54 protein-coding genes (2 of these 54 running past the window's edge) are annotated in these 57,671 nt (G+C 52.5%); 39 read left to right on the top strand and 15 right to left on the bottom strand.

Going from position 1 to position 57,671, the window contains the following annotated elements; genetic code table 11:
- From DUE52_RS06010 to DUE52_RS05945, 14 genes are all read left to right on the top strand, one after another.
- A protein-coding gene (locus tag DUE52_RS06010) for a vanadium-dependent haloperoxidase (protein WP_114405076.1) crosses the window boundary here: on the top strand, positions 1–1,453 show its 3' portion. It extends 95 nt beyond the left edge of the window; the window shows 1,453 of its 1,548 coding nt (coding positions 96–1,548); its start codon lies beyond the left edge, outside the window; it ends in the stop codon at positions 1,451–1,453.
- An 11-nt stretch (positions 1,454–1,464) separates the two neighbouring features.
- Complete coding sequence (locus DUE52_RS06005; RefSeq protein WP_114405075.1) at positions 1,465–3,681, top strand: TonB-dependent receptor family protein; 2,217 nt, start codon at positions 1,465–1,467, stop codon at positions 3,679–3,681.
- Positions 3,682–3,733: 52 nt separating this feature from the next.
- Positions 3,734–4,294 (top strand): carboxymuconolactone decarboxylase family protein, encoded by a 561-nt coding sequence (locus tag DUE52_RS06000; protein ID WP_114405074.1) that lies wholly within the window; start codon positions 3,734–3,736, stop codon positions 4,292–4,294.
- Between the two features lie 103 nt (positions 4,295–4,397).
- Positions 4,398–7,196 carry a TonB-dependent receptor gene (locus tag DUE52_RS05995; RefSeq protein WP_114405073.1) on the top strand — a complete coding sequence of 933 codons (2,799 nt, stop codon included), beginning with the start codon at positions 4,398–4,400 and terminating at the stop codon, positions 7,194–7,196.
- Between the two features lies 1 nt (position 7,197).
- On the top strand, positions 7,198–8,451 hold the full coding sequence (locus DUE52_RS05990) for an MFS transporter (RefSeq protein ID WP_114405072.1): 1,254 nt from the start codon (positions 7,198–7,200) through the stop codon (positions 8,449–8,451).
- Positions 8,452–8,528: 77 nt separating this feature from the next.
- Positions 8,529–9,077 (top strand): carboxymuconolactone decarboxylase family protein, encoded by a 549-nt coding sequence (locus DUE52_RS05985; protein WP_114405071.1) that lies wholly within the window; start codon positions 8,529–8,531, stop codon positions 9,075–9,077.
- A gap of 26 nt (positions 9,078–9,103) precedes the next feature.
- A complete protein-coding gene (locus DUE52_RS05980) occupies positions 9,104–10,291 on the top strand; it encodes a DUF3179 domain-containing (seleno)protein (protein WP_114405070.1) in 1,188 nt (395 codons plus the stop codon).
- Between the two features lie 169 nt (positions 10,292–10,460).
- On the top strand, positions 10,461–12,173 hold the full coding sequence (gene kaiC / locus DUE52_RS05975) for a circadian clock protein KaiC (protein ID WP_114405069.1): 1,713 nt from the start codon (positions 10,461–10,463) through the stop codon (positions 12,171–12,173).
- 13 nt (positions 12,174–12,186) lie between these two features.
- A complete protein-coding gene (locus DUE52_RS05970; protein WP_114405237.1) occupies positions 12,187–12,480 on the top strand; it encodes a circadian clock KaiB family protein in 294 nt (97 codons plus the stop codon).
- 1 nt (position 12,481) lies between these two features.
- Entirely contained in the window at positions 12,482–12,805 is a 324-nt protein-coding gene (locus DUE52_RS05965; RefSeq protein WP_114405068.1) for a circadian clock KaiB family protein, read from the top strand.
- Entirely contained in the window at positions 12,805–14,085 is a 1,281-nt protein-coding gene (locus DUE52_RS05960) for a sensor histidine kinase (RefSeq protein WP_114405067.1), read from the top strand. Before DUE52_RS05965 ends, DUE52_RS05960 begins: the two co-directional genes overlap by 1 nt.
- Position 14,086: 1 nt before the next feature.
- Positions 14,087–14,512 carry a response regulator gene (locus tag DUE52_RS05955; protein ID WP_114405066.1) on the top strand — a complete coding sequence of 142 codons (426 nt, stop codon included), beginning with the start codon at positions 14,087–14,089 and terminating at the stop codon, positions 14,510–14,512.
- Positions 14,513–14,534: 22 nt separating this feature from the next.
- A complete protein-coding gene (locus DUE52_RS05950; RefSeq protein ID WP_114405065.1) occupies positions 14,535–16,568 on the top strand; it encodes an alpha-1,4-glucan--maltose-1-phosphate maltosyltransferase in 2,034 nt (677 codons plus the stop codon).
- Positions 16,569–16,700: 132 nt separating this feature from the next.
- Positions 16,701–17,525 (top strand): response regulator transcription factor, encoded by an 825-nt coding sequence (locus DUE52_RS05945; RefSeq protein WP_114405064.1) that lies wholly within the window; start codon positions 16,701–16,703, stop codon positions 17,523–17,525.
- A gap of 25 nt (positions 17,526–17,550) precedes the next feature.
- Here the strand turns inward: DUE52_RS05945 and DUE52_RS05940 are convergent, their stop codons facing one another.
- Complete coding sequence (locus DUE52_RS05940) at positions 17,551–18,030, bottom strand: response regulator (RefSeq protein WP_114405063.1); 480 nt, start codon at positions 18,028–18,030, stop codon at positions 17,551–17,553.
- Between the two features lie 161 nt (positions 18,031–18,191).
- On the bottom strand, positions 18,192–22,304 hold the full coding sequence (locus DUE52_RS05935; protein ID WP_114405062.1) for a CheR family methyltransferase: 4,113 nt from the start codon (positions 22,302–22,304) through the stop codon (positions 18,192–18,194).
- Between the two features lie 163 nt (positions 22,305–22,467).
- On the opposite strand from DUE52_RS05935, the gene DUE52_RS05930 reads away from it, so the two are divergent.
- The 7 genes from DUE52_RS05930 (at position 22,468) to DUE52_RS05900 (ending at position 30,359) form a co-directional block, all read left to right on the top strand.
- On the top strand, positions 22,468–23,481 hold the full coding sequence (locus DUE52_RS05930; protein WP_114405061.1) for a chemotaxis protein CheB: 1,014 nt from the start codon (positions 22,468–22,470) through the stop codon (positions 23,479–23,481).
- 238 nt (positions 23,482–23,719) lie between these two features.
- Complete coding sequence (locus DUE52_RS05925) at positions 23,720–24,121, top strand: hypothetical protein (RefSeq protein ID WP_114405060.1); 402 nt, start codon at positions 23,720–23,722, stop codon at positions 24,119–24,121.
- A 99-nt stretch (positions 24,122–24,220) separates the two neighbouring features.
- Entirely contained in the window at positions 24,221–24,823 is a 603-nt protein-coding gene (locus DUE52_RS05920; protein ID WP_114405059.1) for a hypothetical protein, read from the top strand.
- A 101-nt stretch (positions 24,824–24,924) separates the two neighbouring features.
- Complete coding sequence (locus DUE52_RS05915) at positions 24,925–26,610, top strand: putative maltokinase (protein WP_114405058.1); 1,686 nt, start codon at positions 24,925–24,927, stop codon at positions 26,608–26,610.
- Positions 26,611–26,633: 23 nt separating this feature from the next.
- Complete coding sequence (locus DUE52_RS05910; protein WP_114405057.1) at positions 26,634–27,227, top strand: Uma2 family endonuclease; 594 nt, start codon at positions 26,634–26,636, stop codon at positions 27,225–27,227.
- A 73-nt stretch (positions 27,228–27,300) separates the two neighbouring features.
- The gene (gene glgB / locus DUE52_RS05905; RefSeq protein WP_114405056.1) at positions 27,301–29,304 is read left to right on the top strand and encodes a 1,4-alpha-glucan branching protein GlgB; all 2,004 of its coding nucleotides are present in this window, start codon (positions 27,301–27,303) and stop codon (positions 29,302–29,304) included.
- A gap of 287 nt (positions 29,305–29,591) precedes the next feature.
- Entirely contained in the window at positions 29,592–30,359 is a 768-nt protein-coding gene (locus tag DUE52_RS05900) for a hypothetical protein (protein ID WP_114405055.1), read from the top strand.
- Positions 30,360–30,425: 66 nt separating this feature from the next.
- Here DUE52_RS05900 and DUE52_RS05895 read toward each other — a convergent pair whose 3' ends face one another.
- Positions 30,426–31,388 carry an alpha-E domain-containing protein gene (locus DUE52_RS05895; protein WP_114405054.1) on the bottom strand — a complete coding sequence of 321 codons (963 nt, stop codon included), beginning with the start codon at positions 31,386–31,388 and terminating at the stop codon, positions 30,426–30,428.
- A 142-nt stretch (positions 31,389–31,530) separates the two neighbouring features.
- Here DUE52_RS05895 and DUE52_RS05890 point away from each other — a divergent pair, with 142 nt between their 5' ends.
- The gene (locus DUE52_RS05890; protein WP_114405053.1) at positions 31,531–32,304 is read left to right on the top strand and encodes an NIPSNAP family protein; all 774 of its coding nucleotides are present in this window, start codon (positions 31,531–31,533) and stop codon (positions 32,302–32,304) included.
- An 80-nt stretch (positions 32,305–32,384) separates the two neighbouring features.
- Here DUE52_RS05890 and DUE52_RS05885 read toward each other — a convergent pair whose 3' ends face one another.
- The 7 genes from DUE52_RS05885 to DUE52_RS05855 form a co-directional block, all read right to left on the bottom strand.
- Positions 32,385–33,797, bottom strand: coding sequence for a hypothetical protein (locus tag DUE52_RS05885; protein WP_114405052.1), 1,413 nt, complete (start codon positions 33,795–33,797; stop codon positions 32,385–32,387).
- Positions 33,798–33,845: 48 nt separating this feature from the next.
- Positions 33,846–34,823, bottom strand: a complete 978-nt coding sequence (locus tag DUE52_RS05880; RefSeq protein ID WP_114405051.1) for a hypothetical protein — start codon at positions 34,821–34,823, stop codon at positions 33,846–33,848.
- 203 nt (positions 34,824–35,026) lie between these two features.
- Positions 35,027–36,373 carry an ethanolamine permease gene (gene eat, locus DUE52_RS05875; RefSeq protein WP_114405236.1) on the bottom strand — a complete coding sequence of 449 codons (1,347 nt, stop codon included), beginning with the start codon at positions 36,371–36,373 and terminating at the stop codon, positions 35,027–35,029.
- 93 nt (positions 36,374–36,466) lie between these two features.
- A complete protein-coding gene (locus tag DUE52_RS05870) occupies positions 36,467–37,135 on the bottom strand; it encodes a hypothetical protein (RefSeq protein WP_114405050.1) in 669 nt (222 codons plus the stop codon).
- A gap of 9 nt (positions 37,136–37,144) precedes the next feature.
- Positions 37,145–37,543: a hypothetical protein gene (locus DUE52_RS05865; RefSeq protein WP_114405049.1), complete on the bottom strand. Its 399-nt coding sequence runs from the start codon at positions 37,541–37,543 to the stop codon at positions 37,145–37,147.
- 283 nt (positions 37,544–37,826) lie between these two features.
- Complete coding sequence (locus DUE52_RS05860) at positions 37,827–38,213, bottom strand: DUF423 domain-containing protein (RefSeq protein ID WP_114405048.1); 387 nt, start codon at positions 38,211–38,213, stop codon at positions 37,827–37,829.
- A 14-nt stretch (positions 38,214–38,227) separates the two neighbouring features.
- The gene (locus DUE52_RS05855) at positions 38,228–38,890 is read right to left on the bottom strand and encodes a YggS family pyridoxal phosphate-dependent enzyme (RefSeq protein ID WP_114405047.1); all 663 of its coding nucleotides are present in this window, start codon (positions 38,888–38,890) and stop codon (positions 38,228–38,230) included.
- Positions 38,891–39,057: 167 nt separating this feature from the next.
- Here DUE52_RS05855 and DUE52_RS05850 point away from each other — a divergent pair, with 167 nt between their 5' ends.
- The 9 genes from DUE52_RS05850 to DUE52_RS05810 all read left to right on the top strand — a co-directional run bounded on the left by DUE52_RS05850 (position 39,058) and on the right by DUE52_RS05810 (position 46,545).
- Positions 39,058–40,002 carry a DUF8428 domain-containing protein gene (locus DUE52_RS05850; RefSeq protein ID WP_114405046.1) on the top strand — a complete coding sequence of 315 codons (945 nt, stop codon included), beginning with the start codon at positions 39,058–39,060 and terminating at the stop codon, positions 40,000–40,002.
- 162 nt (positions 40,003–40,164) lie between these two features.
- The gene (rpsF, locus tag DUE52_RS05845; RefSeq protein WP_114405045.1) at positions 40,165–40,548 is read left to right on the top strand and encodes a 30S ribosomal protein S6; all 384 of its coding nucleotides are present in this window, start codon (positions 40,165–40,167) and stop codon (positions 40,546–40,548) included.
- Between the two features lie 2 nt (positions 40,549–40,550).
- Entirely contained in the window at positions 40,551–40,802 is a 252-nt protein-coding gene (gene rpsR / locus DUE52_RS05840; protein WP_038117645.1) for a 30S ribosomal protein S18, read from the top strand.
- Positions 40,803–40,911: 109 nt separating this feature from the next.
- Positions 40,912–41,355, top strand: a complete 444-nt coding sequence (rplI, locus tag DUE52_RS05835) for a 50S ribosomal protein L9 (RefSeq protein WP_114405044.1) — start codon at positions 40,912–40,914, stop codon at positions 41,353–41,355.
- Positions 41,356–41,435: 80 nt separating this feature from the next.
- Complete coding sequence (locus DUE52_RS05830) at positions 41,436–42,449, top strand: GSCFA domain-containing protein (RefSeq protein ID WP_114405043.1); 1,014 nt, start codon at positions 41,436–41,438, stop codon at positions 42,447–42,449.
- A gap of 29 nt (positions 42,450–42,478) precedes the next feature.
- The gene (locus tag DUE52_RS05825; RefSeq protein ID WP_114405042.1) at positions 42,479–43,588 is read left to right on the top strand and encodes an Mrp/NBP35 family ATP-binding protein; all 1,110 of its coding nucleotides are present in this window, start codon (positions 42,479–42,481) and stop codon (positions 43,586–43,588) included.
- A gap of 78 nt (positions 43,589–43,666) precedes the next feature.
- Positions 43,667–43,933: a NifU family protein gene (locus tag DUE52_RS05820; protein ID WP_114405235.1), complete on the top strand. Its 267-nt coding sequence runs from the start codon at positions 43,667–43,669 to the stop codon at positions 43,931–43,933.
- Positions 43,934–44,050: 117 nt separating this feature from the next.
- Positions 44,051–45,736: a D-alanine--D-alanine ligase family protein gene (locus DUE52_RS05815; RefSeq protein WP_114405041.1), complete on the top strand. Its 1,686-nt coding sequence runs from the start codon at positions 44,051–44,053 to the stop codon at positions 45,734–45,736.
- Between the two features lie 14 nt (positions 45,737–45,750).
- Entirely contained in the window at positions 45,751–46,545 is a 795-nt protein-coding gene (locus tag DUE52_RS05810) for an SDR family NAD(P)-dependent oxidoreductase (protein ID WP_114405040.1), read from the top strand.
- Positions 46,546–46,584: 39 nt separating this feature from the next.
- Here DUE52_RS05810 and DUE52_RS32045 read toward each other — a convergent pair whose 3' ends face one another.
- The 3 genes from DUE52_RS32045 to DUE52_RS05795 all read right to left on the bottom strand — a co-directional run bounded on the left by DUE52_RS32045 (position 46,585) and on the right by DUE52_RS05795 (position 50,163).
- Positions 46,585–47,076 (bottom strand): DUF6169 family protein, encoded by a 492-nt coding sequence (locus DUE52_RS32045; RefSeq protein ID WP_133299772.1) that lies wholly within the window; start codon positions 47,074–47,076, stop codon positions 46,585–46,587.
- A 207-nt stretch (positions 47,077–47,283) separates the two neighbouring features.
- Complete coding sequence (pepT, locus tag DUE52_RS05800; protein ID WP_114405038.1) at positions 47,284–48,528, bottom strand: peptidase T; 1,245 nt, start codon at positions 48,526–48,528, stop codon at positions 47,284–47,286.
- 39 nt (positions 48,529–48,567) lie between these two features.
- Positions 48,568–50,163, bottom strand: a complete 1,596-nt coding sequence (locus tag DUE52_RS05795) for a peptide chain release factor 3 (protein WP_114405037.1) — start codon at positions 50,161–50,163, stop codon at positions 48,568–48,570.
- Positions 50,164–50,481: 318 nt separating this feature from the next.
- On the opposite strand from DUE52_RS05795, the gene DUE52_RS05790 reads away from it, so the two are divergent.
- From DUE52_RS05790 to DUE52_RS05775, 4 genes are all read left to right on the top strand, one after another.
- Positions 50,482–50,985, top strand: a complete 504-nt coding sequence (locus DUE52_RS05790; protein WP_114405036.1) for a SixA phosphatase family protein — start codon at positions 50,482–50,484, stop codon at positions 50,983–50,985.
- Positions 50,982–51,200 (top strand): hypothetical protein, encoded by a 219-nt coding sequence (locus DUE52_RS05785; protein WP_114405035.1) that lies wholly within the window; start codon positions 50,982–50,984, stop codon positions 51,198–51,200. Before DUE52_RS05790 ends, DUE52_RS05785 begins: the two co-directional genes overlap by 4 nt.
- A gap of 54 nt (positions 51,201–51,254) precedes the next feature.
- Positions 51,255–51,848, top strand: coding sequence for a class I SAM-dependent methyltransferase (locus DUE52_RS05780; protein WP_114405034.1), 594 nt, complete (start codon positions 51,255–51,257; stop codon positions 51,846–51,848).
- Between the two features lie 128 nt (positions 51,849–51,976).
- Positions 51,977–52,513, top strand: coding sequence for a DUF8685 domain-containing protein (locus tag DUE52_RS05775; protein WP_114405033.1), 537 nt, complete (start codon positions 51,977–51,979; stop codon positions 52,511–52,513).
- A gap of 100 nt (positions 52,514–52,613) precedes the next feature.
- Here the strand turns inward: DUE52_RS05775 and xerD are convergent, their stop codons facing one another.
- On the bottom strand, positions 52,614–53,510 hold the full coding sequence (xerD, locus tag DUE52_RS05770) for a site-specific tyrosine recombinase XerD (protein ID WP_114405032.1): 897 nt from the start codon (positions 53,508–53,510) through the stop codon (positions 52,614–52,616).
- Positions 53,511–53,611: 101 nt separating this feature from the next.
- Between xerD and aroQ the strand changes: the two genes are divergently transcribed.
- Genes aroQ through DUE52_RS05750 form a run of 4 tightly spaced genes read left to right on the top strand, consistent with a single transcriptional unit; the run spans position 53,612 to position 56,113 of the window.
- On the top strand, positions 53,612–54,040 hold the full coding sequence (gene aroQ, locus DUE52_RS05765) for a type II 3-dehydroquinate dehydratase (RefSeq protein WP_114405031.1): 429 nt from the start codon (positions 53,612–53,614) through the stop codon (positions 54,038–54,040).
- A gap of 25 nt (positions 54,041–54,065) precedes the next feature.
- A complete protein-coding gene (locus DUE52_RS05760) occupies positions 54,066–55,073 on the top strand; it encodes an aminotransferase class V-fold PLP-dependent enzyme (RefSeq protein WP_114405030.1) in 1,008 nt (335 codons plus the stop codon).
- On the top strand, positions 55,067–55,630 hold the full coding sequence (locus DUE52_RS05755) for a MarC family protein (RefSeq protein WP_114405029.1): 564 nt from the start codon (positions 55,067–55,069) through the stop codon (positions 55,628–55,630). Before DUE52_RS05760 ends, DUE52_RS05755 begins: the two co-directional genes overlap by 7 nt.
- A gap of 18 nt (positions 55,631–55,648) precedes the next feature.
- Entirely contained in the window at positions 55,649–56,113 is a 465-nt protein-coding gene (locus tag DUE52_RS05750; RefSeq protein ID WP_114405028.1) for a pyrophosphohydrolase domain-containing protein, read from the top strand.
- 74 nt (positions 56,114–56,187) lie between these two features.
- Here DUE52_RS05750 and DUE52_RS05745 read toward each other — a convergent pair whose 3' ends face one another.
- Positions 56,188–57,671: the 3' portion of a proton-conducting transporter transmembrane domain-containing protein gene (locus DUE52_RS05745; protein ID WP_114405027.1), read on the bottom strand. Its footprint extends 202 nt past the window's final position; 1,484 of the gene's 1,686 nt are visible here — the last part of the coding sequence; its start codon lies beyond the right edge, outside the window — the gene reads right to left on this strand; it ends in the stop codon at positions 56,188–56,190.

The raw sequence follows: 57,671 nt of genomic DNA, 5'->3' as shown, positions 1-57,671 counted from the left end.
GCGGGTGGGGTATGTCCCCGCATCGGTTGACGAAAAAGCGGGTGCCTGGAAAACGTATCAGCTAACCTCCGCCACCGAAATACCGGTGGCAGCCCCTAAAGCGGTTTCTTCCCCCGAATACGTGGCCGAACTGGCCAGTTTGAAGCAGAAATCGGCCAGCCTGACCAAGGAGCAACAGGAAGCCGTCGTTTACTGGGGAGCCGGGGCCGTTTACCGCTGGAATGAGATTGCGCGCGAACTGGCGGCCCGGTATAATATTCCACCGGCCTACAACGCCGAGGGGAAATATCCGGTGCCCGATGCGGCTAACCCGCTGGCTGATCCGAAGTTCCCATTTGCCAATCCGCCGTATGCTTCCCGGGCGCTGGCGTACCTGAGTGTGGCGCAGTATGACGCGCTGGTGGCGGCCTGGAACTACAAATACCAGTTTAAACGGGCCGCACCGTCAAAAACCGATGCCACGATTCAGGTGGCCTTACCGGTTTCCAGCATTCCGACCTACCCCTCGGAGGATGCCGTCGTAGCTGCCGCTTCGGTGACGATTCTGAAGGCGATGTTTCCGGGTGAGGTGCCGTATCTGGAAGCCCGCATGAAAGAACACCGCGAAAGCCGTTTATGGGCCGGTATGAATGTAGAAAGCGATCTCGTGGCTGGTGTTGACCTCGGGAACGCCGTGGCAGCCAAGGTGATGGGCCGCGCCCGAACCGATGGGATGGCCGCTGCCAACAACCAGGCATTAACGGCGGGTATGATCGAAAAAGCCAAAGAACGGGGTCTTCGTGAAGTCTGGGTGAGCCAGGAATTGCCGCTTCGTCCGCCCATGCTGCCGAACTACGGTGCCGTCCTGCCGTGGAATTTCGCCAAAGCAGATCTGGAAAAACTGCGTGCCGTGCCGCCCCCGGCGCTGGATAGTCCGGCATTCCAAAAAGATCTGGAGGAATTGCAGAACATTCAGAAAAACCAGACCCGGGAACAGGCGCGGATTGCTAATTACTGGGCGGATGGAGCGGGCAGCTACACGCCCCCAGGTCACTGGCACCGTACGGCGGCCAATGTGAGCCACGAGGCCCGGCACAGCGAAGTTCGGATGGCGCGGACGCTGGCCCTGCTGGGAACGGCGGAAATGGATGCTGCCATCACCTGCTGGGACTCAAAGTATTATTACTACTATCCCCGTCCGCAGCAGTTTAAATTGAAGACGTCCGTGGGACTACCCAATTTTCCGTCGTACACCTCCGGACACTCGACGTTCTCGGGGGCGGCCGCAACGGTGTTGGGTTACTTATTTCCTGATCAGGCTGACACGTTTACGAAACAGGCCCAGGAAGCGTCCGTGTCGCGCATCTACGGGTTGATTCACTATCGCTTTGATTGTGACGCCGGTTTGAAGGCCGGAAATGAAGTTGGAAACTATGCCATCGTCCGGGCAAAAGCCGACGGATCCGGACTTTAAACCGCTTCATCATGGACTATTTTAGGAAGAATATTGGTATTCTGGGGAGCACTGTGGGCTTGATGATCAGCCTGACCGTTACCGGTTTTGCCCAATCTTCAGCCCCGAAACCCGTAGCCGACACCCTGCGTAGTCAAACCTTGAAGGAGGTAAACGTAACCGGTATCCGCGAGGGATTTACGCAATCGCTACCCGACGTGCAGGGTACGTATCTGCTGGGTGGCAAGCGGACGGAGGTGGTGCAGTTGGGAGAAATCGACGCGAACATTGCCGAGAAAAACGCCCGGCAGGTGTTCGCCCGGCTTCCGGGTTTGTTCGTCTATGACATGGACGGAACCGGCAACCAGATGAACGTCGCCACGCGCGGGCTGGACCCGCACAGGTCCTGGGAATACAACAGTCGCCAGAACGGGGTTCTGACCAATTCGGACATGTACGGTTATCCGGCCAGCCATTTTTCGCCCCCGATGGAAAGCATCGAGCGGGTCGAACTGGTGCGTGGAACGGCTTCCCTGCAATACGGCGCGCAGTTTGGTGGCATGCTCAACTACGTGACAAAATCGGGCGACACCACCCGCCGGTTTGGTTTTGAAACCGTCAATTCGGTGGGTTCATACGGCTTGCGGAGTACGTACAACGCCATCGGCGGGCGAATCGGGAAGCTGACGTATTACGGGTACTATTACCGGCGGCATTCGGACGGATATCGGGAAAGTGCGACCTCAAACGCCCAGGCCCAGTTTATGAGTTTGCAGTATCAGGCTACGAAGCGGCTCCGGATCAGTGCGGAATTGGGTCGCTCGGAATACGTTTATCGCATTCCGGGTCCGTTGACAGAGGAAATGTTTGCGCAGAATCCGCAACAGGCCACCCGTAATCGGAACTACTTCAACCCCGACATCTGGGTACCATCGCTGCGGCTCGACTGGCAGATGACGGCTCGAACCCGGCTGATGTGGCTGACGTCGGCCGTATTGGGCCAACGGAATAGTGTCCTGTTCGACGCGCTGGCCAATGTGCCGGATACGTTGATCAAGGCAACCGGACAGCCGCGAAACCGGCAGGTCGACATCGATAACTTTCACAGTTATACGTCCGAACTGCGCTTGCTGCACGCATATCAGCTTGGAAATGTGGCCGCTACTGGCGTGGTGGGTATTCAGGTCATGAACAACGACCTGAACCGGCGGCAGCAGGGGAAAGGCACGACAGGCTCCGATTTCGACTTGTCGATCACCGGCCCATTCGGGCGCGATCTGCACTTTTACACCAGCAATGTGGCGGTTTTTGCCGAAAGCCAGTTTCATCTGACGCCGAAGCTGACCGTTTCGCCCGGAATTCGGGTGGAAAGTGGCTTGACCCGGCTGCGGGGAACCATCAGCTATTATGACCCGCTGAAGCTGCCGAACGACATCGACCACCGGTTTGCCCTGCTCGGAATCAATGCCCAATACCGGTTTCGCCCGGAACTGAAAGTGTACGGTGGCTGGTCGCAGGCCTATCGCCCGGTGATTTTCAAGGACATCATTCCGACCTCCGTCTATGAACAAGTCGATAAAAATCTGAAGGATGCGACGGGGTATAACGCGGAAATCGGCCTGGAGGGCTACTGGCCGGGACTGCACGTCAACGTCAGTGCGTTTTATCTGCCGTATCGAAACCGCCTGGGGAGCCTGGTGCTGACCAATCCGGCTGGCGAAAGTTACGTGTTCCGGACCAACGTTGGCGACAGTCGCACCAAAGGCGTCGAGGCATTGGTTGAAGCGCAGTTTTACCGAACCAACCAGTTTGCGCTGACCGGTTTTACTTCGACGGCCTTTGTGGATGCCCGGTATCACAACGCCCGCGTTTCGACGGGAGCGGATAACCAAACCATCGATGGCAACCGGGTGGAATCGGCTCCGCGCTGGACTAGCCGCAACGGACTGACGGCCCGCTACCGCACGTTTAGTCTGACCGCCCAGTTTAGCTACGTCAGCGAGACGTTTTCTGACGCACTGAACACCCCGGAACCGACAGCCAATGGTGCCCGAGGCCCCGTTCCGGCCTACGGCATCTGGGATTTGAACACCACCTGGCGGATCGGACGGCGTTTTACGGTGCGCGGAAGTATCAATAATTTGCTGAATACGGCGTATTTCACCAAGCGTCCCACCTTCTATCCGGGGCCGGGAATCTGGCCCTCCGACGGTCGGACGGGCGTGTTGACGCTAGGAATCAAGTTGTAAGCCGGAAACCGGCGTTTTCGGTGCGATTCGTTCACCTTTTGACTTTACTGCAATGCCCCATATATCCCTTCCTGAGCATTTGCCGGGCATCACCGGTTTGCTCGAATACCGTCTCGATACGGCTTTACCCATCCGGGAATTGACCCAGATCCTGTTGCGGGGCGAGTCGACCCTGACGCCGGGCGAGCGCGAACTGATTGCCACCCTGGTGTCGGCCCGGAACGAAACCCGTTTCTGCACAGCCGCGCACACCAAAGCCGCTGATTTGCTGTTGGGTGACGATGAAACTGCCCGGGCCGTGAAGCAGGATTATGAAACCGCTCCAGTCAGTGAGAAAATGAAAGCCTTGCTGGCCATTGCGGCCCACGCCCAGCGTAGCGGGAAGGATGTGACGCCCGAAGCCGTCGAACGGGCAAAACGGGCGGGAGCCACCGATCGGGAAATCCACGATACGGTATTGATTACGGCCTTGTTCTGTCTGTACAACAAATACGTCGACGGGCTGGCCAGCGTAACACCGACCGATCCGGTGTATTACCAGCGACTCGGCGAACGCATCGTTCAGGGGTATAAACGGCCACCCGGCGGTTTTCCGGTTCCACCCAAAATGTAGTCTCTTTTCAGGATTTCAACGCCCTGTCTTTGACAGAAGTATGCCTTGACCGACTGAAATCATTCCGAATTACGCAACCATCTCCTCCAAAAGACCAAAACTGATGAAGCAAAAACCGTTTACTTTTTTATATAGCCTTCTCGTACTGATTGTCCTGAACGGCACCGCAATCGCCCAGCAAACCCGCCTGTCGGGAACCCTCACCGACGCCGATACCAAAACCCCGCTGTCGGGGGCCAGCATCCTGATCAAAGACCAACTGACCGGCACCACCGCCGACGCTGCGGGCCAGTTTACGCTGACCACCAACCGGCGCGGACCGTGGACGCTGGTCGTCACGATGGTGGGTTATGAACGACAACTGGTTTCGGTAGCGAATGCTGGTCAACCCATCGCCGTATCGCTAAAAGTCAGCACGCAGGTGTTGCAGGATGTGGTGGTAGCTGCTTCGCGCGTGGAAGAAAATATCCTGAAAGCCCCCGTCAGCATTGAGAAAATGGACAACCGGGCCATTCGCGAAACACCCTCGGCGACGTTTTATGAGGGCATCAACAACCTCAAGGGCGTCGATATGGTCACCAGCGGGTTGACCTACAAACAGATCAATACGCGCGGTTTTGCCAGCACCGGCAACACCCGGTTTTTGCAATTGATCGACGGGATCGACAACCAGCCCGCCGGTTTCGGTTTTTCGGTTGGTAACATGTTTGGACTCTCGGATCTCGATGTCGAAAGCGTCGAACTGGTGCCGGGATCGGCCTCGGCCTTGTACGGCCCGACGGCTTTCAACGGGGCCTTGCTGATGCATTCGAAAGATCCCTTTCAGTTTCAGGGGCTAAGTGCGCAGGCCAAAGTGGGCGTCAACCATGTCAATGACCCGAATACCGGTGCCGCGCTGTACCACGATTATGCCCTGCGGTATGCAAAGGCGTTTAACAACAAGCTGGCTTTCAAACTGAATGTCGCCTACATGAAGGGGCTGGACTGGTTTGCCACAGATTATACTGACGTCGATGCCACCACACCTGCCGAACAAAAGGGACGCAACAACCCGGCTTACAACGGCCTGAATGTGTATGGCGATGAGGTAAACCGCACCATCACCGGCATCGGCAAAGTGGCCCGCACCGGCTACGAAGAGCGGTATTTGACGGATTACAACGTCTATAGCCTGAAACTGAACGGAGCTTTGCATTACCGGATCACACCCAATCTGGAAGCGATTTATTCCTACAGTTATTCAAAAGGAACGGCCAATTATACCGGCAGCAACCGGTTTTCGGTCAACGGTTTTTCGTTGCTTCAGCATCGCATCGAACTGCGGGGAGCTAATTTCTTTGTCCGGGGCTACACCAATCAGGAAGACTCACACGATTCGTTCAACTCCCGTTCGCTGGGTCAGCAGGTGGGCCGGACGTGGGTGCGCGACCTGAATGGTGCCGTGGTTCCGGCCAATCAGGCCGATGAAATGTGGTTTACACGTTACACGGCGGCTTTTCAGGGCAAGGTGCAGGGCGTCACGACGGCCGATCACACAGCCGCCCGGCGCTTTGCCGATCAGGGGCGGTATCTGCCCGGTTCAGCGGAGTTTGATCGTGAGAAGGCGCGGCTGAAAAAGATTCAGGGATTGAACGGCGCCGGTATTCTGAGCCAGACGAAAATGTACCATGTCGATGCGCAGTACAATTTTTCGTCGGCCCTGGAAGCCGCCGGTTTGTCGAAAACTGAAGTGCTGGCCGGCGGCAATTTCCGCCAGTTCAGTCTGTTCACAAACGGAACGCTGTTCGACGACAAAGGGGGGCGCATTCTGTACAATGAGTTCGGAGCCTTTGTCCAGGCCAGCCAGCGGCTTTTGGCCGACAAGCTGAAGCTGACGGTGTCGGGGCGGTACGATAAAAACCAGAATTTTGCGGGATATTTCACGCCCAGAGCGTCCCTGGTTTTTTCCCCGACCGAAGCGCATAATTTCCGGGCCTCGTTTCAAACCGGTTTTCGCAACCCGACGCCGAGCGACCAGTTTATCAAGCTAAATGTCGGCCCAATCACCATTCTGGGAGGAGCACCCGCCAACAGCGCGGGCATGAACGTCTACGAAAATTCGATCAATTCCCCGTCTGTCGGCGGTTTTGTCAATGGTTTTCTGGCCGATGTACAGGCCGGAAAAACACCCCAGCAGGCGGTGATGAACAACAAGGACAAACTGCAAAAATTGAATGTGGCCTACATCAAACCCGAAAAGGTACAGAGCTTTGAGGTCGGTTACCGCGGGTTGATCAACAACCGGCTGGCCGTCGATGCCAATTATTACTTCGGTGAATACCAGAACTTTATCCTGAATCAGGTCGTGATCCGGCCCGACAACCCGGTTTTGGGCAGCGACGGAAAAATCAATCCCGCAGCCGCGCAGGACATTCTGAATACCAAATACCAGGTTTTTCAATTGTATACCAATGCCACCGACCGCGTAACGGCGCAGGGAGCCACGCTGGGCCTGACGTATTATGTGCCGGGCGGTTTTACGATTGGCGGCAACGGAACCTGGTCGGCCTTCAACCTGAAAGGCGCTAATCCCAACAACATTCCGGCTTTCAATACGCCGAAATACAAAACGAACGTGACGGTTGGAAACCGCAACCTGGCCAAAAACCTCGGCTTCAACGTGGCCTGGCACTGGCAGGATTCATTCGACTGGGTGGGGTCATTCAACGACCTGCGTCCGGGGAAGATTCAGGCCTATCACCTGCTCGACGCGCAGGTCACCTACCGGGTTCCGTCGCTGAAAACCGCCCTGAAAATGGGAGCCAGCAACCTGACCAACCAATACGTTGTGCAGGCTTACGGGTCTCCGGCGGTGGGCGGTCTGTATTACATTTCTTTAACGTTTGACCAGGGAATGCGCTAAGATGGAAACCATTCAACTCACGGCTGCTCCAACGACATCGGCCTACCGAAGCCGGGTGTTTGCGCTCTGTATGCTGGTGTATATTTTCAGCGGCACGGTTTCTACCTTAATGTCAACCTACCTGCCGGTGGTCGTCCGCGACTTGCTGGGGCAGGCCGACCAGGCCGAACTCGACCGGGTCAGTGCCTACGTCGGGGCCACGTTTCTGTATGGCTGGATGCTGGGCGGCATGAGTTTCGGCTATTTTGGCGACCGGCTGGGCCGCGTCCGGTCGCTGGTCGGGGCGGTGGTGTTATACGGCGGTTGTACGCTGCTGACGGCTTTTGCTCCCAACTGGCTCACCGTCGTGCTGCGGTTTGCCACCGGTTTTGGCATCGGGGGCGTGTTGGTGCTGACGACGGTAATCGTGTCCGAAATCTGGCCGGAGCGCAACCGACCTGTTGCGATGGGCATTCTGGCGGTGGCTTTTCCGGTCGGGATTATGTTGTCCGGGTGGGTCAATAACCTGATCTCCGACTGGCGGCAGGCGTTCTGGATCGGCGGTATTCCGCTGGTTGTTGGCGCTTTGATTGCGGGTTTGGTACAGGAACCAGCAGGCTGGAAACGGGTTCATCAGCAAACCGCCGATGCCAATGTCAGCCTGTTCGATCCGCAATACCGCCGGTCGTTGTGGCTGGGTTCGCTGGCATTCGGGGCGATGCTGGTAGGTTTGTGGGCGGTTTTTTCGTGGGTGCCGACCTGGGTGCAGAGCCTGGTGGTGGGTGATGCGCGGAAAGCGCGCGGTTTATCGATGATGCTGATGGGCAGCGGGGGGGTGCTGGGCGGAATCCTGTCGGGTTTCATTTTCAAACGGGTCGGCCACCGGCGAACCATGCTGTTCGTTTTTGCCGCCTGTTTCGTCATGGCCGCGGTGGTTTTCAAAACGAACACGACCCTTTCCCCCATTGTTTATCTCGAAATGGCCACGCTGGCCGTGCTTTTCGGCATCAGCCAGGGCACCATGTCGGCCTATTTGCCCGAACTTTTTCCCACCCCGTTGCGGGGCCGGGCCACCGGTTTTTGTTTCAACATCGGTCGGCTGGTGACGGCAACGGCGGTCCTTTTTATTGGTACGCTGGTGGCGGTGTTGGGCGGGTATGGATCGGCAATTTTTGCCTTTTCCGGTACGTTCGTCATTGGCTTTATTGCCACCTGGCGCACAAAACCCAGACAGCAATCAGCCCTGACAGCGGTCGAAGACCCTGTCAGCGGCTGATTGGTATTATTACGGCTTATTCTAAAGCCGCTGACAGGGTTTCCAACCGCTGTCAGGGCAAACAAATCATCAAAAAAATGGCACACATTCAAGTTCCTGAAGGCATTCCCGGTATTCGCAGCCTGGTCATGTACCGACCCGATACCGGCCAGCATCTGTACGCCTTGGCGCAGGCGTTGTTGCGAAATGAATCGCCCCTGAGCGAAGCCGAACGCGAGCTGATCGCGACCTTTGTGTCGTCGCTCAACGACTGTCATTTCTGCGCCGGGAGCCATGCGGCTGCGGCCCGGTTTCTCCTGGGAAAAGACAAAGAGCTGGTCGATCAGGTGATCGCGGATTACCAAACCGCCCCGGTTTCCGACAAGATGAAAGCCTTGCTGACGATTGCCAAACACGTTCAGCAGGATGCCCGCACGGTTTCGGAGGAACTGGTGGCCGACGCTCGCCAGCACGGGGCCACCGACCGCGACATTCACGATACGGTGTTGATTGCCGCCACGTTCTGCCTGTTTAACCGGTATGTCGACGGACTGGCCAGCCTGACCCCGACGGACCCGGCGGCTTACGAAGCCATGGGCGAGCGCATGGGAACCCTGGGGTATGTGATGCCAAAACCGGTAGTATAAAAGTGTAGGGTTAAAACCATGTTCCTATGAAAACGATGCTCCTTTTTATCCTCGGCATTCTGCTGCTGACGGCCACTGAAATTGCAAAAGTCTACTTCATCATGCCGATGCCGGGCAGTCAGGAAGCCGAAACGATTGATTTTGCCTACTGGATTCATCAGAATAGCTGGTTTATTCGGATTGCGGGCTGGTTGCTCATCGCGTATCCGACCTACCGCCTGCTGGCGGCACCGAAACGCGTGGGTCGGAAAACCGTCGTGCTGGCGCTGCTGGCCGTTTATGGCGTGGTTTTTTACCTGTTCAACTTCCGGTTTCTGGCCGAAAAAATGTTTTACCAGCCAAAAGAAACGGTGATGCTGGATTTAAAGGCCAGTAAAATCCCGGCCGACAAGGTGGTGTTGGGGCTGGTTGTAAACGGGCAGGCGCGGGCTTACCCGATCCAGTTCATTGGCTATCACCACCAGGTTCGCGACACGGTGGGCGGTGAGCCGGTTATGATTACATACTGCACGGTTTGCCGCACGGGCCGGGTATTTCGACCGCTGGTGGGCGACAAAATTGAAGAGTTCCGGCTGGTGGGCATGGATCATTTCAATGCGATGTTTGAAGACAAAACGACCGGTAGCTGGTGGCGGCAGGTCAACGGCGAAGCCATCGCCGGCCCGTTGAAGGGCCAGTATCTACCCGGTTTTCAGGCCGAACAAATGACGTTGCAGGCCTGGACCGAACTGCATCCCGAAACGCTGGTACTCCAGCCGGATTCGACCTTCAAGGAGCAGTATGCCAGCATGGAACCGTACGAAAAAGGAAAAGTGAAACGGAAACTGACGGGGCGCGACAGTCTGTCGTGGAAGCCGAAATCGTGGGTGGTGGGCGTGGAGCGTAACCAGGCGGCCCGCGCTTACGACTGGAGTCAGTTACTGAAACAGAAAATTACAAACGATAGTCTGGCGGGAACACCGCTGTTGCTCATGGTGGCGTCCGACAGCGCGACCTTCCACGTCTGGAACCGGAACGTAAACGGCCAGGTCCTGCATTTTACGGTGGATTCGACGGATTCATTTCGGGACCGGGAAACCGGGTCGGTTTGGAACCGGCACGGCGTCTGCACAGAAGGTTTGCTGAAAGGCAAGAAACTGGCCCGGATTCCGGCCACGCAGGAATACCTGCATTCGTGGGAAACGTTTCATCCGGCCACGACCCGGTATTTGTGAAAGAAGACAAGAGAGGTGAAAGACTCATTTGTGGATTTTTTATTAAATTTTCGACCTCTAAGCAAATCATTCTGGCTCGGTCGTTAAACACTCGGTGGGGAAATCCGGTTATGTTTTTTGAAAATTGAATGCCCTTTTCCACCACACGTTTTGAAAAATTGCACGATCGATGAGCCTGACTTCCTCCCAAAAATCTGCCCTGCCACTTCCTTCTTTCCCCAAAGCCCTGACCGGTATTGTTGGTCTGGATGAAATCACGGGCGGAGGATTACCAAAAGACCGGCCCACGCTGATTTGCGGGGGAACGGGTTGCGGAAAAACTTTATTCTCCATCGAATTCATTGTTCACGGCGCGATGCTGTATGGCGAGCCCGGAGTTTTTATGTCCTTCGAGGAGAAAGCCGAAGAACTGGTTTTAAACGTGGCTTCGCTCGGCTACGACCTGAACCAGCTCCAGCAGGATAAGCTGATCAAACTCGATCATGTGCGGATTGAACGGAGCGAAATTGAGGAAACCGGCGAATACGATCTGGACGGTCTTTTCATCCGGCTGGGACACGCCATCGACAGCATTGGGGCGAAACGCGTGGTGCTGGACACCATCGAAAACCTGTTTTCGGGCCTGATCGATCAGGGAATCTTGCGGGCGGAACTCCGGCGGTTGTTCGAATGGCTGAAAGCCAAAAAAGTGACGACCATCATCACCGGCGAAAAAGGTGATGGCACGCTGACCCGCCACGGGCTGGAAGAATACATTTCCGACTGTGTGATTCTGCTCGACCACCGGGTTGCCAACCAGATCTCTACCCGGCTTTTGCGCATCGTCAAATACCGGGGGTCGATGCATGGCACCAATGAATATCCTTTTTTGATCGACCAGAGTGGCATCTCGGTGTTGCCGGTTACGTCGCTCACCCTGACGCACGATGTAACGTCGGAACGGATTTCGTCCGGAATTCCGTCGCTGGACAAAATGCTGGAGGGAAAAGGGTTTTTCAGAGGCAGCAGCATTCTGGTTTCGGGAACCGCCGGCACGGGAAAAACGAGCATTGCCGCCAGTTTTGCCCACGAAGCCTGCAATCGGAAAGAACGTTGTATTTACTTTGCGTTTGAGGAGTCACCGCAGCAGATCATCCGGAACATGCGCTCGATCGGGTTCGATCTCCAGCAGCACATTGATGCCGGTCTGTTGAAATTTCACGCTTCACGGCCCACGCTCAACGGACTGGAAATGCACCTGGTGTCGATCCATAAGATGATCGAAGAATTTGATCCTCAATTGGTTGTGCTGGATCCTATTACCAACCTGATTACGGTGGGTACGGTCAGTGAAGTGAAGTCAATGCTGATTCGGCTGATCGATTTTCTGCAATCGAAGCAAATTACGGTGATGTTTACGGCGCTTTCGCTGAACACCATCGTGAGCGAACAAACGGACGAGGGGGTTTCGTCGCTGGTGGATGCCTGGTTGCTGGTGCGGGATATTGAGTCGAATGGCGAACGCAACCGGGGCATGTACGTCATGAAGTCGCGCGGCATGAAACATTCCAATCAGGTGCGTGAGTTTGTGATTACGGACGAGGGTTTGCATCTGGTGGATGTCTTTTTAAGCCCCGAGGGGGTGCTGACGGGCTCGGCGCGGGAAGCCCAGCAATTGCAGGAAGTGACCGGCAAGGCATTACGCGATTACGCCGTCAATCGCAAAGACCGGGAAATCGAACGCAAACGCCTGGTGCTGGAGTCGAAGATTGCGAGCTTGAAAGAAGAGTTCGAATCCGTACAGGATGAATTGAATAAAGCCTACGTGGAAGAGGAGTTGCGAAAGGATGTGCTGGAGAAAAACCGGGAACAACTAATCAAAAACCGTCATAATGAGCAATAGCCACCGAAACGGAATGGAAACAAAAGAGGAAATTTGGGAGTTAAGACTCTACGTTGCCGGCAAAACGGCGAAATCCGTGACAGCGCTGGCTAATCTGAAGCGGTATTGTGAGGAGCATCTGAAAGACAAGTACGTCATCGAGGTCATTGACTTGCTGGTTCAGCCGCAACTGGCTGAAGGAGACCAGATTCTGGCCATTCCGACGCTGGTTAAAAAGGTGCCCGAACCCATCCGGAAGATTATTGGCGATTTGTCGAACGAAGAAAAAGTGTTGGTTGGATTGAACATTCGTCCGGCAAAAAAATAGCATGATTGAGCAAGTAATAACTCCGGATATACATTCTGATGGCGACGGGCAGAAGTATGAATTGCGCCTGTTTGTAACCGGGGCTTCGATTAATTCAATCCGTGCCATTGCCAATCTGAAACACATTTGTGAAACGTATCTTGCGGGAAACTATACCCTGGAAATTATTGATGTCTACCAGCAACGAATGCTTGCCGAAAGCGAGCAGATTATTGCTTTACCTTTATTGATAAAAAAAATGCCCTTGCCCCAGCGTAGGCTGATCGGCGATATGTCGGACACCGAAAAGGTGCTTAAAGGCCTGGGCATTGCTCATACCAGTTAATGAAACCGGTTAAAACCTACGAACAGCTCGTCCAGGAAAACGAAGCCTTGCTGATCCAGTTGGAGGAGGCCACCGAGACCATTCATGCCATACGAACGGGTCAGGTCGATGCGTTGGTGGTGCAGGGAAAGGACGGACACGAACTTTACAGCCTCAAAACCGCCGATCAGACGTACCGGGTGTTTATCGAAACGATGAACGAAGGGGCGGTAACGCTGAATGAAGCAGGATTGATTCTTTACTGCAATTCAAAATTTGCGTCGATGGTGGGCATGCCGCTGTCGAAGGTGATTGCCCTGTCGTTCGATACATTTATTCCTGCCGAATACAAAGACCGCTACAACAGCCTGTTTAATGATGGGTGGACCGAAGACCGCAAAGTTGAAATCTGCATCCTTAGTACGGATAGGGAGGTACCCTGCCAGCTTTCCGTAACGACGCTGGAACTGGATGGCGGCACTTCGATGAGCGTCATCGTAACTGATCTCACGGTTCAGAAGGCCACCCAGCGGCTGCTCAAGTCCAACAACGACCGGCTGGAGGAAATGAACACGGCGCTCGAAGTCAGCAACCACGACCTGCAGCAGTTTGCGTCGGTGGCGTCGCACGATTTGCAGGAGCCGTTGCGCAAAATCCAGATGTTTTCGGAATTGTTGAAAGACAAACACATCGACGAACTGCCCATCGACAGCGTGCGGTATCTGGAAAAAATTATCGACTCTTCCAACCGGATGCGCACCATGATCATCGACATCCTGAGTTATTCCCGGCTATCGACGCATTCGGATACCTACGTTCTGACCGATCTCAACAAACTGCTCAATGAGGTATTGAAAGATTTTGAACTCCGGATTCAGGAGAAAAAAGCCCGTGTGCAGATTGATCCATTGCCCGAAGTGGAAGTGAATCAGGGGCAGATCCGGCAGGTTTTCCAAAATCTGATCAGCAACGCGCTGAAGTTTTCCAAAGCCAATCAGCCGCCGGTAATCGAAATCAAGGCGACTTACCCCGCCGAGTCCGAAACGAAGGATGAGGAACCGATGTGTTCCATTTTGATTACCGACAACGGGATTGGGTTCGATGAACAATACGTCGACAAAATATTTTCGCTGTTTCAGCGATTGAACACCAAGGATATTTACGAAGGGTCGGGCATCGGACTGGCGGTTACCAAACGCATTATCGATAAACATAATGGCCGGATCAGGGCACAAAGTAAGGAAGGAATGGGTTCTACATTCATTATTAGCTTACCTTTGAGGCAACATAAACCGGCTTGAAATGGCTTTTGACCTATCCAGAAAGAAAATCTTACTGGCTGAAGATGATGGGGATGACCGTGAATTTTTCATTGATTTTTTAGGGAGTCGCACCGATATTGAACTGCTGCCCGGCGTAACATCGGGGGTCGAATTGCTCGACTACCTGCATCGAATCACGTCGCCCGATGAACTGCCGGATATTGTCATTCTGGATCAGAACATGCCCAAGCTGACGGGGAAAGAAACGCTGACAGCCATCAAAGCTACGGATTGGCTGGCGCAGATTGCCGTCGTTATTTATTCCACCTACGTCGGCCGGGAGTTGATTGACGAGTGCCTGAAACTGGGGGCGGTTTCGGTGAAATCCAAGCCCGTTTCGAAGGACGGTTACAACGAGATGATGAACGAAATTCTGGCGGCATGCCATCGCGTGTCCGTTAGTTAAACGCTTGCTAATCAGGTTGATTATGGCCAAAAGTACCAAAACTTCCCGTTCGGCCTCTGCGGCTTATAAACTGGCAAATCTGCCTTCCGATGGTCAGATCCGTGTCATGATCGAACGGGTTTCGCCCGAACTCGATGGCGGGCGGTTTCCGATCAAGGCCGTTCCCGGTGATCTCATTGCCGTTGAAGCGGATATTTTTCTGGATGGTCACGACAAACTGGCTGCCCGACTGCTTTATAAACATCCGGATGATCCGGCCTGGATTGAAGTGCCGATGGTTTTTATCAATAATGACCGCTGGGGCGCGTCGTTTTCGGTCGAAAAACCGGGGCTGTATGCCTACACCATCGAAGGCTGGGTGGATCACATCGCTTCCTGGAAACACGAAGTCGAATTGAAAGTGGCGGCTGGTCAACGGCTGACGAGCGAACTCAAAGCCGGGGCGGTTTACGTCGAAGGCATGGCACAACGGGCCGAAGGGGATGATAAACCGACGCTGGAGTGGCTGGCCGGTTTGCTGGAAGCCGGGGCGGATGAATACAACGATGCGGCTTACCAGGAGTCTGTTCAGTTTGTAGAAAGCGATCTGTTTACGGACCTCATCCAGCGGTATCCGGAGCGGAAACACCCGGCCCGGTATGCCCGTGAACTTGTGGTGGACGTCGATCGGCCCAAAGCCGGTTTCAGTACGTGGTATTGCCTGTTCCCGCGATCTGCTTCGCAGGAACAGGGTGCCGGGGGTGCGCCCACCCACGGCACGTTTCGGGATGTGGAAAAGCTGCTGCCGCGCATTGAAGCGATGGGTTTCGACGTGCTCTATCTGCCGCCGATTCATCCCATTGGAGAGTCGTTTCGGAAAGGAAAAAATAATAATGTGGTTTCGCAGCCCGGCGAACCGGGCGTACCCTACGGTATCGGTTCGGAACTGGGCGGTCACACGGCCATTCACCCCGAATTGGGAACCCTCGACGACTTCAAACACCTGATTGCCATTGCCCGAAACCACGGCATGGAGGTGGCGATGGATCTGGCCATTCAGGTGTCGCCCGATCATCCCTGGGCCAAAGACCACCCCGAATGGTTTAAAAAGCGACCCGACGGCACCATCCAATACGCTGAAAATCCGCCGAAAAAATACCAGGATATTTACCCGGTTTATTTTGAAACCGACGACTGGCAGAGCCTCTGGATCGAAATGAAGGAGACGATGCTGACGTGGGCGTCGTGGGGCGTCCGGATCATCCGGGTCGACAACCCGCATACCAAGCCGTTTCAGTTCTGGGAATGGCTGATTGCGGAAGTCAAGAAGATCTATCCTGACCTGCTATTTCTGGCCGAAGCTTTCACCAAACCGAAGGTGATGCAGCAACTGGCGAAGCGCGGTTTTGCCCAGTCGTACACCTATTTCACCTGGCGCAACACCAAACACGAGCTGGAGGAATACCTGACGGAACTGACGCAGGGCGAAATGAAGCGCTATTATCGCCCAAATTTCTGGCCGACTACCCACGACATCAACCCCTACATTCTGCAATCGGGCCACGAACCGCAGTTTTTGATCCGGTTTTTGCTGGCAGCCACGCTGTCGTCCAACTACGGTATTTACGGGCCGTCGTTCGAGTTGATGGAACACCTGCCGTTTCCGGGCAAGGAAGAATACATCGACTCGGAAAAATACGAGATCCGGCATTGGGACTGGCACCGCACCAACCGGCTGACGTACCTGATCGGGCTGGTCAACCGCATCCGAAGGGAAAACCCGGCTTTGCAAACCACCAACAACCTGACGTTCTGCCGCATCGACGACGACGCGCTGATGGCCTATCTGAAGGTGACGGGCCACAACCGGCTGCTCATGGTGATCAATACCGATGCCTACAACCGGCGGGCGGGCATGGTGCAGGTGCCGATCTGGCAGTTGGGTATCGCCGATGGACAGGAATACGTGGTGCACGATTTACTGACCGGAGCGCAATATACCTGGAAAGGGCAGTGGAATTACGTCGAACTCGATCCGTACCTGTTGCCCATGCACTTGCTGAAAATCGAAGCCTGACCGTTTTGGCGGTTGAAGCGGCTGATGGGTCCCTAAAAAGAAGTGCCATTGCCTAAGAAATGCGGCTACAATTGCCCTGAATGCGGTTACTATATAAAACGTGCAACAACAGCATTTTTATTGGTAAACAACATGATTCAGGAAGCGATTCAATACCCTGCGTTGATCAAATACCTGAAAGGGTTCAGCAATTATACGTGGGTGCATTACGGCGACGGGCGCAAGGTTTTGTTGGCGAAATCCCTGGTTTTTTTCGAAAAGAAACTCTCCGGTTTTCTTCGGGTTCATAAAACGGCACTGGTTAATCCCCATTACATTGCTGATTTTCAGGCTCCTCCGGGACATAAAATGGCGGGTTCGGTTAGCCTGCGGGATGGTGAAACGCTACCCGTCAGCCGTCGGCGCTGGAGTCTGATCATCGATCCGCTTCTGGTTACGATGCTGCCGTCTTCATTGCCGGCCCATGGGGAGCCGGTCAGTTCTCCGTTTGTGGCTCTGGCTGGGCTCGAAAAAAAACACCCGTCCGTGGCTTCCCGGCGGATGTGGATGGTGATGGCCGATGAGCTAAAAAGCGGTTTGGTGCAGCAACTGATGGGTGAAAAATGGTCGCAGTGGGGGCTGAAGCTATTCGATACCGGCAACGGACTTCAGAAAGTAATCGCCGGCATTGGAGAGGCCGACATGCCCGCCGTGATTGTGTTGGACGGGAGCCAGCCGGGCAGTTTGCTCACGTTGCAAACGCTCAAAAACAATTCCCGCTTCCGGTTTATTCCCACCATTCTGCTGTCATCGGCCGGTAATTACGACCAGGCTCAACAGGGATATGCATCGGGAGCCAATTCGGTTATTGTCTATCCCACCGATCTGCCCCGGTTCATTCAGGTGCTGGAAAAAATGTTTCGGTATTGGCTGTCGGTCGCATCTGCGCCACAGGCTGGGAACGTCCGCTCTTGCTGAGTGGCCCGGTTTCGGGGCCGAACGTTTAATACATCGAATGGGTATTGGGTAACAATACGGTTTCCCACCAGTATTCTTTCAGGGTCTGAAAGTAATCGGTCCACTCTGTAAAGTTCATGGGCTTGACAACGTAGGAAGCCACTCCACGGTCGTACGATTCCGCGATGTCTTCAGAATTACACGAATTACTGAATACCACGACCGGGATTTGTCCAACCTCCGGATTGAGGTTTTTAACCTTTGTCAGAAAGGCCCAGCCATTCTCCCGCTCCGGCAGGTATAGATCCAGCAGGATCAACTGAGGAAGCCGCAGCCCGGTCTGCATACATTCTTCGAGGTAGTGGATGGCGGTATGCTCATCCGTCATGATCACAGCTTCAACATCCGTAAAACTCTGCTGGAGCGCATTTTTTATCAGCAGCAGATGATCCGCGCTGTCTTCAATAACCAGAATTCGGGCTTTCCGGAGCCGATTCGGGCTTTTTTTATTTCTGGAGTCATTCATGTTTTTCAACGTTGCGTTTCCTGGAAATTACGGGTATTACATTCACAACGCTTCCCAATTTTGATGTGTTCAGGAAGATAGGATATTTTTTTCTTTTTTCCGTTTTCCTGATCCGACAGGTTGGGATTTTGGATAAGCCGCTGCCGGTATCTTTTATACGTTTACGGGAATTGCAGTTTGAAAACCGTGCCTCCTTCGGGTGGCGTTTCCACCGTCAGGATACCCCGCAACAATTCGCACAGGTTTTTGACGATCGACAAACCAATTCCCTCACCGCCCGCCTGGTCAGGACCCGTTTCTGATCCCGAATTGCCTGCGGCAACGGATTGATTCATCAGCAGCCGAACCAAAAAAGCCGGAAGTCCCGGACCCGTGTCCTGAATGGTTAGCCACCAGGATGTTGGGCTGGAATGCTGATCCCAGATGAGCGTCACGCCCCCGGTTTCGGTGTATTTGAGTGCATTCGTCAGCAGATTCTGGGCAATCCGGCGAATGAGAATGGGGTCGCTCTCAACCAGCAGCGAAGAGACTCCCCGGGTTTGAATCCACAAATTCCGTTGGTCGGCCAGCGGTTTCATGCTTTGGCCCAGATCCAGCAACAGTTCTGCAACATCGAACCGGGCTAATTCAACCTTTTCCTGACCCGCTTCCAGCCGCGCAAAGTCCAGCAGTTCGGTCAGCATTACCGTCATCTGACGCAGGTTGCGCTGCATCATCTCCAGCATCTGCGACCGTTCTTCTTCCGTATCCATCAGATCCATCAGTGAGGCTGCGCCCTGAATGGCGCCAAAACTTCCGCGCAGATCGTGGGAAGCCCGGCGCAGAAACTCACCCCGGTCTTTAACCTGCTGGCGCAGGCTGGCCAGTGCCTCGATGTTTTCATTAAAACGGTCTCCTTCCTGTAAAAGCTCGTGGTGGTGGCGTTCCGTTGTTTTCAGCGTTGTAATGTCCAGACCGGTAACGACGAGCCCGCCATCGTATTTGATAATCGACGAGCCCCACCAGCGATCCGTGTCCGGCATTGGGTCGTGCAGTTCCTCATACACCGATTCACCGGACTCAACGACCTGTTTGAAACGTTCGAACATGCCGGCTGACCACTGATTTGGAAACAACTGGCTGGCCAGACGGCCCTGCATCTGACTGACAGACTGGTTGTTCAAGGTTGCAAAATTCTGATTGCAGACAATGAGCATAAAGTCCGTGATTTCGTCCGATTCGGGGATGGCTTTGAAATAGGCGATGGACGCCGGTGAACTGTTCAGTACGGCCTGTAAGCTTTCGGCGGTTTTCTGTACTTCCCGCGTCCGCTCCTGAACGCGCAAATCCAGTTCCTGGGTCAGGGCTTTCTGCAGGTGAACGTCGGTGCAGGTGCCCAGATAGCCATTGAACGTGCCGTCCGGTTTGAAAAGAGGGCGGGCTTTTTCCTGCATCCAGTGGTATTCGCCGTCGTTTCGGCGCAGGCGGTATTCAAAGGAAAAAGGCTGTTGTTTCTGAAAACAGCGCTGGTAGGTTGCCAGATACGATTCCCGGTCGTCGGAATGAATATCGGACGTCCAGCCTTGAAGCAGCTCCTCTTTTAGGAGGTGGCCCGTATAGGCCAGCCAGGCCGTATTGAGATACTTGTAGCGGGCGTCGGGGCCGGCCACCCAGATGAGCGTCGGCGCACTGTCGACAATGGTGTGAAACCACGCTTCCTGTTCCGACAGCATCCGTTGCACCTGCCGGTGCTCGGTGATGTCCTCGATGGCTACCAGAATGGCTTCCTGGCTGTGTTGCCGAACCACCTTTCGCGCATTGAGGTACATCACTTTTTCGCCGATCTCCGGAAAGTTGTGAATGACCTCGAAGCCCTGAAACTCGGCATCTTCCTGCACCACCGCATCGAGCATGTTCCGGAGTTGGGGAATGTCCCACTGGCGGTTTCCGAGTTCGTAGAGTAGCCGCCCTTCGGTGGCTTCCGGCCGAACCCGGAAAATGGTGTAAAAGGCCTGGTTGGCACTCATCACCCGCAGGTCGCGGTTCAGAACGAGGGTGGCTTCCCGAATGGTGGAGAAAATATCTTCGGCAAACGCATAAGCCTCTGTCAACTGGTCGTTGCGTTGCTGCAACTCCTGGTTGATGGTTTGCAGTTCTTCGTTCGACGATTCGATTTCTTCTTTGCTCGTTTCCAGTTCCTCATTGATGCTCTGGAGTTCTTCGTTGCTGCTGATAATTTCCTCGTTGGCCGACTGGAGTTCTTCGTTATTGGCTTCCTGTTCCTCAATAATGGAGTGCAGGTCTTCCCGCAGGGTGGTGAGTTCTTCTTCCAGTTGTTTGATCCGGCGGACGCGAACCCCCGTTTTTCCACTCTCGTGCAGGGCCGGCGTGGTGACTTCTTCAAAAATGATCAGAAAAAGCCGCTCCTCCGTTGCGGTTTTGAGCGGAACAGCCTCGATGGCTACCTGGTGTGTTTTGTTTTTTACCTTGATTTCCAAACCGGTTTTCCGGATCGATTCCCCTGATTTATGCGCCTTATGGACGGTATTGCGCAGTTCGAAAAGCAGAGACGGGCGGGCCATCTTGAGCAGATTAAGGCTGGCTTTTCCCGGCAAAGGTTCCAGAAACAGACCCGTAGAGCCCCGAAACTGAAGAATGTCGAGGTCTTGATTGACCACCACGCTGGCCGGAACATACTGACTCAGCAAGAGCGTGTCGACGACGGTGTCCAGATCCCTGGGGGCAGAGTCGGCCTTGGGATTTTTGGGGGTTCGATTGGGTTCTTCCATAAGGTCTGCTTCCGGCATCCGGGGATTCATTTCAAAGGTAGGACGGCTGGTAACATCATTTTTTCGGACGTAGATTTTGTAATTCTTTTCCAACTGGGCAAAAAACGGCGCGGAAGAGCCGATGGTTTCGGACTTTCCGAGTAGCAGATAGCCCGTTGGATTCAGGGCATAATGGAAGGTCGCGATGGCTTTTTTCTGTAACACCTGGTCCAGGTAAATCAGCAGGTTGCGGCAACTGATGAGGTCGAGCCGGGAAAAGGGCGGGTCTTTGAAAATGTTGTGGGGGGCAAAAACGCACAGATCACGAATGGTTCGGCTGATGCGGTAGTGATCGTCTACTTTCGTAAAAAACCGGTGCAGCCGCTGGGGCGAAATGTCCATCACCTCGCTGCGGGAGTAGTTGCCTTGTCGGGCTTTGGCAATGGCGGCTTCGCTCAGGTCGGTTGCAAAAATATGGATGGGCAGACTGGGAACACGGTCCTCAAGAACTTCCAGAATCAGCATGGCCAGTGAGTAGGCTTCCTGACCCGTCGAGCAGGCCGGGATCCAGATTCGCAGGGGTTCACGGGGCAGTTTGTTTTTAATGAGCTGCGGCAACAGGATTTTTTTCAGGTAATCCATCGTCTCTTCGTCCCGAAAAAAATGCGTCACGTTGATCAGCAGGTCACTGTACAGGGCGTCGACCTCAGAAGGGTGCTGCTTCATATACCGGATGTAGTCCTGCAATTTTTCCAGTTTATACAGCAGCATTCGCCGGATGATGCGACGCCGGATGGTGGATATTTTGTAATGGGTGAAATCTACCCCGATCGATTTTTTGATGAACAGAATAACCGCTTTGAGGTCTTCTTCCGGTGTTTCCACGTCGCCCGGGCCTTCGATGAGGGTGTTCAGCCGGAAAAGGTAACTTTGGTGGCTCAACCGCTCCACTTCTTTCGCAATTTCCTTTGGAGGCAGCACCAGGTCGACCACGCCCTCGTGAATGGCCGTTTGGGGCATACTCTGAAATTGGGCCGTTTTATCCTGCGCCATCGTGATGCCGCCTTCCGCTTTGATGGCTTTCAGACCCAGGGTGCCGTCGGAAGCGGCTCCCGATAGCAAAATTGCAATGGCTCCTTCTTTCTGCCGGTTGGCCAGCGAAATAAAGAACTGGTCGATGGGCATGTGCAGGTGGGGGCGGGGCTGACGGGCGGAAAGCAACAGTTTTCCGTCGACGATTTCAATATCCTTGTCGGGTGGAATGATATAGACCGAATCGGGTTCAATCCGCATGCCCTGCCCGGCCTCCCGAACCGGCATGGGCGTCACCCGGCCAATCAGGGCGGAAAGGTGGCTTTCCTGGTTGGGGTCGAGGTGTTGAATGTATACAAAGGCAAAACCGGTTGTTGAAGACAAATTGGCCAGCAACAGCGACAGTGCTTCCAGTCCGCCCGCCGACGCACCAATGGCAACAACCGGAACAAATCCCGGCTGAGGTTGATGGTCAGAACTGAGTTTTTTTGCCATACATTTTCAAAAACTATCGTACACTTTAATAGTTTATTCTGAAAGAGAAGTGCCTTAGGAAGCAAGTTAGGACTATTTGCCAGACTCTTTAGCTTAAATTGTTACTTCTTATAAAGAGGGAAAGCAGAAATTGTTTACCCGAAAAATCGTATCTATTTCGTCTATGGCAAAGCGCGACCTTGTAGTAATAGGCTCTTCGGCCGGCGGAATAACGGCCCTGAAAGAATTGGTATCGACTCTTTCCGCAGATTTTGGGGCTTCCATTTTTATCGTACAGCATCTTTCGCCCCATTCGCCCAGTTTTTTGCCTGATATTCTGAACCACTCAGGACCCCTTAAGGCCATTCATCCGAAGGATGGGGAAACCATTCGACCGGGTCAGATTTATGTCGCGCTGCCCGACCATCACCTGCTGGTTGAACACGATCGGATGATTGTCAAAAAAGGTCCGAAAGAAAACCGGTTTCGCCCTTCCATCGACGCCCTGTTTCGGTCTGCGGCATATACCTACGGTCCGCGGGTGATTGGGGTTGTTCTGACGGGAATGCTCAACGACGGCACATCGGGCATGTGGTCCATCAAACGGCTCGGCGGTCTAACCATTATTCAGGAACCGGACGAAGCCCTGTATCCCAGTATGCCGGATAGTGTGCTGGAATATGTCGACGTCGATCACATTGTTCCGATGGCCGGGATGGCGTCTTTGCTGAACCGGTTAACCCAGGAGGAGGTACCCGACAAACCTGCGCTTTCGGCCGAGGAAAAGACCCGGATGGAGGCCGAAATCAACATTGCCGCTGAAGATAACGCCTTCGAAATGGGAATCATTGATCTGGGTGAACTGACGCCCTTAACCTGTCCCGAGTGCCACGGTAGCCTGGTCAGTATCAAAGAAGGCAAACTGATCCGGTACCGTTGTCATACCGGTCATGCCTATACGGCGGGTTCTCTACTGGCCGAAGTGACCAAAACCGTTGAAGAAGCACTGTGGCAGGGTGTTCGGGGGTTTGAAGAGACGATTCTGTTGCTCGATCAGTCGGCTAAACAATTTGCCGAGGCCGGTAACCGAAAAGCTGCGGAAGACTTTGCCGAAAAATCCCGCGAAACCCGTGAAAAATCCCGCAGGCTCCACGAATTTATCTACCAGCAGAAGCAAAAAACGGAGCCGGGAGCTTAACGAAGGTCCGGTTCGGGTTTTCGGTCGGGCAACAGGACTTGTTCGCCTTTTCAAGATGGTGACGCCAAATTTCTTTTGCCGGACCGTGGCTTATTTTCGATAACAATGCGGAGCGTATGCGGTTAACACCATAGAACGCCGTCGTTACCGGTATGGGTTTTCGACCAACCAAAACCGGGCGAATGCGCCGAATGATGAACCTTGTGGACGGGAAAGCGTCGCGTAAATCAACTCAACGATGAAAAAAGGAATTTTAATGGCCGCCGTGTTGACAGGATTGGTTTTCACCCTGCCAACCCAGGCTCAGACGACCAGTTCGGAAGGCAATGTCGCCAATCCGGCGCAGAGCAGGAACGGGAATGTAAAAGAACAAAAAACGGAGCCCGGCAAAACCCGGGCGGGCATTAGCCGGAACGTAACCGGCGTTCGCCCGGACAGCAACAGCACATCCAATAAATTTGGCCGTTCGGGCAAGCAGGCAAATCGGGAAGCGCGGTCGCCGTCGACCGCCGATGGCAAAGTGTCCGAAAAAAACCGGTCCAGATCGTATCCGAAAGCCAAAAATGACCGCAGCAACGGCCGCACGTTCGGCAACACCGGTACGGATACCACCCGTAAAAAGCCCGACCCCCGTCAGTAAAGGCTTTTAGCATCCTGCTTCGCGTGAAAAACCCATTCCGATCAACCGGTCGGAATGGGTTTTTAATACATAGCGTGTAAACCCTTCAATTGAAAGCGTATGAAAACCAGCAACATCGGAGATGCCTTTCAACACGGCATTGATCTTTTAAAAGGGGACGATTCGGTGGACAAAACGTTTTGCAGCCAGAAAAACTACCCGGGTCATCAAACCGCCCGACCGGCCTTCGCCCGCGCCAGAGAGAAAGTTTTTGATGTAAACCGCTGGTCCGACGTATCCAGCCTGACCGCCGGGTTTATCCTGCATGATGCCGCCGGACAGCCCAAACCGACCGGGCCGCCGACCGTTGGCGACTTGATCCGCCTGGAACTCCCCGGCCCAACACCCGTCAATTGGGTAAAGGTGATTCAGGTTGTCGATGCGGAAACGAAAGCCGGTTTTACGGCCCGTCCCTGTGCAGACCCACACAAAAACGAAAACCGGACCGAGCACTTTTTTACCGATGAATCGACCAGCACGTTCCGTGTGGAATGGGTGGGAAATACCCTAACGGCCTGTCAGATTGGTAAAAACGAACGCATCAATAACCAGAATCCGGAAGCCGGAGGCCGTGCGGTGGTCAATACCGTGATTGCCACAACCGGCTGGCTTCTCTACCAGAAGATCCAGTGGAAAACGCTCATGGATTATCTGCTGGAATAATCGACAGTTTGCAATTTATCCTCATTAAATAGGCTTATTTACGGAATCACTTTGTATTATTACGGGTAGAATCGCTTTGCCTGTACCACCGATCTGTCTCCATGTTCGACTCAACCGCAACCAACCTGAGCAGCCGCTATGCCTGGAATAATCTAATCGGGGATCAGGATGCCATCCGGTTTCTGGAAACGGCGATTCTGCCTCCCTATGTGAACGCGTGCCGGTGGTTTGCCGGGAAAGCCCGCCAGCAGGCTGGCTTTCGCATTCAGGTTGTTCACGAAATCGCGTTTCTTTCCGATAATCAAACCGACGATAAGGCATTCCTGTTTATCGTGGAAGCTGCGTATGCCGACGGCGAAACCGAACGTTATTTACTTCCCTTATCGTTTGTTGAAGCTGGTCATCCCGATGCATCTTCCATCGCCCCGAAAGGGATTCTGACGCGTGCGGATTTCGACCAGGAAAGCGGTTTGGTGGTCGATGCCATTTACGACGAACGGTTCCGGCAAGCCCTGTATTTTAACCTGGCCCATCAGCAAACGCTGGATCAAACAAGTGGAAAACTGACCTTCCACCGGGGGAAGGGGTTGGCTGTCGATGATATCAATGGGTTGATTACCAGTCGTGTATTGCCGGTTGACTCAAGTAATTCTGCACTGGTTTTTGGCGTTTCAGATCAGGGGGAGAAGTATTTCCTGAAACTTTACCGCAAGCTTTTTCAGGAAACCAACCCGGAAGTGGACCTCGTCAGTTTTCTGACCGAAAAAAGTAACTTCAGTCACATCCCGGCCTACGCCGGAAGCGTGATCTGGGAGCAGGAGGGTGTGCCGGACATTACGCTCGGGATGATGCAGCGCATGGTTGAAAACCAGCAGGATAGCTGGAGCCAGACGGGCGATTACCTCAATGATTTTCTCTACGCGGTTCCGCACCGGTTGTTTACGATCCGGGAAGACGTGTTCGACCGGGTGGAACTGCTGGGCCGACGGACGGGTCAAATGCACCTGGCGCTCTACGACCCGGACTCGGGCGATCCGGCATTTGCTGCCGAACCGTTCACCGACGACTACCGGGAGTTTATCATCCGGCGGTTTGAAAGTCTGCTCGAACGGCGGTATAATCTGCTCATCGATAACTACACGAAACTCGATCCGCTGGCGCAGAGCCTGGCCTGGGTGTTTATGGAAGCCAAGGAGATGATCGACGAGTTTGTCGATGATTTCCGGACCCGCCCGCTTGAGTCGCTGCGCATCCGGATTCACGGCGATTACCACCTGGGGCAGGTGCTGGCAACGGGTAAGGACTTCATTATCATCGACTTTGAAGGCGAACCGGAAAGCAGCATCAGCGAACGGAAGATCAAACATTCACCCCTGAAAGACGTTGCCGGCATGATCCGTTCCTACCATTACGCGGTTTCGGCTAAGCTCTTTGGCAGCACAGAAACCGCCGGCATCGAACCTGATCACCTGCAGCGCGTTTCCGAACGCTGGTTTAAACTGATTCGGGATACGTACATGGACGCCTACCTGGAAACGATTGGCAGCCCGCATCCGCTGTTTAAGAACAGCAACGAGGTGAACTTTTTGCTGCTGGTGTATTTGCTGGAAAAAGCCGTGTATGAACTGGGCTATGAAATCAGCTACCGGCCAGCCTGGGTCAAGATTCCGTTGAAAGGAATTATGGATGTGATCCGGGAAATTGAAAAAATACGGATTGCCGACCCGACCCGAAATTCGGAACTCCCGCTGCTGCAAATGGGGTTGTTGCAGACGAAAAAAGAGTAAGTTTGTGCTAAACGCGCATTTCTATGGAAATAACCAGTTTGGATCAGTTGGATTTAACCCGGCAATACACCTATGCCGACTACCTGACGTGGCGGGTTCAGGAGCGGCTTGAATTGATACGCGGCTACATCTGGAAAATGTCGCCCGCACCCAGTCGCCGGCATCAGCAGTTGGTTGGTAAGTTCTATTTGCCGTTTGGCAATTACATGAAGGGCAAACCCTGTCAAGTCTTCATGGCGCCGTTCGATGTGCGACTGCCCCGCAAGAATAAACTGACGAATGAAACGATTACCACCGTTGTTCAGCCGGATTTGTGCATTATTTGCGATCCGGCTAAACTGGACGATGCGGGTTGCATTGGCGCACCGGACCTGGTGATTGAAGTGTTGTCGAAAGGCAACACGAAAAAAGAGATGAAGGAGAAATTCGATGCGTATCAGGAAGCCGGCGTCCGGGAATACTGGATTGTTCAGCCCGAATACGATAACGTCCTGGTCTATACGCTCAACGAACAGGGGCAGTTTATCGGGCAACATCCGTACGATGAGAGCGATACCCTGGCTCCGTTAATCTTTCCGAACCTCCAAATCGACCTCCACGAGGTTTTCGAAGAATAAAACCCAATGAATCAGTTGGATTCATCGGTGAAAATTTGTCTATATTTCACGAGCTAAACCATGTAGCTTTCCTATGGCGAAACGTACGACCAAACAGACTCCTGTTACCATTGACCCAAAACCGGAAACGGAGACTGTCGACCAAACACCTGAACCTTCAACCGTTTCAGGGGATTACAGTCGATTAACCGAATTTGACATCTATCTTTTCCGGGCCGGAAAACACACCCGTCTGTATGAAAAGCTGGGCTCACACGTCGTCGAGGTCGACGGCGTGGTCGGTACGTATTTTGCCGTCTGGGCACCGTCGGCCCGGTATGTGGCGGTTATTGGCAATTTCAACGGCTGGAACAAAGGAAGCCATCCGCTGAAAGTTCGCTGGGACAGTTCCGGGATCTGGGAGGCTTTTGTGCCCCACATTGGCCGGGGTGAGATTTATAAATATGCCATCACGCACGATAGCGGCCGTGAACTTGAGAAAGGCGATCCGTTTGCACTCTGGTGGGAAACACCGCCCAAAACCGGCTCGGTTGTCTGGGACAACTGGTACGAATGGAAGGATGATTACTGGATGCGGAACCGGGGGAAAATCAACGCCCTCAACAAACCCATTTCCGTGTATGAACTTCACCTGAATTCGTGGCGTCGTGATCCGTCGGAGCCCACACGGCAATTGTCGTACAATGAAGTAGCCGATGCACTGGTGCCCTACATCAAGGAACTGGGCTTTACGCACGTCGAATTTATGCCTGTTATGGAGCATCCGTACGACCCGTCGTGGGGCTACCAGATCACCGGGTATTTTGCACCGACCAGCCGGTTCGGTACCCCGCAGGATTTCATGAATATGATCGAGCGGCTGCACCAGGAGAACATCGGCGTGTATCTCGACTGGGTACCTTCGCACTTTCCGGGTGATGCCCACGGCTTGTATGAGTTCGACGGTTCGCACCTGTATGAGCATCCCGATATGCGGAAGGGCTATCATCCCGACTGGAAAAGCTACATTTTTAATTACGGTCGCAACGAGGTGCGGGCGTTTCTGCTCAGTAATGCTCTGTTCTGGCTGGACCGGTTTCATGCCGACGGGTTGCGGGTTGATGCCGTCGCGTCGATGCTGTACCTCGATTATTCCCGCAACCACGGCGAATGGGAACCAAACGTATTCGGTGGCCGGGAAAACCTGGAAGCCATTTCGCTCTTCAAGGAACTGAACGAAGCGGTTTACAAGGACTTTCCGGAAGTCCAGATGATTGCCGAGGAGTCGACGGCCTTTCCGGGCGTGACCCGACCTACCTATACGGGCGGTTTGGGCTTCGGCATGAAGTGGATGATGGGCTGGATGAACGACACCCTGCGGTATTTTCAGCGCGATTCGTATTACCGTCGCTGGCACCAGGACGAGCTGACATTCAGCACGGTGTATGCGTTTTCGGAAAACTTCATGCTGCCGTTTTCGCACGATGAGGTGGTCTACGGCAAAAAGGCGCTGATCAGCAAAATGCCGGGTGACGAATGGCAGCGGTTTGCCAACCTGCGGCTGTTGTTTACGTATATGTTCACACATCCCGGCACCAAACTGCTGTTTATGGGCTGTGAATTCGGACAAACCTCGGAGTGGAAATTCGACGGCAGCCTCGACTGGCACCTCCTCGATTATGCACCCCATCAGGGTATGAAAGAGTGCATGAAAGCATTAAACCGGCTGTATCGCAGCGAACCGGCGCTGTATGAGCAGAGTTTCGTGGCCGAAGGCTTCGAGTGGATCGATACGACGGACCGCGAAAACAGCATGATTGTCTACGCCCGGAAAGGAACCCGCACCAAAGAGCAGGTGGTGATTGTGTTGAACATGACGCCCATTCCGCGCACCGACTACCGCATTGGTGTTCCGGCGGCCGGCACCTGGGCCGAGTTGTTCAACAGCGACGATCGGGCGTTTTTTGGGAGCGGCCTGCTGAATAGCCAGCCGCTTGTCTCGGAACCGCAGGAGTGGCAAGGGCGTCAGGCTTCCATCGTGCTCACCGTGCCGCCGTTGGGAGCGGTGGTGCTGAAGTATCAGAATAATGAAGCATAAATTTCAGGTATGCCCCGTGCGGGCATACTTTTTGCAAAAATTATTGTTTGGGCAATCATGGATTTTGAAACCTTTGACACCGGGTTTCTACATGTATCAAAGCAGGATTCACGAACCGCCTGTTGTGACCCGTACACGTAAGTTTTCTAAACCATTTACTTGCCTGAATGTTATCGGATTGGCCGTAGAACGAATTTTTGGCAAAAAAATGATGCGGTCGGCGCGAAACAAAACCACCAGCTTTCAGTTAATCCCATTAACTTTGCTTTACAAAGTAAGTTTCCTATATGAGAAAAATAGTAACATTAGTGCTGGTCTTTACGTCTGCCGTCGCCTTCTCACAAACGCCCACCGCCAGCCGGATCAGCAGCGGAGTGGACGTGGGTGCCGCTTTTAAAAAGGATTATCTGGCGCCGTCCATCACCTATTATGAACTGCTAAATCTGGATGCCAACAAGATTTTTTCGATTGGCTGGACGATCAAAGGGGGGAATTTTTACGGAGATAACCTGAATTATACGACAGCTCCAGCCCGGCTCACCCGTGAAAAAACCGGCTTTGGGGCCATTGGGGCTCCCGAGGTGGCGGCCAATATCGATACCATGCGATTCGATTGGGTGACGGTTTCAACCGTCAATTTTGGTTTACGGGCGCAGGTTCGGCTGGGACCGGTGGAAGTGGGTGCTGGTGCCGATCTGATCGGCCTGGGCTTTGGCAGAAGCCGGGAGGGACGCTACCGGTCGACAACCGGTCGGTTCGAGCATACCAATGCCGATTCAGAAATTGATACCGTGAGTTTTCGGGTTTCACCCTTGCAATACGCTCAGCCTCAACGGTTGAATGTGCGGTTGCTGGGCGACAATGATCTGGGATCGCTCTCCAGCGAAGTCTACGTGAGATTGACGATGCTGCGACGAATGGGCGTGAAGGTGGGCTACCATTGGATTACTACCGAAATGCGGGCCAGCAATCTGAACATTGACGATGACAACCGACGGTTTCGCAACCGGGCCGCCATGGGTTACGTTGCCCTGACGTTTCCTTTTTACAAATAACAACACCTCAACGGCTTGAAAGGACTTTTGCCTGCACGGGAAGTTTTTCAAGCCGTTGAGCGTTCATCAGGCTTCGACCGGTTTCAGGCTGAAGTACGTTTCGTAAACGGCTTTGGCGGCTTCGTTGGTGCGAATCTGGAAACGATCCAGGTACTGATGCAGACCGGTTTTGAAGAGCTCGGATGTTTCGGTAAACTCAATCTCCGACCGGAGCTTGCTCAAAGCCTTTTCGGCATCGTTCTTAAACCCGTTGGTGATCAGATTGCCCGATATTTCGTAAAGCGACAGTTCGGCCTGACGGATGCAGTGGGCAACCGAACGGGGGAAAAGTTTGTCCAGAATCAGGAATTCAACAATGGTCGACGAGCTAATCATTTTGTATTGCTGCCGGTACATGTTGTAGGCACTGCCCGATTTCAGAACGGCGGTCCAGATCATCAGATCAAGCGTTGAACCCACGGCGTCGGCGTCGGGCAGAAGCGTAAAGTACTTCACATCCAGAAACCGGGAGGTTTTGTCGGCGCGTTCCAGAAACCGCCCCACTCGCCCGAAATGCCAGGCTTCGTTGCGGGTAATGGTGCAGTCGATGACGCCGTAAAAATGCTGGCAACCGTTTTTTACGTTATTTAGAAATTCCTGCAAACGGTCTAAGTTGGATTCCCCTTTTGTCGTCGTGTCCCGAACGCGCAAATACAGATCGTTGATGTTTTCCCACATTTCCTTCGAAATGCTTTCCCGGATCGTCCGGGCGTTTTCCCGGGCATTGTTCAGGCAGCTCACGATGGAGTTGGGATTTCGCTTGTCGAAGGTCATAAAATCGATGACATTCTCGCGGGTTGGCTCCTGGTAGTAGTTGTAAAACAGGTAATTATCGGCAGTGGCAATTAAAAGCGGTTCCCATTGTTCGTCGACATTGGGCGGTAAATCCAACGCCAGATTAAAATTGACACTCATAAAACGGGAATAATTGTCGGCCCGTTCAATGTAGCGGTTCATCCAATAGATAGAGTTTGCAACGCGACTCAGCATAAAATCAAAATTTTATAGGGATGTTTGATTTGTAAAGATAGTTTTTTATCTGAAAAAAGTGCCTTTATCGAAATTATGATTAATCAATTAATCCTGTCGGTTCTCTCTCTATTTTTGTACTTCAACTAACAGCCGCGTACCAATGAGAAATTTCCTATTAACCTGTAGCCTTGTTGTAACTGCATTGAGTTTTTCGGTAGCTAATTCGGACCCGAAATCCACTAAACCGGCCGATCCCTCGCGCTTGTACGAAGTCCGGATTTATTACCCGACGCCCGGCAATTACGAAAACATTATCGACCGTTTTCGGAAATACACGACCAAAATTTTTGAAAAGCACGGCATGACCAACGTCGGTTACTGGATTCCGACCGATGCTTCGCAGGAAAGGCTGATTTACATCCTGTCGTATCCCAACCGTGAAGCCCGCGATGCGTCGTGGAAAGCCTTTAGCAGCGATCCGGAATGGAAGGAAGTCGTAGCAAAAACGGAAGCAAATGGCAAAATTGTCGCCAAAGTCGACCAGATTTTTATGACCGAAGCCGAAATTTCACCCAAAATCAAAGCATCGAAAAAACCGGGACGGGTGTTTGAATTGCGCACCTATTCACCGGCTCCCGGCAAACTGAACGACCTGCTCGCCCGGTTTAAAAACCACACCCTCAAGCTGTTCAAACAACACGGCATGACCCACATCGGCTACTGGCTGACGACGCAGCCCGACGAAAGCGGTCAGTCGAAACTGGTGTACATTCTGGCGCACCCGAGTGAAGCGGAAGGCAAGAAGCATTTCGATGAGTTCCGGGTCGATCCGAAATGGGTGAAGGCCAAAGCCGATTCCGAGAAAAACGGCTCCCTGACCACCAAAGTCGAATCGGTTTACATGAAAGCAACGGACTATTCACCGATTCAATGAGTGAATGATTCAATGAGTGAATGAGTGAATGGAAAATCGAGCATCCCTTTTTTTATTCACTCATTCACTCATTGAGGCATTCACTCATTATCTAGGCCATCGGCGAGGTGCTGGCGGACGGCCTGGTGGGGACGAAGGCCGTTGACGGGGCGTTGGTTGGCATAGGTTGTTTTGTCGGCAGGCAAGCGTTCCTGATCAGACGAGGAGCGGGCTTTCGTTGCCAGATTGGAAACGGAGAAAAAACCGTTCCGATACTGGTTAAATTCTTCTTCGGTCATGGCCTGACGGGCCGCCTGACCTTTCTCGTATCCATCATTGAAAGAGGCAATCCGGCTGTCGGTTCGGGCCAGTTTGCGGTCGTCGATCAATTGGTCAATCTCATTCGTCAGTTGCTGCTTGCGTTGGCGCAATTCGTCCAGCGAAGCCAGAATGCCGAGTTCATGATCCATGATATTTTTCTGCGTCAGGTGTTTCGCCACCTCCTGCTGAACGGCCTGGTATTGTTTTTCCAGCTTCCGGCGACGGCGACGCAGCCGCCACAACCGCGGGTCGACCTGTAGCCAGCGGAACCAGAATTTCTGCAAAACCGGCAAGCCGATTCCCAGACAGACCGCCCCGGCCAGGGCGAACAAAACGCCACTCAACACAAACGACAGCAGCGCCCACGGACTGTTGACCAACTGGAGATTCAGCTCGTCGGATTGCTGGAGTTGCCGTTCAATTTTCTGCAAAACCCGCTGATCGGCCACCGGATTCGGGTTGGTCGGGTCCAGTGGCGTCGCGTTTAACTGGATGTTTTTGATGCTTTTGTTGATGGCTTCCTTCAGCTTATCGGTCCGGTAGGCATCATACCGAAACCAGCCCAAAATCACCAGCGTAACAATCGACAGTATGGTCAGCCCCATTTTGAACCAGCCGTATCGGCGGGATGCTTCGGGCGATGAGTTGGTGAGATAAGGTTCCTCAATCAGCCGGTCGTAGGCCGGTTTCAACAGAATGGAGACCATCGCCAGACCCACCGCAAACATCCAGGCTTCCACATTGTTGCGGATGTTGAGCGCATAGGCCACAATTTCGTGGGAAATGATCAAATCACCGGCAACGAACGAAATACCGGCGGCCACAAAGATCAGCCCGGCCAGCAGCGAATATTCCGACGCCGTATTTTGTCGGCGTTCTTTCAGTTGCTCGCGCTCGTCCTCCACGGTTTTGATTTCGGCTTCCAGATGCTCGGCTCCTTTGCCGGCCAGCGTCGTCTGCATGATGTGGTCCTGAAGCCGGTCGAAGGCGGCCCGGCGCTGGGCCGTCGTATCCGCTAATTTCTGGTCGATTTGTCGGATTTCGTCCTGCTTGCTTTCCACGCGCTCCTTAATCCACTCGTCGCTGACCTGACTCGATAAATAGCCTTCGTAATTCTGGCGGTCAGTTCCTTCGACTCCGCTCGTATACCCGTGCTGAAAATCCTGGCTATCTTTTGGCTGCTGCTCGTTCATATCGTTTTCCGTTTAGAAGTTGTGGGCGTCAGGGATGCCGACAACTCGTTAATTGGCCACAATGGCCCGTATCTGTTGCTCCGAAAGCCGGTCGCGCAGGCTGCGGGCCAGGTTAAATTCGTTTTCAAACAACTCGATCAACAAATCCCGTCGGGTGTTGCTTCGGGATAGTTCCAACTCGACCCGATTCAGGAAAGGCAATAGCTGCCACTTTTGCACGCGGATCGCATCGACACTGATTGTTAATGCATTAATCTCATTTTCCCAGGCTACTGTTTTCAAATTTCGCTCGTTTTTCAAATTTTTTTCCTGATTTCGATACCGAAAATCGTTCTGCAAAGCCGTTAACAGTCCGGGAATGAGCTTCCCGACGGACAGAAACAGGAAGAAAAGAAACAGAAAAATGCCCAGTGCCGACAGGGCTGATTGGGTTTGGCAAGCGTAGATAAAGACGAAAAAAGAGGTCGCAAAAGGCAAACCCGCGTCGGCCAGAAGTTGCCGGACGGAAAAGGGTGTCGTGGTTTCGGTTGAACTCGTTGTGCGGTGATACAAACCCAGAAAACCGGCTAACAATACCCCAAGGGAGAGCAACCTGCTTTCTTCAAAATGCGGCCGTAAAGTTTCCAGGATCAGAAAATGATTTCCGATCAGCAAACCCAGGCAAGCGATTAATCCCGTGACGGTTTTGAGAAAATGCGGTTCACCATCGGGTTTGGCTGCTTCCAGGCGCGTGATGTTCTGCCGCAGCTCTTCAATGCGGTTGGTCTTTTGTTCGATCCCTAAATTCAACTCGCCGATTTTTTCGCCCAATTCTTCCCGCTCTCGTTCGAATGAAATCGTTTGCTGTTTAAAATACAGACGAATCAGGCTTGTTTTTTCTTCCAGCGGAGCATGGGATAAGCCGAGAAGAGCGGCTTCGTCGCGCAGCAGATTGTCGTCGCTCAGCCAGTCCGGCAGGGGTTCTGGCGAATGCGTTGAGAAATCCGGTACGGTTGGGTTGTTGTTTAGCTGCTCTTCGAACGTCATATCAAAACGTTAACTACCGGGCAAAAGGTGTTGTATAAAAACCGGCCTGACCGACATAATATTGTTCAACAACCGGTTTTTCTGAAAGGTTTGTATTAGAGTAGAGAAGATAGACAAGAGAAAAAAGAAAATAGCCTCAGTAAATGACGGAGTGCATCTTTCTTCTCTTGTCTCTTCTCTCTTGTCTTACATCTTTGATCTGTCTAACGCGAATCCGGCAATCGAATGCCAATAACCCGGAACAGCGCCAGCGAAACCGCCAGCAGTCCGGCAAAGATCACACTCAACCAGACGTTGTAATACACGATGGCAACCAGACAGACGCAGGATAAGATGAGGGCAATGGCCGGAATGTAGGGGTAAAAAGGCGCGATAAACGGACGTTCGAGATCCGGTTCTTTCTGGCGAAGTTTGAACAGGCTCACCATGCTGCTGATGTACATGACCACCGCGCCGAGGGCCGACAGGATGATGATGTCGCCGGTGGTGCCGGAAAACAGGGCGATAAAGCCGACAATACCGCCCCAGATCAGTGCCCAGTGGGGTGTCTGAAACCGCCGGTTGACCTTCGCCAGAAAACCGGGCAGATAACCGCTTCGGGCCAGGGCAAAAATCTGGCGGGAATAGCCGATGGTGTTGCAGTGAAAGGACGCAATGAGTCCAAACAACCCCAGACTGGCGAAAACTTTCGACCACGGGCTGTTGCGACCCCAGACCATCGCCAGGGTTTCGGGCAGCGGGTAGTCGATTTTGCTCAACAGACGCCAGTCGCCAACGCCCGCCGTGAGAATCATGGTGCCGAGGGCCAGGAAAACCAGGGTGCCGATGCTGAGCAGGTAACCGCGCGGAATCGTTTTCTTCGGATTTTTTACTTCTTCGGCCACCATCGCCACGCCTTCAATCGCAAGGTAGAACCAGATCGCAAACGGGAGGGCGGCAAACACCCCGCCTGCACCATACGATTCGTTGTGGGCAACGAAGTTATGGGTTTGGTAAGACGGAGCCACCAGTGCCATGAAAACCAGCAATTCCACCACCGCCAGCACGGTAATGATCATCGAAAAATTGGCGGATTCCTTGATGCCCAGAATATTGATGGTAATAAAGACGACGTAAGTGGCCATGGCCACGCCCAGGACGGGCAGTTCCGGATGCAGGAAATTGGCGTAAGCGCCTAAAGCCGCAGCAATGGCGGGAGGGGCCATCAAAAAGTCGACGAGTGTGGCAAAACCGGCGATGAAAGCCGCCGTTGAGCCGAAGGCGCGGTTGGCGTAGCTAAACGGCCCGCCCGCGTCCGGAATGGAAGTCGTGAGTTCGGTATAACTGAAGATAAAGGCAAGGTACATGACCGTAACCAGGAGGGTGGCCACCAGAAAACCGATGGTTCCGGCCACGGCCCAGCCGTAATTCCAGCCGAAGTATTCGCCGGAAATGACCATGCCCACGGCAATCGACCACAGTTGGGCGGTGGTGATTACTTTTCGTAATCCGGGTTGGCTTGTTGATTCGTCGGCATGTGTCGACGCGGAATCGGTAGAGGATTCAACCATCTGATCTGTCAAAAAGAAACGGGAAAAGTACAAGACGGTGTCCCGAATTAGCGAAATGCGGGACTGCAATCTAAATAAAAGCCATTTTTGGGATTAATCCAAAAATACTTTTTTCAATACTTCCCACAATTTGCGCTTCAGTTTTGAGTCGGCTTCAATGGCCGAAAGCGGGTCGGCCAGCAGGAACGTAATGCCGAAAATCCGGATGGGCTGGTACCGGTCCATCTGAATGTTCAAATGAATGGTTTTGAAGGGGACGCCGAAGGAGATGAAATGGTGCAGGGTTTTGTTCTCCAAAACCGCGTGAAAATCGACCAGTCCCGAGCCGGCCAGGTTCAGCATGTCGATGTCGCTGAGGCTCAGATGGATGGCTTTCAGGATGTTTTCCAGGAAAATCAGTTCGCCGGGCGTTAGTTCCTCATCGAATAGCAGCAATACTTTGGGCTTTTGAGCCGCGGGCAGTGGCGCAGGCGATTCGATGATGGGAATGGGAGCAGGAACGGGTTCCGGTTCAATCGAAGCCACCAGCGGTATTTCCGGTTGAACCAATTGTACCGGCTGAATGATTTCCGGTTGAACCGGTTTGGGTTCCACTTTCACTTCTATCATGGTTTCCCGTTCCGCAACGGCTTGTTCAACTATAATTTCGGGTTGAGCAACCGGCGGTTCGGGTCGCACTTGTGCCCTCACAATTGGCTCCGGTTCTTCGACCTGATACAGCGTATCCTGTCCAAAAAGATAGTGATAAGCGTTTTTTTTCATGTTGCGAGCTTACAATTTATACCACTGCACCGCCGGCATCGGTTTCCGGCGACCATCGAACGCTTTTTGTTCCGGGCCGTAATATTTGACCAGATAATCCAGCACCACCGGCTCCGTTTCGCCCAGGTCCCAGAGTTTCTGCGTGCGTTGCATCCAGCGGATTTTCTCCTTCCAGCCATCGCGGGTGAAGCGGTTTTGCAAAATCAGTTTGCTCGAATGACAGGCCGTGCATTGGGCGACCACCAGCGTCAGCCGCTCATCGACTGCCAGACCGGTCGCTGGGTCGTGTTTGACCGAGTCGGTCATGACCACAGCCGTTGGTAGGGAAGTCTCCGGGCGCAAAGCCGATAACGTCAACCAGCCCGCCAATAAAACCGCCAGTCCCGTAATGATCGTCACGTTTTTCATAGGCACATCAGATGTTGAATGTTTGATTCGAGTCGTCTCTCAGAACCGCATTTTGAACATACTATTTCAATAACAAGCCGAACGGTTTGAGACCCTTTGGGGCTCAACAGCGCAGCGTCGGTAGATCAATCAGGCGCTTCCGTCTTTTAATGTGCCGTCAGGTACATAACCATTAGCAGACACATGAATGTCTCGTACCTTACGGCACGAAGGGCGCTTGAGAGAACCTCCACTTCTACCGACGCTGCGCTGTTAAATCCCTACGGGATAATAAAACCGAAACTTAACTTTTCAACCCACCGATCAACAGCATTGCCCAGCCCGCCAGCATCAGCAACCCGCCGATGGGGGCAATGGCCCCGAATTTGGTGATACCGGTGAAACAAATGGCATACAGCGAGCCGCTGAAAATAAGAACGCCAAACAGAAAGGCGTAACCTGCCCACGAATAATATTTTGCCGAAACCGCCGTCGTCGCCGGTAGTTGCAACAGAATTCCGATGGCAACCAGCGCCAGCGCGTGGTAAAACTGGTATTTCACGGCGGTTTCAAAGGTGTCGCTGCGCTTCGAAAGCTCAAGCATAGCCCGAAAGGCGTGGGCTCCAAAAGCACCCAGGGCGACGCCCAGAAAGCCCAGAATGGCACCGGATTGCAGAAAAATTTTATGCATGATAATGGGTTGTGTCAGTTTCGTGTTCCAAATATCGCACTTCCAACCCGTACCATTGTGCTGCCTTCTTCAATTGCGATCAAATAATCGCTGCTCATGCCCATCGAAAGCTCCTGAAAAGCCACATTCGGTTTCTGAAGGGTGCTGAGCCGGTCGAAGAGGTGCTTGAGCGTTCGAAATTCCTGCCGGATTTGGGCTTCGTCGTCGGTGTTGGTCGCCATGCCCATCAGTCCCACAATCCGGATATTGGTTAGTTGGTCGAGTTCCGGGGAATTCAGCAGGGCGTCGGCTTCTGCTTCGTCAAAGCCAAACTTGGTTTCTTCCTGCGCAATGTGAATCTGGAGCAGGCAGTCGATGACGCGGGCGTTCCGGGCGGCCTGTTTGTTAATTTCTTCCAGTACTTTCAGGCTATCGACCGAATGGATCAGGCTCACAAACGGTGCCATGTATTTGACCTTGTTGGTTTGCAGGTGGCCGATGAGGTGCCATTCGATGTCGGCGGGCAACTGCGGTTGTTTATCGACCATTTCCTGCACCTTGTTTTCGCCAAAACGCCGGCAACCCGCGTCGTAGGCTTCCTGAAGCAGGGCAACGGGTTTGGTTTTGGTAACGGCGATCAGCTTGGTCTGTTCGGGCAGTTGCTGTTCAATCTGCTGGATGTTCGTGGCGATGGTCATTGTCTGATTACTCAATTTGGGGCAAAGATAATGGATGCAATTTGAATCCTTCCGACGGTAATTTAAGGGACAGTTGCCGGAAAATAATGGACGGTTTTATTGAAAAAAGTACAGGAAAGCCTTACTTTACGCCAAATAACGCGAAACAAATCAAGTAATACTCATCGATGGAGTCGTATAACCAGGACCGACGTAATAACCGTAAAAATTACTTATTAGTGGCTTTAGGGATTCTGGCCGCCCTGAATTTGCTGCTCCTCTATTTTTATTACCAGGAGAGACAAACCAATAAAAGCCAGCAAACTACCCTGACTGATAAAACCCAGGAAATGCTGGTGACCAAGACCCGCCTGGATTCCATTTCGACGCAGTTGGATGCGAAAATTTCCGAAATTCAGTCGCTCGGTGGGCGGGTGGATTCGCTGTTGAAAGTGAAAGAACAACTGGAAGCCGACAAGCGGAACCTGCGGAATGTGGCGGCTTTCGACATCAAGAAATACGAAGGGAAAATCAAAGAATACCTGGCTATTCTGGATGAAAAAGACAAGGAAATCGGCCAACTCAAGGAAGAAAACAGCATCCTGACGTCACAGAACCAGACCCTGACGGAAGAGAACACCAGCTTGAAAAACGAACGGCAGGCCCTGAACGACACGGTGACGACAATTGCCGAGAAAAACCGGGAACTGGCCGAAAAAGTAACCCTCGCATCAGCCCTGAAAGCGGAGAACCTGGTGGTGAATGCCATCAACCGACGCGGTAAAGAAAGCGATGGTGGTGAATACCGCGCCCGGCGCATCGAAAAAATAAAGATTTCGTTCCGGCTTTCGACCAATCCACTGGCGCAGGAGAACGAAAAAGATATTTTTCTCCGGATTCTGGACCCCAGCGGGTCGGTTATTGCGGACATGGCCACCGGTTCCGGCCAATTTATTTTCAGCGGACAGGAAATGGTCTATACGGCCAAACAAACCGTAGCGTATGACAATACCGGGCAGCAGGTGGCTTTTATCTATGGCCGGGGCAACATCCCGTTTAAAGAAGGTACGCACCAGATTGAGCTGTACTCGGAAGGTTTTAAAATCGGGCAGGGCGAGTTTACGGTGAAATAGCAATAGAGGAGCAAGAATAAAGGAGGAAAGGAATAAAGGAGGAAAGGAGAAAGGGATGAAAAGGTGACGAACAAAAAATCCTTTCATCCCTTTCTCCTTTCCTCCTTTATTCCTACCTTTGCGTCCTCATTTTGAAATCATTATCCATTTAACACAATTGTCATGCAGTTCACCAAGAACTATGAGACGGTGTTCATTTTAACTCCCGTTTTATCTGAAGTTCAGATAAAGGACACTGTCGACAAGTTCCGCAAGATTTTAACCGATAACGGTGCGGAAATTGTTAACGAAGAGAGTATGGGCCTGCGCAAACTGGCGTACCCGATCCAACACAAGAATACAGGCTACTATTTCCTGTTTGAGTTTTCGGCTGAAACGAAGGTTCCCGAAGCACTGGACATCGAATTCCGTCGGGATGAGCGCATCATTCGCAACCTGACCACGGTTCTCGATAAGCACGCACTGGCGTACAACGAACGTCGTCGCAAAGGACAACTGGGTAAAAGCAAACAACAAACCGAAAAAGCAGGAGAGGAGGCCAAATAATCATGAGTCTGCAGAACGAACCCGTTAGCAAAAACGAAAACCGGAAGAAATACTGTCGTTTCAAAAAATCCGGTATCAAATACATCGATTACAAGGATCCCAACTTCCTGTTGAAGTTGTTGAACGAGCAAGGCAAAATTCTGCCCCGCCGGATCACCGGAACGAGCCTGAAATACCAACGCAAGGTTGGTCAGGCCGTTAAACGCGCTCGTCACCTTGCCTTATTACCTTACGTAGGCGATTCACTGAAATAAGTTTAAGGTGTTCGGTTTACGGTATACAGTTTACGGAGTTCTGCTTGTCTGAAAACCGTAAACCGTTTACTGAAAACCGTATTCCATAAACTGAAAACTCATTCATATTATGCAAATCATACTGAAAACCGACATCGCCGGACTGGGTTTTAAGAACGACACTGTTGAAGTTAAACCCGGCTATGGCCGTAATTACCTGATTCCGCAGGGATATGCCGTAATGGCAACGGATTCGAATAAAAAAGTGGTGGCCGAAAACATTCGCCAGGCCGCTCACAAAGCCGAAAAAACCAAGAACGACGCCTTGGCCATTGCCGAAGCAATCGGACAACTGGAATTGAAGATTCTGGCGAAAGCGGGCGAAAGCGGTAAAATCTTCGGCCGGGTTACCAACACCCAGGTGGCCGATGCCCTGAAAGAAAAAGGATACGACATCGACCGGAAGAAAATTACGATCGATGAAGCCAAAGTTCTGGGTGCCTACAACGCCATCGTCAACCTGCACAAAGACGTAAAACAAACGATTAAGTTTGACGTGATTGCGGCTGAATAATCGATGATAATCAGCACGTTATCGTGTGAATTTTTTAAGGCGGTTCGGAGCTTTTCGAACCGCTTTTTTGTTAGTATAGTATGGACTTTCGTACTGAACTATCGCCGGAAAAACTACCGGCTTTGATCCGGCCCGACGCCCGGGTGGTGACCATTGGCTCCTGCTTCGCCGACGTGCTGGGCCGCCACTTGACCGACAATAAAGTGGCTGTACGGAGCAATCCGTTCGGAACGCTGTTCAATCCGGTCTCCATCGCCAAACTTCTGCTGGCTTCCCTGCAAAGTGCCGGGCCCGATCCGGATCTGTATGTGGAACGTGACGGTTTGTGGTTTCATTACGACTTTCATTCTACCTTCTGGGGCCGCAGCCGCGACGAATTGCACGCACGACTCACGGAATTGCTGACCCAAACCGGTGAAGCCCTTCGAACTGCTGACTGGCTTGTGCTGACGCTGGGAACGACCACGGTGTACCGACATCTCGAAACCGGGAAGGTGATAGCCAACTGCCAGAAAATGCCCGGTTTTCTGTTTGAAAAATACCTGTATGCCTACGAACACGTTCAGCAAACACTGAACGATCTGGTGAAAAAGCTGAAGCGGACCAATCCGGGTTTGCAGATCCTGCTGACGGTTAGCCCGGTGCGACATACCAAAGACACTTTGCCGCTGAATCAGGCCAGTAAATCGATTCTGAGGGCTGTTAGCCACGAATTGACGGTCTGGAACGAGCAGGTTCATTATTTCCCGGCTTACGAGATTATGATGGATGATTTGCGCGATTACCGGTTTTACGAGGCCGATCTGATTCATCCCAATGCCGTGGCCGAAACCTATATTTTTGAAAAGTTTGCCGAATGCGCGTTTGATGCCGAACTTCGCAGCTTTATAACCGAGTGGCAAAGCCTGCGGAAGGCGATGGCGCACCGGCCTTTTCACGAAGGAACGGAATCGCACCGGCGGTTTCTGGAAAAGTTGCTTCAACAATTGGATGCGGTTTCTAAAAAAGCCGATGTTACCCGGGAGAAACAAGAAATAGAAAGCCGGTTGCGGGCGTTCAAAACGATTGACCCGGGCGCGAACCAGGCCGCCTGATTCGCTGTTTACCCAACAGACCTGTACTTATGTCAACGTATAAACTTACCAAAGAAAGTGTTTTAAATGCCCTCGGGCACGTCGAAGAACCGGATTTGAAGCGTGATTTGGTTACGCTCAATATGGTGAAAGACATTGAGTTAGGTGTTGATCAGGTGCGTTTTACGGTGGTGCTCACCACCCCGGCCTGTCCGCTGAAAGAACTGATTCGCAAACGCTGTGTCGACGCCATTCACACCTACATTGGTCCCGACATTGAAGTAATTGTCAACCTGACGGCGGATGTGAGTTCGACGCGTTTCAACGCACCGGTTTTGCCGGGTGTGAAGAATATCATCGCGATTGCGTCGGGGAAAGGAGGGGTTGGCAAATCGACCGTAACGGCCAATCTGGCGGTGGCTTTGTACAAATCCGGCGCGAAGGTCGGGATCATCGACGCCGATATTTTTGGTCCTTCGATTCCGGTGATGTTCGGGGCGGAGGAACTGCAACCCGCGGTGGGGCAGGTAGACGGCAAGAATATGCTGCAACCGATTCAGCAATTTGGCGTCAAGCTGATGTCGATCGGTTTTCTGACGCCGAAGGACAACGCCATCGTTTGGCGGGGACCAATGGCGAGCCAGGCACTGCGGCAGTTTTTTGCCGATACCAACTGGGGTGAACTCGATTATCTGCTGATCGATTTGCCGCCCGGTACGAGCGATATTCACCTGACGCTGGTGCAAACCGTTCCCGTAACCGGCGCGGTTATTGTAACCACTCCTCAAAAAGTGGCGCTGGCCGATGCAACGAAGGGGCTGGCGATGTTCCGGCAACCGCAGATTAACGTGCCGGTGTTGGGTGTGATCGAAAACATGGCCTATTTTACCCCCGCCGAGCTGCCTGACTCAAAATATTATATCTTTGGCAAAGGCGGTGGTCAGTTGCTGGCCGATAAATTTGACGTGCCGTTGCTGGGCCAGATTCCGCTGGTGCAGAGCATCCGGGAAGCGGGTGATGATGGCAAACCCGTTGTGACTGAAAATGATCCGGTAACCTCGGGGGCTTTCCGGTCGGCGGCTGAAGCCCTGGCGCAGCAAATTTCGGTACGCAATGCCACACTTGACAAAACCCGTCCGGTCGAAATTGTTCGCCAATAAGCCGTTTTGATTGGATTTAAGAGGGAAAAAACGTATTTTTACCATCAGTCATTTGACCACCTTTTGTTTATTGTTCGCATGGAAACTGTACTGGATAACGAAATAATAATAGATCGTATCGAAAAGGCGCTGAATAGCATCCGGCCGTATCTGGAAGCAGATGGGGGCAACGTAAAGGTGCTGGAAGTGACGAGCGATAAAGTAGTCCGGCTGGAACTGGTCGGCGCGTGTGGCTCCTGCCCCATGTCAACCATGACCTTCAAAGCCGGGTTGGAAGAAGCAATTTTGAAAGCCGTTCCGGAAATTACGCGGGTCGAAGCCGTCAATCTGACGCCGGCGTTTTAAATCATATTTAGCAAGATTCTGCATTTGTAAGACTTTTGGCCGCTCTTCCGATGGAAGAGCGGCCTTTTTCGTTATTTTGCGCCCCGTACCCACGGCATTCGTTCGTAAACATATACAATGAAAATAGGAATCTTCTTCGGTGGCCCGTCACGTGAGCGGGAAGTCTCGTTTGCGGGTGGTCGCACGGCCCTGGCTCATATCGACAAATCGCTGTTTTACCCCGTCATGGTTTTTGTGGATGGACTGGGTAATTTTATCTTGATTCGGGAAGAATTTCTCAGCAAAGGCTCGATCCGGGCATTTTATCCGCAGCAAACCAACCCCACGTTCAGCGTTTACATCGAATCGTTAGCCGGTTTATCCGATGAAGAACGGGAACAGCAAATTAGCGCGATCGGTCAGCGCATTCAACCGCAGGAGTTCAGCCAGTATTTTGACCTGGCCTTTCTGGCGATGCACGGCCCCGACTGCGAAGACGGCGGTATTCAGGGCTTGCTCGAGTGGTACAAAATGCCCTATACCGGGCCGGGCCTGATGGGTTCGGCGGTGGGAATCAACAAGATTCTGCAAAATGAATTGATTGCGCTCGTCAATGGGCAGCAGAAAAAAACGTCGGTCATTAGCCGACCCGACTGGGATCAGGCAGATAAAGCCGGGGTATTTGAGTCCCTGCAAGGGTTGCTGGGTCTGCCCATCGTGGTGAAAGCTCCGCATCAGGGCTCGTCGATTGGCGTGGTGATTGTTCGGGAAAATGACCTGAACCAGTTCACCAAAGCGGTCGATCAGTGTTTTTTCCGGCAGGAAATTGACCTGGAAAGCTGGAAGCAGTTTTCGGAAGACGAGAAAACCGCCTTTGTGCAGGAAGTAACTGAACTGGATTCCGGCATTGGCTATCCGGTTGTGATCGAAGAAACCGGCGAGTTTATTTACCACCCCAAAGACCTGCTCGAAAAAGCGGATTCCTGGGCGGCTTCGGGCTATCGAACGCTCGTTATCGGATCGGCAAACTCCGAAGATGATGTGCTGTTTGAGGAATTCGTCAGCGGTCAGGAGTTTTCGTGTGGGGTGATTCAGGACGACGACGGAACGGCGGTTGCGTTGCCCCCAACCGAAATTTACAACGTCACCAGCTTCGATTTTAAATCAAAATACCAGTCCAATACGACAAAAAAGCGGATTCCGGTCGAAACCAGTCTGGAACACAACCGGGAAATTCAGTTGAGTGTCGCCGATGTCTTTACGCGTCTGGGCATGAACGTCTGCGCCCGGATCGACGGTTTTTTGACGCCGGATCAGGCCAGCGAACCGGGGAAGGTTTTGCTCCACGATCCGAACACCATTCCCGGCATGTCGCCCACTTCGCTCATTTTCAAACAGATGGCAGAGATCGGCCTGAACGTTACGCAGGCTATCACGTATTTCATTCGCCAGTCGTTGCGTGAGCGCATCCGGACGGGTAAGGATACCATTCGCCTGCGCCAGCAACTGGCCGATCTGGATGGTCGGATGGCGGACCGTAAAAACCTGCATCTGCCGACGGAGGAGTTTCTGGTGGATACCACCGCCGAAGCCGTTGATGCGGCCTGGCTGGAAGCGAAAGCCTGGTATGGTTTCCACGGTGCGCAGGGGCAAACCAAGCCGGTGGTGGTGCTAAAAACCGCTCAGGATCGGCACGAATTGCCGGTTAATTTGTTGTTTAAAGACACGGTTTCTGAAGCGTTGGAAGCGCTTGCAAAACCGGTGCATCTGTTGATTCTGGAAACCCGGGAGCGGGCCCGAACGATTACGGAGCGGTATTCTTAAAACAACGGACAGATATGGATTTGGAATTGAACGGAAAAACCGCCCTGGTAACCGGCTCAACGGCTGGTATTGGTCTGGCTGTTGCCCGAACACTGGCGCAGGAAGGAGTCGAAGTGACCATCAATGGCCGAAACCGGGCGCGCGTCGATGCCCTGGTTCAGCAGTTATCGGACGAACTGCCCGGCACACGGTTTCGGGGCATTGCGGCTGATTTTAGTAAGGTCGAAGAGGTGAACGCGTTGCTGACGGAATTGCCGGAAGTCGATATATTGATCAACAACGTCGGTATTTTTGAGCCGAAGAGTTTTATCGACATCCCGGATGAGGACTGGATGCGGTTTTTCGAAGTCAATGTGCTGAGTGGCGTCCGGCTTTCCCGGCATTATTTTCCGAAAATGCTGGCCAAAAACTGGGGTCGCATCCTCTTCGTTTCCAGTGAATCCGCCTTACAGATTCCCACCGAAATGATTCATTACGGCACCACGAAAACCGCTCAGTTGGCGATTTCACGCGGGCTGGCCGAGTTGACGAAAGGAACCAACGTAACCGTCAACTCCATTTTGCCGGGGCCGACTTTCTCCGAAGGCGTCGGCGATTTTATCGGAAATATGGCAACGATGAACCAGGTTTCGGTGGAAGAAATGGAAAAGGATTTCTTCAAAAATGCCCGCCCGACGTCCATTATTCAGCGGTTTGCAACCACGCAGGAAATTGCTAATATGGTGGCTTATCTGTCCAGCCCGCTGGCTTCAGCCACCAACGGAGCCGCCATTCGGGTCGATGGGGGCGTCACGAAAACGATTGCGTAAAAAATAAAATGAGCGTCTGTAATTGCCCCGATTACAGACCTATTTTTCTCGAAAGACCTTGTTAAAAGCAGGTTCAATCAGCCGTCTTTGCGGATGATCTTTTCTAAAAATAGCGGATGCGTATTCTCTGCTCTCCAGATCGCTGTAGTTGACCTTATCATATTCATCGCCAAACTCATCAAACCATCGGTTGAACAAATCATATCGGGTTTTTTCATGGTCGTTCTCCTGACTACAGTTGTAAATGATTACAGCCTGAGGTAAATTCTCGAAAAACCGTCCCAATGTTTCAATAACGGTTTGTTTCATGCGAAGATCGCGACCCTTGTATTCTCCGGAAGTTTGTTCCAGAACAAAGCTATAAACATCATCTGCAAAAGGCAGATAATCAATGTATTCAGCGTCTTGTGTGAAGGTTATTTTGTAAATCGCTCCCTTATCGGTCGTAAAGGTAAAGCTATCTTTGTCCCTTATCAGGGAGTAGGAAGTCGGGCGTAAAGAACTTGATTCCGGCCGGTTTTTTGGATTCATCGCCACTCTTGAGGTATTCCCTGATTTTCTCTTTGTCTTCGGCCATCTTTTTAAGACCGCCCTTAGAACGTTTTGTTATTGTCGCCATATCTCAGTGGTGATGATGGTAGTTCCATTCCGATTTGCCGCCTGTTTACGCTCTTAATTCGTAATACTACTAGGATCTGTACCAATTTCCAAACGTAAAAACTGTACACAAAGTTTGCGTTACGCTTTTTCCTCCCAAACCTGACACAAATTCACAATCACCTCGACGGCTTTCTCCATGTCCTGGACCGAGACCCATTCCAGACGGGAATGAAACGCGTGTTCACCGGCGAAAATGTTGGGGCAGGGGAGACCCATGAACGACAACCGCGAACCATCTGTGCCGCCCCGGATGCTTCGCCGTTCGGGTGTCAATTCGCTCCGGCGGATGGCTTCAAGGGCATTTTCGACAACTGCCGGATGCTGATCCAGCACCTCCTTCATGTTCCGGTATTGTTCCCGCACCTCAAAGGTGGCGCTGGAGTTGGGGTAATTCGCCAGAACGGCATGTAGAAGATTTTGAAGATACTCTTCTTTTTCGTGCAAACCGCTCACGCTAAAATCCCGGATGATGAACTCGACCACTGCCTGATCCTGATTGCCTTCGAGATGGCCCGGATGAATGAAACCCTCGTGGCCTTCGGTGGTTTCGGGCGAAAGCGAATCCTTGGGCAACGCAGCCAGCAAATCGGCGGCAATTTTCAGCGCATTTTCGAGTTTGCCCTTCGCAAAACCGGGATGTGTACTCACCCCCTGAATCACGATTTTGACCGCATCCGCCGAAAACGTCTCATCTTCCAGCGTGCCGAGCTGTTCGCCGTCGATGGTGTAGCCAAAGTCCGCGCCGAGCTTTTCCATGTCCACTTTTTCCGTTCCGCGCCCCACTTCTTCGTCGGGGGTAAACAGCAGGCGGATGGTGCCGTGTTTTATAATTGGCTCATTAACAATCAACTCTGCTGCCGCCATGATTTCGGCGACACCGGCCTTGTTGTCAGCACCGAGCAAAGTCGTTCCGCTGGCGGTGATGATGTCGTTGCCAATCTGATCGTGTAAATCCGGGTGATCGGCCAGTCGGATAATTTGTGTCGGGTCGTCGGGTAGCACCATGTCGGAACCGTCCCAGCCGTGGTGCGTCAGCGGTTTTACGCCCTCGCCCGTCACGTCGGGTGACGTATCCATGTGGGCGCAAAGGCACAAAACCGGCACATTCAATTTGTCGGTATTGGCCGGAATGGTCGCATAAACGTAGCCGTACTCGTCCAGTTCGGCATCCGCAATACCGATTTCGTGCAGTTCTTCGACCAGAATCCGGCCCAGATTCTTCTGTTTTTCAGTCGACGGATTGGTCGTTGACCTTGGATCGGACTGGGTGTCAATTTGGACGTAACGAAGAAAACGACTGGTAACGGATGTATTTTGGAACATGGGTGAAATGCTAAAGTCGAAAGTTGAGTACGGAGAACGTTAGGCTTCCACCGCCGTCTTAAATTCCGAGGTAAAATGAAACTTGATGTCGGGGTTGTTCTGCATGTTCATCCGCAGAATCCAGTCCGATTCGGCCAGAAAAACCGGGTTGGCGTCTTTGTCGTAGGCAATGGCCAGGCCCTTCAGCCGGATAAATTCGTCCAGTTTTTTCTTATCGTCCGACGTCAGCCAGCAGGCTTTGGAAACCGGCATGGTGGTCCAGCGGCATTTGGCTCCGTATTCGTGCTCGAGCCGGTACTGAATCACGTCGAACTGAAGTTCTCCAACGGTTCCGACAATTTTCCGGTTTCCGCTCATCATTGTAAACAACTGAGCAACTCCCTCGTCGGTCAACTGCTGAATTCCCTTTTCAAGTTGCTTGGATTTCATCGGGTCCGAATTGATCAACTCCTTAAATATCTCGGGTGAAAAACTCGGAATGCCGACGTAGCGCATGTCTTCTCCCTCGGTCAGCGTGTCTCCGATTTTAAAGGAGCCAGTGTCGTACAAACCGACGACGTCGCCCGGAAATCCCTCATCCACAATGCTTTTGCTATCGGCCATGAAACTAAACGGACTCGAAAACCGCACGTCTTTGTCGAGCCGGGTGTGGTGATAGAATTTTCCCCGTTCGAAAACCCCCGAGCAGATGCGCAGAAACGCGATCCGGTCGCGGTGGCGCGGGTCGAGGTTGGCGTGAATTTTAAAGACAAAACCGGTGAATTTCGGTTCGTCAGGAAACACAACGCGTTTATCGGTGGCGCGGGCGATGGGTTCGGGCGAAATGCTGCAGAACGTGTCGAGCAACTCCTTCACCCCAAAATTATTGACCGCCGATCCGAAAAATACCGGGGCCACTTTTCCCTCCAGGTAGGTTTGCCGGTCGAACGGATCGTAAATGCCTTCGATCAGTTCGGCGTCTTCGCGCAGTTGTTCGGCATCTCGTTCGCCCACTTTCTGCTCCAGAACCGGCGTCGTGATGTCGATTTCGAGAATGTCTTCTTCCACTTTCGTTTTGTTGATGCGGAAGAAGTTCATCGTTTTGTCATACAGGCTGTAAACGCCTTTAAAATCCGATCCCATGTTGACCGGCCACGTCAGCGGGCGGACGCGAAGGTTGAGTTTGGATTCCAGTTCGTCCAGCAAATCGAACGGATCCTGACCTTCGCGGTCGAGTTTATTGATGAAAATAATCACCGGCGTATCGCGCATCCGGCACACTTCCATCAACCGCTCGGTTTGTTCTTCCACACCTTTCACGCAGTCGATGACGAGGATAACGCTGTCGACCGCCGTCAACGTCCGGTACGTATCTTCCGCGAAATCTTTGTGGCCCGGCGTATCGAGAATGTTGATTTTGAGGTCTTTATATTCGAAAGTCATCACCGACGTGGCGACCGAAATACCGCGTTGCTTTTCAATTTCCATAAAGTCGGAGGTGGCCGACTTCTTGATTTTATTCGACTTAACGGCGCCGGCGGTTTGGATGGCCCCCCCGAAAAGCAGCAGTTTTTCGGTCAATGTCGTCTTTCCGGCATCCGGGTGACTGATAATCGCAAACGTTCGGCGACGGCTGATTTCTTGTGTCGTACTCATTATGGATCGGAATGGCCGCAGTAGCGAGCCATGTATGGTTCTTATTTGGCGTTAAAAAACCTGGATTTATATCGGATAATTCTTTGCCCTTTCGCTTTCGCCCCTAAATCCCCTAAAGGGGACTTATAGCATCCGGATTAAGCTGCGTCCGAGTCTCCTTTAGGGGATTTAGGGGCGAAAGCGAAAGGGCTAAACACAAAGATACGAAATTTTCAGGGGCGGGTTAAGCAACAATCCAAAGACTCGGCGAGTTGACTGGTTGTCTTTTCGACAGAATTAGTAGTTTTGGGAAAAAACGACTTAGCTTAACCTAAGCACATGAAGAAAACATTATACCTTGTCCGGCACGCCAAAGCGGAAGATCGGGCGAGTTTCCAGCGTGACCACGACCGCGATCTGGTTCCGGAAGGCATTATGGCAGCCGCCCGTGTCGGACATCATCTAGCCGGGCAGGGCATAAAACCGGACTGTCTGATCAGCAGCACCGCCAACCGCGCCCGGGATACCGGGAAAGTGATGGCCGAGCAGTTCCATATTGATCCGGATCGGATGGTATTGGAACCAAAACTGTTCGATGGTGGTCCGAAAGCATATATTGCCGCCATTAACGGCGTGGATAAAAATTGCCAATCCGTGATGTTGTTCGGTCATAATCCCGATATTTCTTATTTTGCGGAGTACCTGACACACGCGGATGTGGGTTCAATGAGCAAGGGAGCCGTAGCCATCATCGAGTTCGAGAACCTGGACTGGGCGGCCATATCCGGTCGGACGGGCCATCTGGTGGATCTGGTTTCGCCCAAAAAATTGAAAGAATCATGAATAAAAACCGTCGCATCCTGTTTATCGCGGCCCTCATTTTTACGCTCATTGTTGTTTTTGTAGCCATCGACATGGGACGACGAACGACCGCGCCCTGGAACAAAAAACGCCAGCTCGAACGCGCTTTGCCTACCGAACCCGACGGAACGGCGCTGGATTCGGCCGCTCTGGATGTGGCCGATACATTGTTTGTTGACGATAGCACGAGTCGCTAGAGCGGTCTTCTTCGCCTGAATTCTACCTTTTTCGCCGAACCCATCCAAAACCGTATGCAAGCCCTCACGTCATTTTTCAAACGTAAAATACTCCGTATCGACCGCGACCGCTGGAATTATCAGTATGACAAAGGCTTGTGGGATGGATTGAAAGGACTCGATGAACTGGCCCGGTTCAGTGTCATTGTGGGCTACATTAAATTCCTGAAACCCGGTCAGCCGGAGATTCTGGAAATTGGCTGTGGGGAAGGCTTTTTGCAACAACGGCTGCAAACCCAGAACTATGGCCGGTTTGTGGCTTTCGATATTTCCGATAGCGCCATCAAAAACGCGCAGGCCCAGGCCGATGAAAAGTGTACCTATCTGGTGGCCGATATGGATAAATACGCGCCAGCCGGGCAGTTCGATATGATTGTTTTCAACGAGTCGATTTATTACAGCAAACACCCGCTCAAGACCCTCCAGCGGTTTGCTACCTATCTCAAAGCGAACGGTTTACTCATTGTTACTATCAACGACCACAAACACAGCGACGCACTTTGGCAGAGCATCAAAGACGGTTTTGAACTGATGGACGAAGCCACCACCGTCACGACAAAATCCACCTGCGTCTGCAAAGTCCTTCTCCCAAAGGGAGCTAAAAGTTAAAAGTTAAGAGTTAAAAGTTGGCTGACGCACTTGTTTCAGCTTGCGTCAGCCAACTCTTCATTCTTAACTCTTCATTCTTGACTATTTTGGTATGTAGTTTGTGTATAGCCATGCAAAAAAGACTTTCTATGGATATTATTTTAGGAATTGGGTCGCGGGTGCGACACGCCGAATTTGGTGTCGGTGTGATAATTAATGTAAAATCGAACGGGTACGTTGTGACTTTTGTCGAATCCGGCGTCAAAATAGTAAAGCTGACCACGCCACTGGAGGTGATCGAGCTGGTGGAGCTGGACAGCGATCTGGTGAGCCTGTTCGACGTGGAGCAGTCCCTTTCCCGAATCCTGCAAAAATGGGCGGACATATCGGAAGTCGTACCGCTGGGCGATAAATGGAAAGGGGGGAAGATGATTTTAAAACCGGGTCGAACGGATCTGGCGTCGAAGGAAATACCGATTGATGCGTTCTTTCACAAAATCGTGATGATGCGCGACCGCTTGCGGGTACTGGAACAACGCATCAACGCCAGTTCGATCGATGATGAAGAAAAGGTCAACATACAACAATACATTACCCGGATTTACGGCAGTATGACGTCATTTAACGTATTATTCAAACAACCTGAACAGTACTTTTCCGGTGAAAAAACCGCCGGAGAATCTTAACTATTAAAAGCTAATGTGATTTGGGTTAGGGTTAACCGACGAGATTAGTACCCGCTATTTTTGATGGCGGGTACTTTTGTTTTCCAGGCTTGGGAATTATCTAGGATCGGGGGTGAAAATCCGTAATGATCTGTTTCAGATAATCGCGGTCAAGGTGGGTGTAAATCTCGGTGGTCGTGATGGATTCGTGGCCGAGCATCTGTTGCACCGCCCGCAAATCGGCCCCGCCTTCGATTAAATGCGTCGCGAACGAATGCCGGAACGTGTGCGGGCTGATCTCTTTTTGAATTCCGGCCGCAATGGCCAGTTTTTTGATGGTTTTGAATACCGACACCCGCGACAGCGAACTCCCCCGCAGGTTCAGGAAAACCGTATCTTCGGCCCCTTTTTGAATCTCCAGTTGACTCCGAACGTGGTCGACGTATAGCGTGGTGTGCTTGATGGCGTCTTTTCCAATCGGCACCAGCCGCATTTTGTTGCCTTTCCCGCTGATGCGGATAAAACCGACTTCGAAATAACAACTGGTCAGCCGCAAATCCAGGAGTTCGGAAACCCGCAGCCCGGAACTGTACAGCACTTCGATCATGGCGCGGTCGCGGGTGCCTGCGGGCGTGGACAGGTCGATGGCACTCAGGATGGCTTCGATTTCGGGAAAACTCAGGGTGTCTGGCAGTTTTCGGCTCAGTTTGGGGCCGTCGATGAGTTGCGTCGGGTCGGTTTGAATCTCGTTTTCCAGCAGCAGAAATTTGTAGAAGGCTTTCAAACCGGAAAGAATCCGGGCCTGTGACTGGGCCGACAAGCCGAGATCGGTCAGATAGGCCAGAAAATCGAAAATCAGGTCTTCCGTGACCTGCGTCGGGGCTACCGGATCGCCGGCTAACGCCAGAAATTCGTGTAACTTGCTGATATCATGCAGATACGCTTCAACGGAATTTTCGGCCAGCGAACGTTCCAGTTTCAGGTAGTTTTTGAAAGCGTTAATGTAACTTTGCCACACAGTATTATCGCGGAGTACAGATTGCGAAGTACGGTTTAATTCCCGGAACCGCAATCATCGACATCCGTAATTCGTCATCCGGCGGCTTTACCCTTCTATTCATGAAACAGATTCTGATTCTAAACGGCCCTAACCTCAACCTGTTGGGGAAACGCGAACCCGAAATTTACGGCAGCCGCACCTTTGTCGACTACCTGGAAACCATCGAACAGGCGTTTCCCGACGTGCAAATCCGGTATTTCCAATCCAACCACGAGGGCGAACTGATCGATAAAATTCACGAGCTGGGCTTTACCATCGACGGCATCGTGATCAATGCCGGGGCGTATACACACACCTCCATCGCCCTGGCCGATGCGCTGTCGGCGGTTCCGGCCCCGGCGGTCGAAGTGCACATTTCCAATGTCCACGCCCGCGAATCGTTCCGGCACCACAGCTATTTGTCAGCGAAGTGCAAAGGTGTTATTCTTGGTCTGGGGCTGCTGGGGTACGATCTGGCGGTGCGATATTTACTGAGTTTGGAAAAATAACAATCAGAAATTCAGTATAGTAGAAATGATTACCTTTTATCCCGGTCCGTCAAAAGTCTATCCGCAGGTGGCCGACTACGCGCAGGAGGCCATTCGGTCGGGCGTCGTGAGTCTGAATCACCGGTCTGCCGGTTTTATGGACATTGTGAAGGAAACCCTTCGGTTGCTGCATGAAAAACTGGCGATTCCGGCGGACTATCACATTGCGTTCGTCTCCTCGGCCACGGAGTGCTGGGAAATCGTCGCCCAGTCGCTGACGGTGACCACGAGCCTGCATCCGTACGGGGGCGCTTTCGGGAAGAAATGGATGGAATATGCCCACCGGATCAAACCGATGATTTTACCGGGCGAAGCGGATGTGTTGTGCGTGGTGCAGAACGAAACCTCGAACGGAACGCAGGTTCGAATGGACACGCTGGCTCAGTTTCGGCGGGAATTCAGCGGTTTGATTGCCGTCGATGCGGTTTCGTCGCTGGGCGGTCTGGTGTTCGACTGGTCGCTGGCCGATGTCTGGTTTGCTTCGGTGCAGAAGTGCCTGGGTTTGCCGGCGGGTCTGGCCGTGTTGATTTACTCGCCTGATGCGCTCAAACAGGCAGAGATTATCGCCGATCGGCAGTATTACAACAGTCTGTTGTTCATCCATGAAAATATCGCAAAATACCAGACGCAGTTTACCCCAAACGGATTGGGTATTTATCTATTAATGAGGGTGTTGCAGCAGATTCCGCCCATTTCGAAAATCGATGCCCTGGTGCGCAGCCGGGCGGCTAACTGGTACGAATTGATCGAAAAAGAAACTACCTGGGAGCTGCTGATCGCGAATCCGGAATTGCGGTCGGACACCGTGATTGCTGTTCAGGGGAGTGAAGAAGCCATCCGGGCCGTGAAAACCGCTGCACAAAATGCCGGGATTACACTCGGCAACGGGTATGGCGACTGGAAATCGAACACCTTCCGGATTGCCAACTTTCCGGCCATTGAGGAATGGGAAATTGATACATTGAAACGGTTTTTGCGTGGATACCTATGCTGAATTTCAAAGAAATTATTTCCGTCACGCTCATTCTGTTTTCGGTTATCGATGTGGTCGGTTCGCTGCCGGTCATCATCGATCTTCGCAAAAAAACCGGCAAGATCGAGTCGGAGAAAGCTACGCTGGCGTCGGCTTTGCTGATGGTGGCATTCCTGTTTGTGGGAGAGTCCATCCTGAAGCTGTTTGGCGTCGATGTGTCGTCATTTGCCGTGGCGGGTGCGCTGATCATCTTTTTGCTGGGGCTGGAAATGATTCTGGGCCGGAACATTTTCAAAGCCGATGATCACGGGGCCGGGGCCACCCACATCGTCCCGATCGCCTTTCCGCTCATTGCCGGGGCCGGAACCATGACGACCATTCTGTCGCTGAAAGCGGAGTATGCAACCGCCAATATTCTGGTCGGTATTCTGATCAATCTGGTGCTGATCTACGCGGTTCTCAAATCGTCGGCCTGGATTGAAAACCGGCTGGGGCCGGGTGGAATCAATATTCTGCGGAAGGTTTTCGGCATTATTTTGCTGGCAATTTCGATCAAACTAATCAAGAGTAATTTTTAATCACTGTCATCCAGGTCAATGCAAACGCCCGATTCATTAAACGCTGTTGCCGAATTTCACCGGACTTTTCACCACCCGGTTTTAGAAACCCCCCAGATTCCGTCCGAAACCCGCTGTCAGCTTCGCGTTGCGCTGCTGGCCGAAGAATTGAAAGAACTCGAAGTGGCCATTCTGGAAAAAGACCTGGTGGAAGTGGCCGATGCGCTCTGCGATTTGCAGTATGTGCTGGCTGGTGCCATTCTGGAATTCGGGTTGGGCGACCGTTTCAAAGCCTTGTTTGACGAAGTTCAGCGTTCGAACCTCAGCAAAGCCTGTCTGACGGTGGAAGAAGCCGAAGCAACCGTTCTCCACTATCAGGCAAAAGGTGTCGAATGTCATTACGTGGAGTCGGACAGCAAATACCTGGTGTATCGCACAGCCGACAACAAAACGCTGAAAAACGTTAATTATTCACCGGCCTCACTGGAAGGATTTCTGAAATAAGCTACAAAAGTCAGGCCGGTCGACTGACCGGCCTGAACCCGAAATAACCTAAATAAATTACAGATAATTGAGGGTTACCCAAACTCATGTTCCTTTTTGGATTTGCGGAACGAGTTGGGTGAATGATAATCGATGCAGATAGGCTTCTGCGGTTTTGTCCGAATCCATAGGACAAAGAGCGTAGCTCCGATCAGCGTGGCCCCAATACTGCCGGTATACGCCAGCGTGGGAACAGCCGCATCGATCGGGTGCAGGTCGGTAACGTACAGTGCTGCCACGTTGCCGGTGAGTTTCAGGAAAAAGGGGGGCCAGATGCCGATTGTCAGAATGAAAAGGCCCGCCAGCAACTGCGGAATCAGCAGGTCGTCGGTTACTTCCTGGGCGTGCGTTGCAGAATCGGAGCGGGGAGTCCCCAGAAATGCCATCTCAAAGACTTTCTTGAAACCGATTACCGTGATGCCAGTGATCAGGGTAAGTCCTGCAAAAACCGCCCAAACCGCCAGATTCAGCACGTCGGTATGCAGGGTGAGACCCTTGATAAGCCCCCAATAAATCAGAAATTCGGACACAAAACCGTTGAAGGAAGGAAATCCGCAGAGGGCCAGCATACCGAGGAGAAATAGAAACGACGTTTTGGGCATGGTTCGGATCAAACCGCCTAACTGGTCGATATTCCGGGTGTGCGTAGCCCGGTAAATGGAGCCGACACCAAAAAACAGCAGCGACTTGGACAAGGCATGATTGGCGATGTGTAAAATACCCCCCGTAAACCCCAGTGCGGCCAGGGCGGGAAGGTTAAAAGCAATGCCCAATAAACCGGCCCCGATTCCGATTCCAATGATTCCGGTATTGGCGATGCTGTTGTAGGCCAGCAATTTCTTGCCATCGTGTTGGAGAAAAGTGTTCCGGCTACCAACCAGCCCCGACAGGAGTGAAAAGGCAAGAAGAAGGAAGGCAATGGGAGCCAGATCGGTATGGATATACGTCAGCACCCGCAGGATGCCATAAAGACCCATCGGGGTCAGTACGCCGGACAAGATGGCCGAAATGTGGGTTGGTGCTGTTAGCTGCGTTTGAGGGAGCCAGCTATGCATGGGAACGAATCCCGCGTAACTACCAAATCCGATAAAAAAGAGCAGAAAAACCGGTAACGGCTTGTGGGTCGTGAAATAGGCACCGAGGCTATCGAAACCAAAAAAATACCCCTGTGAACCGGCGATCAGAAGGGCCGCCAGAATGAACGCAAACCCCATTTGAATCTGGAGCAGATACGCATAACCGGTTTTCAGAATATCTTTCCGTTCGCCCTCGAAAACCACCAGCCCAAATGCAGCCACGGACATCAGTTCCCAGGAAATCAGAAAAGCGGTTCCGCCACGCAGGGTGCAAACCAGAATCATGGACAGATGGAGCCACAGGAGCGCCAGGTGGTGAAACGACAGTTGGCGATCCGATTGGGTTTGCCGGTACAGCTTCAGATACCCGTTGGCATATAGCACGCCCATGAGTATGGTCAGGTTGATGATGCCCAGAAAAAAGGCCGACAGACTATCGATAT

The organism is Larkinella punicea (genome assembly GCF_003334855.1).
Lineage (GTDB): Bacteria > Bacteroidota > Bacteroidia > Cytophagales > Spirosomataceae > Larkinella > Larkinella punicea.
Note: the sequence above shows the minus strand (reverse complement) of the source record. Positions and strands in the feature narration are given on the sequence as shown.

Coding starts and splice junctions, on each gene's coding strand:
- DUE52_RS05910 (WP_114405057.1), top strand. CDS start 26,634: ATGGAAATAACCAGTTTGGATCAGTTGGATTTAACCCGGCAATACACC.
- rpsF (WP_114405045.1), top strand. CDS start 40,165: ATGCAGTTCACCAAGAACTATGAGACGGTGTTCATTTTAACTCCCGTT.
- DUE52_RS05890 (WP_114405053.1), top strand. CDS start 31,531: ATGAGAAATTTCCTATTAACCTGTAGCCTTGTTGTAACTGCATTGAGT.
- DUE52_RS05820 (WP_114405235.1), top strand. CDS start 43,667: ATGGAAACTGTACTGGATAACGAAATAATAATAGATCGTATCGAAAAG.
- DUE52_RS05860 (WP_114405048.1), bottom strand. CDS start 38,213: ATGCATAAAATTTTTCTGCAATCCGGTGCCATTCTGGGCTTTCTGGGC.
- DUE52_RS05790 (WP_114405036.1), top strand. CDS start 50,482: ATGAAGAAAACATTATACCTTGTCCGGCACGCCAAAGCGGAAGATCGG.
- DUE52_RS05945 (WP_114405064.1), top strand. CDS start 16,701: ATGATTCAGGAAGCGATTCAATACCCTGCGTTGATCAAATACCTGAAA.
- DUE52_RS05830 (WP_114405043.1), top strand. CDS start 41,436: ATGGACTTTCGTACTGAACTATCGCCGGAAAAACTACCGGCTTTGATC.
- DUE52_RS05865 (WP_114405049.1), bottom strand. CDS start 37,543: ATGAAAAACGTGACGATCATTACGGGACTGGCGGTTTTATTGGCGGGC.
- DUE52_RS05880 (WP_114405051.1), bottom strand. CDS start 34,823: ATGACGTTCGAAGAGCAGCTAAACAACAACCCAACCGTACCGGATTTC.
- DUE52_RS05980 (WP_114405070.1), top strand. CDS start 9,104: ATGAAAACGATGCTCCTTTTTATCCTCGGCATTCTGCTGCTGACGGCC.
- DUE52_RS05950 (WP_114405065.1), top strand. CDS start 14,535: ATGGCCAAAAGTACCAAAACTTCCCGTTCGGCCTCTGCGGCTTATAAA.
- eat (WP_114405236.1), bottom strand. CDS start 36,373: ATGGTTGAATCCTCTACCGATTCCGCGTCGACACATGCCGACGAATCA.
- DUE52_RS05970 (WP_114405237.1), top strand. CDS start 12,187: ATGGAAACAAAAGAGGAAATTTGGGAGTTAAGACTCTACGTTGCCGGC.
- DUE52_RS05750 (WP_114405028.1), top strand. CDS start 55,649: ATGCAAACGCCCGATTCATTAAACGCTGTTGCCGAATTTCACCGGACT.
- rpsR (WP_038117645.1), top strand. CDS start 40,551: ATGAGTCTGCAGAACGAACCCGTTAGCAAAAACGAAAACCGGAAGAAA.
- DUE52_RS05895 (WP_114405054.1), bottom strand. CDS start 31,388: ATGCTGAGTCGCGTTGCAAACTCTATCTATTGGATGAACCGCTACATT.
- DUE52_RS05965 (WP_114405068.1), top strand. CDS start 12,482: ATGATTGAGCAAGTAATAACTCCGGATATACATTCTGATGGCGACGGG.
- aroQ (WP_114405031.1), top strand. CDS start 53,612: ATGAAACAGATTCTGATTCTAAACGGCCCTAACCTCAACCTGTTGGGG.
- DUE52_RS05885 (WP_114405052.1), bottom strand. CDS start 33,797: ATGAACGAGCAGCAGCCAAAAGATAGCCAGGATTTTCAGCACGGGTAT.
- DUE52_RS05855 (WP_114405047.1), bottom strand. CDS start 38,890: ATGACCATCGCCACGAACATCCAGCAGATTGAACAGCAACTGCCCGAA.
- DUE52_RS05760 (WP_114405030.1), top strand. CDS start 54,066: ATGATTACCTTTTATCCCGGTCCGTCAAAAGTCTATCCGCAGGTGGCC.
- DUE52_RS05955 (WP_114405066.1), top strand. CDS start 14,087: ATGGCTTTTGACCTATCCAGAAAGAAAATCTTACTGGCTGAAGATGAT.
- DUE52_RS05940 (WP_114405063.1), bottom strand. CDS start 18,030: ATGAATGACTCCAGAAATAAAAAAAGCCCGAATCGGCTCCGGAAAGCC.
- DUE52_RS05920 (WP_114405059.1), top strand. CDS start 24,221: ATGAAAACCAGCAACATCGGAGATGCCTTTCAACACGGCATTGATCTT.
- DUE52_RS05785 (WP_114405035.1), top strand. CDS start 50,982: ATGAATAAAAACCGTCGCATCCTGTTTATCGCGGCCCTCATTTTTACG.
- DUE52_RS05930 (WP_114405061.1), top strand. CDS start 22,468: ATGGCAAAGCGCGACCTTGTAGTAATAGGCTCTTCGGCCGGCGGAATA.
- kaiC (WP_114405069.1), top strand. CDS start 10,461: ATGAGCCTGACTTCCTCCCAAAAATCTGCCCTGCCACTTCCTTCTTTC.
- pepT (WP_114405038.1), bottom strand. CDS start 48,528: ATGTTCCAAAATACATCCGTTACCAGTCGTTTTCTTCGTTACGTCCAA.
- DUE52_RS05870 (WP_114405050.1), bottom strand. CDS start 37,135: ATGAAAAAAAACGCTTATCACTATCTTTTTGGACAGGATACGCTGTAT.
- DUE52_RS32045 (WP_133299772.1), bottom strand. CDS start 47,076: ATGAATCCAAAAAACCGGCCGGAATCAAGTTCTTTACGCCCGACTTCC.
- DUE52_RS05960 (WP_114405067.1), top strand. CDS start 12,805: ATGAAACCGGTTAAAACCTACGAACAGCTCGTCCAGGAAAACGAAGCC.
- DUE52_RS05825 (WP_114405042.1), top strand. CDS start 42,479: ATGTCAACGTATAAACTTACCAAAGAAAGTGTTTTAAATGCCCTCGGG.
- DUE52_RS06005 (WP_114405075.1), top strand. CDS start 1,465: ATGGACTATTTTAGGAAGAATATTGGTATTCTGGGGAGCACTGTGGGC.
- DUE52_RS06000 (WP_114405074.1), top strand. CDS start 3,734: ATGCCCCATATATCCCTTCCTGAGCATTTGCCGGGCATCACCGGTTTG.
- rplI (WP_114405044.1), top strand. CDS start 40,912: ATGCAAATCATACTGAAAACCGACATCGCCGGACTGGGTTTTAAGAAC.
- glgB (WP_114405056.1), top strand. CDS start 27,301: ATGGCGAAACGTACGACCAAACAGACTCCTGTTACCATTGACCCAAAA.
- DUE52_RS05990 (WP_114405072.1), top strand. CDS start 7,198: ATGGAAACCATTCAACTCACGGCTGCTCCAACGACATCGGCCTACCGA.
- DUE52_RS05850 (WP_114405046.1), top strand. CDS start 39,058: ATGGAGTCGTATAACCAGGACCGACGTAATAACCGTAAAAATTACTTA.
- DUE52_RS05935 (WP_114405062.1), bottom strand. CDS start 22,304: ATGGCAAAAAAACTCAGTTCTGACCATCAACCTCAGCCGGGATTTGTT.
- DUE52_RS05925 (WP_114405060.1), top strand. CDS start 23,720: ATGAAAAAAGGAATTTTAATGGCCGCCGTGTTGACAGGATTGGTTTTC.
- DUE52_RS05795 (WP_114405037.1), bottom strand. CDS start 50,163: ATGAGTACGACACAAGAAATCAGCCGTCGCCGAACGTTTGCGATTATC.
- DUE52_RS05780 (WP_114405034.1), top strand. CDS start 51,255: ATGCAAGCCCTCACGTCATTTTTCAAACGTAAAATACTCCGTATCGAC.
- DUE52_RS05775 (WP_114405033.1), top strand. CDS start 51,977: ATGGATATTATTTTAGGAATTGGGTCGCGGGTGCGACACGCCGAATTT.
- DUE52_RS05995 (WP_114405073.1), top strand. CDS start 4,398: ATGAAGCAAAAACCGTTTACTTTTTTATATAGCCTTCTCGTACTGATT.
- DUE52_RS05810 (WP_114405040.1), top strand. CDS start 45,751: ATGGATTTGGAATTGAACGGAAAAACCGCCCTGGTAACCGGCTCAACG.
- DUE52_RS05900 (WP_114405055.1), top strand. CDS start 29,592: ATGAGAAAAATAGTAACATTAGTGCTGGTCTTTACGTCTGCCGTCGCC.
- DUE52_RS05815 (WP_114405041.1), top strand. CDS start 44,051: ATGAAAATAGGAATCTTCTTCGGTGGCCCGTCACGTGAGCGGGAAGTC.
- DUE52_RS05985 (WP_114405071.1), top strand. CDS start 8,529: ATGGCACACATTCAAGTTCCTGAAGGCATTCCCGGTATTCGCAGCCTG.
- DUE52_RS05915 (WP_114405058.1), top strand. CDS start 24,925: ATGTTCGACTCAACCGCAACCAACCTGAGCAGCCGCTATGCCTGGAAT.
- DUE52_RS05755 (WP_114405029.1), top strand. CDS start 55,067: ATGCTGAATTTCAAAGAAATTATTTCCGTCACGCTCATTCTGTTTTCG.